This window comes from Mycoplasma sp. 4423 (assembly GCF_054353855.1).
In genome coordinates this window covers 1-53,483 of record NZ_JBTHHJ010000006.1, presented here as the reverse complement: position 1 = coordinate 53,483, position 53,483 = coordinate 1, and the positions used below count along the sequence as shown (strand labels likewise).

The window sequence follows — 53,483 nt, the reverse complement described above, 5'->3', positions numbered from 1 at the left end:
AAAAATCTCCCATCTTTTCACTTCCCTAGACTCTTACCTTTCACTTCATCAGCGTAAGTTAACTATGCTCAAGAATCTTAAGAAAAAATTGTTAGAAAAAATGTTTGTTTAATTCACCAAACACAAAATAATTAAGTATTTAATTTATATCATAATATAGTAATATAATCATTTACTTAAATGTTAAATTGTTATAAAATATCCTAATTAAGAGGTTAAAATGAAAAAGAAAAAATTTTATTTAAGTATTTTAAAAGGAACAGTTTTTGTTTTACCAATTACAACCATTGCAGCATCTGGTTGTGATTTATTAAATTCAGAAAAACAAGATAAGCAAGAAACTGGTGTTATTCCTATTAAGGGTAATCCCAAACCCTTACCTGTTAATCCATCTCCGCTTCCTGCTCCATCTCCAATTGAAAATCCTTCTCATCCCAATCAACCTGTTGAACCTATTGGAACTATTAAACCACCAAAGCAAAATGTTTCAACACCAACAGAACCAGTAGAACCCCAAAAACCTATCGATACAAAACCTGATGATGGCGAAAAACAACCCCCTATAAAATCAGGCGGTGAAAATAAACAAAGTCCTTCTGATAACCAACAAACACAGCCTGAAAATCCGGACCCTGTTCCAAAACAAGAACAAAAGCAAAAACCGGAGCAACCTAAATCAAAAACTGATAACGAAACAAGTGGTGGGATGCAAAATCCAACACCTTTACAAAAAAAAGATTTTCTTTTTGGTAACATCCTTAAAATTCAACCTAATGAAGTTTATTGAGCAAACGGACTTAGTCAAGAACAAAAGGATGCTGCATTAAATGCTTATAATAAACCTTCGGTTTCTAATATTGAAGATATTAAAGAAAAAACAGATAATACAGGAAGAAAATATTTAGAATACCAAGATCCTTTTACTAATGTTTTATTTAGAGATTATGCATATCCAATCGAAGGTACAAAAGATTTTAGATACCTTCTCGGAAAGCACGGATTGATTGCTTTAGCACAAGAATTTAAACGTAAAGTTCCTTTTGGCCCAGAAGTATATGATTTGCAGGCTATAAATATTGATGATTTTAATGTAATCAATGCACAGGCAAACGGATTATACATTCCAAATATTAAAAATATTTTTATTAACGGTAGTAATTATGCTGAAAAGGGATTTAATGAATATGAAATAATTGGTGGTCTAATGCCAACTATTTTCCATGAATATATGCACCATTGATCAGATTCATATTCTGAGGCAACCTTACCTAGCACACCAACTGCTTTAATAGATCAAAGAATTAGAGAAAACACTAAGTTTGCTACTATTATTTACTATAATCCAGGTTTAAATATTGAAGAAAATGACAACAGTCACTCACATGGACTAAAACAATATTGAAATTCTTATTTTGCTAATAATTTCTATAAACTATTAAATTATGATGTTGATGAAATCGGATATATTTCTGATGAAGATGCTGTGATATTTAACAGATTTAATGATGGAACATTTATGGATAATTTAGATAATTTCCTATTTAGACGTCTTTCTCCTCGAGACATCTGAGAAATAGCAAATGATGAAAATGCACCAAGAAGAATACAAAGATTTCGAGGTGTTGATAATTTTTACTACTCACCATCCTTAGCTTTTAAACTTGATTATGGAAGATTAAAATATAATTATTCATTAACCGAGTTGGTTCCTCGAGAATACTCTAAATATGCTTTTGAATCATATTTTTCAATCAATGCACCAAATCAAGCCGCATATAATGACACACAACAAAAAGCAACAATTAACTGATTCGGTGTTCATTATTTTAAAAACGATGGAAACGGAAATATTTCAAAATACTTCAGTCCTTCTGCGATAGCTGAAGATTGATCAAAAGTATATATGAACAACTTTGATAGCAGTTATCGCCAAGGAACTTTCTTGAATGGATATCGAACTTTAGATGGACAAAATGACACTAGAGTAGTAAATGCGACTATGACACCTAACTCTGTATTTGATATACGACCATATATTTTTGAAAGAGATTATCCGGTAGGTTATGACATTTTAGGTCAACCAGTTTATGAAAAAAGACTCTACCATTTACCTGAAAGAAAAACAATCAACCGTTCTCAAAAGTTTTATGATTTATTTTTAGCGACTATGGGATACGGAAAATCAATTAATCAGATGTTTTATCAAAACCAATGGGGTTGAAATAATAAGCAAGTTTATGTCGATGAGACTAAAGCAAACCAAATCAAATTCTCAGGTTTTCTTCCGACTAAAAAATACACAGGTTTAGTTTTAAAAGATCCTAGCTCTACAAACTATACCAAAGCTTATTTCAACTATTATGATACATTTTCTTTCTTTGGACATAAAACTCTTGATACAGGTGCAACAGTAGTTAAAAACGGGTATATAACCGATGATCGCAAGGAACAAATTGCTAATCGTATTTATCCTGGACACAGTAATGATACATCGATGCCAGAATTAAACAGAGCATATTACAGTTATATTACTAAGGATTTTGTTAGTGTAAAACCTGATCAACAAGTATTTTTATGAGAAGACAAAAACAATGATGGACAAGTACAATCTGATGAACTTAATACTTCTGATATTAGTTTACCAAAAAACAGATGAGTTACATCTGGTCGTGCCTGAAATACTAGTCAACCAGCATTTAAAAAGTTTAAGTTATCACAAAATGCAGATGGAAAGGTTTATATTAGATTAGCCTAATGCAGTGAGATTTCAACGAATTAAAGGTGGGTTCAATCGTCAATGTCCAAGCATATAAACACGATGGATTTTTATACCGTCAGTGATCTAATACCAAGGTGATTTTTCATAATAAAAGACATATTGTGCTTTCGTTAAAAGGAACTAAGGTTACTGAATCACAAAGTAATGGTAAAGGATGAAAATACAAAGATGATGCTATTTGATTTATACCTAAAAATTCATTATACAATACTATTGTTTTATTAAAGAAGGGATTGGGTAATTCTTTTTATACTAATTTAGCATCATATCCTATCTATGAAGAAGATACAATTAAATTTATTGATTATGATTTAGATCTAAAAAGTTATCCGAACAAAGATTTACAAATAGTTGATAAAGAAGAATTTAAAACCAATTCTGCTAAGTTTAAATATCCCAAAGAGCTAAAAGAAATGATTTATAAGGAAATAACTGAAGTTGTTAATTTATATAACAACGATAAATACTTCTTTAATGATGAAATAATTCTTTATTATCTTGAAATTATGTTAAAAGATAAATTAATCGATCAAAAAACTTATATGAGTTTTTATAAAATGTATCATAAAAATTATCAAGAAGAAACTCAGATGCTAAAACAACTTAGCAACTACAGTGTAAAAAGATTATACAAAAAGCAAGTATAACTTGCTTTTATTTTACTTTCAGCATCAACAATAACTCGGTATAAATAGAATTCATTTTGGTAACTGAAACTGCTTCGTTTTTTATCAACATCCTTTTGTTTTTATACTGCAATAAATTTATATCTTCACTATTTAAAAGTTGTTTTGGTTTCTTTTTTTTAAATTTCTTTATGTAATTTTTATAAAACTAAATAAGTAAAAAATAAATATTTTACTCAAAAAAACTAATTACGCTCAATAATTTGTTTTGTGTCTAAATTAATTATTGTGCTGGGTTTTCCGCTTCCTACTCCAAAATCATAAACATTTTTTATCATTGGAAATACTTTTTGAGCATCTTTTATATTTATCGGTTTGTGTCCAGAAATATTGGCACTTGATACATACATTGGTCCATTTTTAATAAGAAAATTAATTAATTGATTATTATTTGGAATTCTGAAACCTTGGTTATTTACAATTATAGTAGTTGCTCCGGGTCACTTTTGTTTTGCTATATCATCTGCTTGTTTATTTCACTGTTTAAACTTTCTTACTTGTTCAATGTTACCAATTAAGATTATAACTTTTTTGTCTGTTTTTCTTTGCTTAAGTCTATATATTTGCTCTAAAATATCATCTCGAACGGGTCCACCGAGCCCAACTACTGTATCTGTTGAACATATAAACATTTCATCATAAACTGAATTCATATCACATTCCTTAAATATATTTTACTACGAAAGAACAAGGATATCCTTGTTCTATTTATTTAAATATAAATTCTATATTTGGTTCACCTTTAGAATCAAAAGTAAGTTTTTGATTACCTAAATCAACTAAATATGATTTAGATAATAATTTTATTAAAGATGTTTTAGTTAATGAGCCAGATATTATTTTTATAACCTCTGTTGTAGGATCGTAATACTTTTTCATATCCTTAACTCATATTCAAGTATCGTTTAAATTATTCTGGATTAAATCCTCAAATTTTTTAAATCTTCTTTGCTGAGTTTTTGTTATTGTATGTGGTTTTTTAAATGTCTCAAGAATATTTTTGCTAAAAAAGTATTGTGATTTATAAGGTTTTAATTTTATAACTGATTCAGTTATTTCCTTGTGTAATTTTATTGATTCAGTCAATTTACTTATTTTACTTTCTTTTTGTTTTATATCTATTATTATTTTATTATTAGATATATCTATTTTTTCAACACTATTATTAATAACTGAATATAATTTGTCATTAAAAACATATCAATCTAAATTGCTATCATATGAAAAATCATATCAAGGTTCGGTTGATTTAGTGCGAGGTTTATAATCAGGTGAATAACTGACATCTAATTCATCTAATTCTCGTACAAATAAAAGATTAATTAATAATTTATTTGTACTTTTTATAGGTAGTATTTCCACTACCATGTTATTCTTATTGTTATAAAATATTTTATTCTTATCTGAAAATATATTTTTTATCTTGTCATAGGTTCAATTGAAATTATATGAATCTTTTATTTTAATAAATGGTAATTTTTTATTCGAATCCTTCGTAATAACTTTATAAAATGCATTTTCTTTGTCAATAATTTTGTCTAAATCAAGATTATCATCTGTGAATATAAAATTATTTATTAACAATTCTTTTTTTAGTGAATCTATATATAAATCATTTTTTCTTTCATATTCTGTTTCTTTCTCTTCTTGAATAGTTTCATACTTACTACATGCAACAGATGTGGGTAAGATGCTAATTGCCAATAAACTAGATAAAATTTTTATTTTTTTGTCTAACATACTATGTCTTTAATTTACTTCTTGATTCATATATTGCGTTTCTATCAGTTAAGATATAATACATATATTTAGTTTGTAAAAATATGTCTCTAAAATTTTTTCTTAGTTTTATTTGCAGTGTTGCTTCATAGGGTCAATCTTTATAATATTGTTTAGAAAGCATTATTCGATTTGTTGCAGAACCATAATCATCAGAAAAGGATTTATAATTAGATTTCATTGTAGAAACATGATACTGTTTATATATTCATTCAGGAGTAGCATATATTTCACTTTTTATATGTACATCAAATATATTTACATATTTTTGAATGGTTTGTTTTGAAAGTTTTTCCCACTCACGATATCATAGTTGAAATAAATCTGAATAACTAGAATAAACAGCAAGAAAATTATCACTTCCAGAAATTAATGTTTTATAATTAATTTCTTTATCATTTGAGTAAAGATCTCGTATGCTCTGCTTATGAACATTATCTGCAAAAAATTTCATTCTCTCTCAATTAAAAAAACCTGCACCAATATTGTCTGGTAAGTCAAATATATGATCTCCATATTTTCTTAAATCAAAACTTGCCATTAAAATTGCTTTTAACTCCGGAACATCAAATTCTGAATCTGGTCTTTTTATTGTTTCAAGTAAAGCAGAAGCTGCTAGAATAACTGGAGTGGAATTACTTGTCCCACTTCATCTAGTTACATCTGGATCATCAAGGGTTGTATCTGTGTTATATCAATTATCATTTAATAAAAGCGATTGATCTGAAAACTCTGTTGGTCCTAAACCTAATGGTGAATCTTCAAAGTTCTTTATTTTTATTTGCGAATAATCTTTTATCTTATCTGTATAAAAATCATATGCTCCTATTATAAATGTATTTTTGCTTCTTTGAATTTGACTGGGTTTTTTTCAAAATTCATTATTTATATCCAATAGTTCATTAAATTTTATTAACAAATTTTTTATTTCACTGTCTATCTCATTTTCATTTATATAATCAGATAATGTTTCCTTAAATATTTTAACTTTTTCTATTATTCCAGTACCAAAATTACCAGCAGAAATAAAAAATTTCATATTATTATCAAAAGCATATTTGTCTAGCAAAGCAGCTTCTTCTGAATAATCTTTATTTATAATCTTTTTTAATTGTCATATAATATCATTAATTTTTGATGTATTCTTTTCTTTTATAAAATCTTCCAATTCTTCTTTATTCAAATAATCTAAAACATTATCAGAATAACTCATATTAATGTATTTAACCCCGTTTTTTCGAAAGAATTCTAGGTTTTCAGTCAATATATCTAAATTACTTGCTGCATAATTTCTTTTAAAGCTTGTTGAATAAATTTCTGCATTCTTAAGTAAACCACCATCACCAGCAATTATTGATGCTATATTTGTTGCATGTTCGTTTTCTTTTCAATAATTCAGGAATGTAGATTTGTTGTTTTTAAATTTAAATATTTTCTCGTCTGTTAATCTTGAATCATATATAACCCTGTCGCTATTAACTAAATTTTGATCATTTGCATATTTGATAATGTTATAATTATCTAATGGTAGCTGCTCATCAATGTTATTGGTTGTCTTACCGTTAAATTTCATCATTCTAAAATCTACTAAACCCCTATCAATTATTCCGATTTTTATCTTTTTGTCTGTCCTCTCATATATTCCTAATTTATCCCATAAAGTCTTAAAAATTGTGTCATACTTCTTAATATTTCTTGGTTGATTATTAAATATAGCAGACATTGTCAATGGAATAAATGTAATACCAATTAAAGCAATTACTTGTTTTATTATTTTTCTGACTTTCATAATAACTCCTAATAAAATTATACTCTTTTATATGAAATTATTTACAATTATTATATTCAATCAATTTCGACTAATAAATTTACTATAAAAATACCTATATTTTTATCTTTTGTATATATAATTTATATATGCCAGAATACCCAGAAGTCACAGTTGTACAAAAATCTTTAAACAAACACATCAAAAATCAAAAAATAACTAAGGTTGAAGTAAAAATTACCAAACTGATTAAAAACACTGATACACAAAATTTTATTAACTTTTTAGTTAATAAAACAATTATCAATGTAGAAAATTTTGGTAAATTTTTGGTATTAAATTTCGATGATAAAAGTCGACTAATTTCGCATCTGAGAATGTCTGGTAAATATTTTATTAGAGAATTAAATGACCCACTTTTATATGCTTATAAACATGATTGTATATACTTTCGGTTAGAAAATAAAGTCTTAGTTTATAATGATTCTCGGATGTTTGGTTCCTTTGAGATAATTGAAAATACAGACAAAAGAAGTTTATATCAAATTAAAAATCTTGGATTACTTCCTGCTGATACAGATGTGGATAGACTATTCGAAAAACTAAAGCACAAAAGCATTAGTATAAAAAAGGTTCTACTTGATCAATCACTTGTTCTAGGAATCGGTAATATCTATGCTGATGAATCCTTACATCGTTCTAAAATATACCCTATGACCCCTGCTAATAAAATATGTAAACAAGAACTTAAAACTTTGCTGATGAATGCTCAAATGATAATGAATGATTCGATTGTAAAAGGTGGAAGTAGTGTTCATACATATTCTTCTGTTAATGGGATAACTGGTAAGTTTCAAAATGATTTATATGTTTACGGAAGAGAAAAGAAGCAATGCTTACAATGTAAGAAAACAGATATAATAAAAGTAAAATTAGATTTTAAAGAAAACGGTAGAGGAACATCATATTGTCCTACTTGCCAAAAGGAGAAAAGTGTCTAAAAAATTAACTTTAGTTATTGATATGCTTAATGGTTTTACAAAATTTGGTCCTTTATCTAGTCCAAGAATTAATTCGATTATTCCTAATATTGCTAATGTTTTGAAACATTCTGAAAATATTTTGTTTGTCTGTGATGCTCATTCTGAAAATGATTTAGAAATGCAGCAATACCCTATACATTGTTTAAAAGGTTCTGATGAGGCAAAAGTTGTTGACGAACTCCAACCATATTTAGATTCTAAAAATGCTAATATTGTTTATAAAACTACTACAAACGGATTTTACGATGTTGATCCAAAGTTTTGGGATCTTTATGATGAATTTGAATTTGTAGGTTGCTGCACCGATATTTGTGTATTACAGTTTGTTCTTAGTTTAAAAACTTGATTCAATAAAATTGGTAGTGACAAAAAGATTTCAGTTATCTCAAGTGCTGTTGAAACATTTGATACCCCAGAGCATAATGGTGATATTATGCACAATAATGCTTTGAAACTCATGGAAAATGCAGGGATTAAAATTGAAAAATAATACATTAGATTTGCATGGTGCATACACACAAGATGCAAAACCTAAAATCCAAGAAATGATAATGGATTTAGAAGATTTAAGAGTATCAGAAGTTGAAATAATCACCGGTAAAGGTAGTGGTGCTTTGCAAACTACTTTAGAAGATTTTATTCGAAACTATAACAAAACACATAAAATAAAGTTAGTTTATAAAACTATAAATCAAGGTGGTTCATATCTTATTTATTTAGAACAACAAGATAGATTTTCATATGATGAATATCATTATTATAATGCAATTAAAAAAAGAATTTCAGATGACTTTGATAAAATGGTTTCTGAATTTAAGAAATAATCCGTTTATACTATAAACAAGGAATAAACGGATTTTAATATCAATTATTTCGTTGCAATAAAATTTTCTCATTTAACTCTTGTTTCTTTGTTTGAATTTCTTCTTTTCTTTTATTAACAATAAAAATCATTTGTTCTAAAAATAAGTCGCGCATTACTCTATCATTTCATATTTTCTTAGATAACCTAAGTGAAGGTAAAATTTCAATCGGAATTTCTTGCGAACCTTTAATTTTATGAATATCATCGTGTTTTATTAATAAGGGCGGATTTTTTTTATTAGTTAAACTTTTTAGATATTCGATATATTTATCATAGGTTAATATTTGTGCATTTAATGACTGAATTTCACGACGTATATCAAAAATTTTACCTATTAATTTATGTGCTGTAAACTTATTTTTATATAAAAATGCTAATTTCTTGCTGTCATCAAGATTATATATTCTGAGATCATTATGCATCTGGTTTTTAACTTTTGCATCTATATGATATATATTTCTTCCATCTAATAACATTGCTAAACCATATCAACAGGCAATTCTACCATCTTCGGTATTTTGTTTTATCATAGATAAAACAGGGTGTTTTATAGTTTTTGCAATGTTTTTAATGTTTTCAAAATACTTAGAAGTAGAAAATATTGAATCTGGGACTACATTATCAAGCTTAACCTGAATAGTTGAAAACTTTTTAACAGATATTTTAAAAAGTTTCTCCATAATTCAATTTTCTGGTCCAGCTCCTCAACCATAAAATACACAATTTGATGCAACAGGGATAAATTCTTTATCACCAATCAATGTTTGTATATCTTTTGTTATTTTCTCTCTAAGTTGAATTAGTGCTTTTTCATATGTGATATTTTTAAAACGGATAATTCCAAATCTGTTTTTGTAACTACCACCCTTAAAAGTTCCGATAGAATAACAATAAGGTAAATCTTTATGGTAATTTACACTATCTTTAAGTTTGCTCTTGTGAATATTTAAATAATTAACTGTAACTGCTTCAAAATCAATAAAAAAGGTTTGTTTTTCCATATTACTCCTTTATTTTTAAAATTTCTATTTTTGATTTTATAAGCTCTTCTTCTAGTTCTGCAATTCTATTCAACTCATTTTCTAAAGACTGTGCTTGTGCTAAGATCGGTTTAGTTACTGGATCTTTTGGAGCGAAAAGTTCACAGGTTTCATTAGCTGCAATAACTGAAATATCATGTGTGTTTATTTCTTTTGCTATATTTATTATTTCATTTTTATCATAGGTTAAAAGTGGCCTTAAAACAGGTAAATTTGTAACACTTCCAATTGTATACATTGATTCTAGAGTTTGTGAAGCTACCTGTCCCAAGTTTTCACCATTAGAAATACCTAAATACTCATATTTTTGTGTTAACTTATCTGCAATACGGTAAAAACTGCGTCGCATTAGATTGATTTTGTATGCAGGTTTTGACACAAATGAAATATAGTTCATCAGATGTGAATAATCTGCCTGAATCAAATGTGAACTTATTTGATATTTATTTAAAACTTTAACAAGTGATATTATTTTATTAACAGTTTTTTTATCAGTTTGTGGTGGAGTTAAAAAAGTAAGAAAATCAACTTTAACTCCTCGCTTCATCATCAAATATGCAGCAACAGGAGAATCAAATCCACCAGAAATTAAGTGCAAGACTTTACCAGATATCCCTACTGGTAATCCTCCTAATCCTTTAATATATTCAGAAAAGACATATGTATATTTATTGCGAACTTCTAGATAAATTATTTGATTCGGATGATGCACATCTACTTTAGTTTTTGTTTTACTTAAAATAAATCCACCTAATAAGTTATTTAATTGTGCTGAATTATATTCAAATTTCTTATTATTCCTTCTTGCTTCAATTTTAAAGGTTTTAGAATCAGGTTTTAATAACTTTAATGATGCTTCTTTAAATGCTTCTAACGAATTTTCTACTACCAAAACAGGAGAATACGAACTAATACCAAATACATAATTTAGTTTCTTTATATTTTTCTCACTATAAGGTAGATACATTCGATCAAATTCTACTTCAGGTTTTATACCAACTATATGTGTGATGTTATTTGAAAGTTGATTGATAAATAACTTGCGATTACCTTTCTTTAAAACTAACTCTCCGTACCGAATTAAAATTTTATTATACATATATCTCCTAACTTGTTTTTATGTAGTTTTTCAGTTTAAAATAAGAAATTTTATACTCATTTTTTTCTATATTAATTTTAAGGTTAAATAATTGGTTTTTTGATTCATTTTTTTTATTTTCAAATCTTGGATTTTCCATAATATATATCGATAAAGCATCATACATTTTTTTATATTCCAAATTTTCTGAAAGAACTTTTATTAAATTTATTATAGAACTAATTCAGTTGTTTCATCTTTGCTTTTCATCAGTATAAATAAGTTTAAATTTATTTTTGTTAAAATGTTCAAACTCTTGCCTTATATGTTCCTTCTTGATTTCAATACTTTTTGTTTTGGGTAAATTTTCGTTAGATATTAAAGAGTAATAAATATTCTGAATTCGTATAATTTCTTTATTATATCCATATATTTTTGCTTCTCTTTGATTTTGTTTTTGTCTGTAAATATTTATCTGTATTTGTTCAAATTTTTTTAAAACTTCTGATGTTTTCTCTAATAAGTCATCTGCACTCTTGCTATCTTTATAAAGGTTTTCAACAGATGTTTTTAAATTTGAAAAATCATCTTTATTACTTTTACCACTTAAATTAAGCGACAAAAGTTTTTGATTAATATTTTCTAAAAGGTTTTGAATTTTTTCTTTATTATCAAGTAAATATGACTTAATCCAATTTCTCTTATTTGTCTCTATTTCATGAATAAACATTACTTTATAAATCTTTTTTACTTTATCGATTGTTACTAATGTATCTTGTTTTTTTCACTCTTCTGTTTGTTTTTTTCAACTTTTACTTAATTTAGTATAAAAATCAACATCTTGTTTTTGGTTTATTTTGCTATTAATAAGAGATGATAAATGTGCATATAAAGCAAAATCTAATTTTTCAGAAGCATAAAAAAACTCTATAAGTTTGTTTCCATATTGTCTTAAATTATCAAAAACACTTCTTAATTCTTCAAAATTACCAAATCTTTTTTGTTTATCAGCTTTAGTCACAGTTGTTCTTATATCTTCTATTTTCTTTTGAATATACGGATGAAACTGGATTCCATTATATTTTGTGTTGTTTAATGAAATAATTAAATCATCAGTTACATCTAAAAAAACTGCTACATTTTGCTCAATATCATTTCATTTAGTCGTAAATGGCTGCGATTTTTTATCAAATAACATTTGTTTTTTTAGATATAACTTATATTTTTTTCTTAATTTAAGAAAAAAACCATATGTTTTAATAAGCTTTCGATGTTCATTTTGAATATTATATAGACTTTGTTGTTCTTTAAATTCCGAACTTATTGTTTTCAATGTTTTTTGAATTTCGGTTAAATCAGAATAAATACTTATATATTCATAAACATTATTTTGTAAAGTGTTTACTTTTTTTAAATTATTAATATTGTCATTTTGATATGATGATATTTTATAATCCATATTTTGGGCGTTTTTTTGCATCAAAATAAAAAAAACAGACCTTAAAAAAAGGACAAATAAAAATGTTATTAAAGTAATTAAAATTGATATTACAATTCAAAAAACTATATGCATTTTACTCCTATATATATTATAAAGAAATAATTATATTTGGAGTATTATTTTAAAATTAAGTTCACGGTTGCCGGTATCCCTACTTCGTATGCTACTTTTTCAAATTGATTAATATTATATTGGTTTGCTTTTCCAGGATATAATAATTTTTGATAAACTGCATCGGTAGATTTTTGAATTCTTTTGGTAACAAGATATAAAAATTCAGGTGACACAACAACTTTATTATTTTTATAAATTAGTTTGATAATAAAATGTCCAAAGAATAAATTAATTTCTTTGATACCATCCTTTACATTTGTAATTGCTCTAGAAAAATTGTTATAACCAATACCAAAAATTCTAGGAAATCTTGTATGTGTATGTGGTGCTAAATTCGCTTCATTTAACTTAGATAAACCTATATTATGTAAATAATATGCAGAGTGTCCATATTCGCTTGTTTGTGGTAACAAATATCATTTTAAGAACTTAAAACTAAATTTATCTAAATTACTTAAAAAACTCATTCAGTTGTTTGATAATAATTCACTTAATTTTGATTCATTATTTTGCACTTGTAAAAATTGATTTTTAAATTCGTTTCAGTTTAATTGTTCATCTTGTTTAGGATTTTTGATATTAAAATATTCTGCAACCTTTAAAATATTTGCATTTTCTTTGTTTATATTTAAGTCTTCTTGATTGCTATTTTGATTGCAACTTATTGCTGTTATCGGAATAATTTGTAAAGTAAGTGCTGTAAAAATTTTTTTCATCGCTCTCCTATATTACTATTTAGTAATATTATATTACAAATTATTTTTTGGTAAAATATTACAATCAAATACTTGAAATATTACTATAAAAAGTAGTAGAATAAAGATATAAAGGAGTTTTTATGAAAAAGAAAATGAAATTTTTTTCTTCTATTTTACTTGCTTCATCTTTTTCAATCGCAGTTGCTTGTTCTAATCAAACTACAACTGAAAACACTAAAGTATTAGATATAAGTTATTCAAATTTATCTTCTGATTCAGTTAAAATTAATATTAAGTTTAATCATTTATCAAAAAATCTTGATTTAACTAAATTTAAATTAACTTTGAATGATATAACAAATGTTTCTTTTAAAAACAATGTAACTTTAAATACCATTAGTGTGCAATTAAATCATTTGAAAAGTAATTTTTCTTATCAAATTACCGATATATCTATAAATAATATATCTTATATTAATGGTATAAATAAGTCACAATTAAGTTTTAAAACACTTAATACAAACAATAATGATCAAACTCCATCTGATAAAAATCCAAGTGATGGTAAACCTAAAGAATCAAAAACTGATGCTAACATCGTCAATATAAGTCATCTGAATATTACAAAAAATTCTGTAGATATTGCTGTTAAATTATCAAATGTTCCTATTATTGAAGTTAATAAGTTAGATGTATCCATAAATCCATCTGATGGAGCATCATTTAGCAAACAAATAGATAGCAGCGATCCAAATTCGGTTATCGTGCATATCAGTGGATTGAATCAAAACACCCAATATACCATTTCAGATATAAAATATGATAATGTCTCAATAAAATCAACTTATAATAATAGTAATGATTTTACTTTCAAAACCCTTGAACCAGAGCAACATAACTCTAACCAAAATCCACAAAAAGAAAATGAACCCACAATATCTATTAATAACATTTCGACACAAAATATAACTTCGACATCTGCAACCTTAAAAATTAAATTAAATAATATTTCAGATTTTAATATAAATAAATTATCTATTTCGTTAAATCCTTCTGATAATTTTAGAATCTCTAAACAACTTGATACTAATAATTTAGATACTGCTATTGTTAGTTTAAGTGGTTTAAGTTCAGATACAAATTACAAAATCACAGAAATTCAATATGACAATACATCACTTAAAGTTGCTGATGGTTCATTAAACCTTAGTTTTAAAACTTTAGTTGATTCAAGTAAAACAAATAACAGCGGACAAAATAACAAGGATAATAATGAAAATAAACCTGTAAATAAACCAAGTGAACCAGACAATTCACAAAGTTCACAAAATCCTGGTTATACCCTTTCTGCTGGACAAGAAGAAGCAGAAGCATCAAAAGATACAACTCCACAAATTCAAGCGCAAATTAGCGATTATGGAAATGCATTTGATTTACAAAATGCAGATGCTATCCAAAGTAGTGAGTTAAATATTCATAATTCTACTAACTTTTCTGAATTAGAACAAAGCAGTTTAAATAGCAAAGATAACTGAAGTACATATTTTAACTATCTAGCTTCACCAACTGCTAAAAGTACATCTAATGATGCCGAATCAACATTACATATTGATTCGGCAAAAACAACCGATATTTCAAGTATTTCCGAAAATAATTCAACCATTACAATAACTTTTAATGATGCAAGCATCACTACTGCAAAAGTTTTAGTTAAAAGTTTTGACCAACACAATAAATGGAGTAAATATATTGATTTAACCAAAAATTCAGGTAATTGAACTTTTCAAAGTAATTTATTAAGCAATTATCAAAATTAATATGTTATTACCGAAGCAACCTTTAATAATTCTTATAAAGTTCCTTTTAGTTTACAAAAAAAATATAAATTTAGTTTATCAGAAAGTGCTTTTAATTCACTTGATTTAACTAGTTTGACTGTTTATAAAAACGAAAGTAGCAAAGAAATTTTTGGTAGTGCTGCATTTAATTGAACATCAGATCAAGTAAAGATTCTTTCAGATAAAGTTTTTGTATTTACTTTTGATGTTGAAAAACAAGTATATACCGAAAAGAAATCAACAAATAGTTCAAGTACACTTGATATTTTTGGTGGTGGTCAAAGTGAAATTTTAAATGCAGACGAAAATTTTGATGCTGGTAACTCTATACCAGCAACTAAGAAAATTTATATCCCTTTTAATCAATTGCATAAATTCTCTTTATCTGGTTTTCAAGAGCAAATTAAATATAAACTTAAATATCTCGATGTTGTTAATTCAGGTAGTAATGTAAACTTTTTAAAAAGAAAAGATTTAGCATCTAAAAACATTGCTTTTTCATACAACTTCAACTGAAATCAAAGTATTGACTTTAAAAACCAATTATCAGGTGGAAGCGATACAAGTACAGGAACATTAAAAAATACTGGAACTATTAGCAAATCTGATTTAGTTGCTGAAAGCAAGAAAGCTAACAAAAACACCAAAATAAGTTTTACTCAACAAAACTTCAACACTTTGCTAGACTATAATAATAACTTCTATAATTTTATCCATAGATATCCAAATACTAAGGAAAGTAAGAGGGAAACAAAATTTGTTTTATATAAAAATAATCAACAACAAAATATTCATTGATTTAAAACACGTAATTATCTTGAAAACTCATTGTTCAAAATCAATGAAGATAAGACATCTGCATCATTTACCCAAGATCTTAGTGAAATCAATACAAACGGAGTCCCTGATGATGATGTTATCATCTGATTGGTTTTTGAATTAGATATGAATACTGCTGCATATCGTGATATTAATGAAGTTTCAGATATTCGTTCTAAGGTTATTGTTCCTGTTTCCTTAAAAAATATTAAAGAACATAAACATGTATCAAATGTTGATTTTATGTTTGATTATGTTTCAGGCAAAAAGTCCTTACAGCAAGCATTATTTGCTAAAATTAAAAACAATGTAACATTTGCTTTACACTTTGAAAACAACATACTCAAACTTGTTTTAAAAACTAAAAACGGAACTAAATTTAATAACATCTTATCAATGCATAATCATTCAAACAGTCGCTCTGCTTTTATAAACCGTGTCGATGTTTTTGTTAATTGAATTCAAAGCATAACTGATAGCACACCTAAAATAACATTTAAACAAAAACATCAAATTGATAAAAACTCTATTTTAACATCATCAGAAGGTTACATCGATAAATATGATGTTAAGGTGCTTGCTGATTCAACAGATCATGGAGAACCAACTACAAACTTCTTACAAGATTCACCGAAAGAAAACGAACGAAGCAAAAGATTATATTAAGAAGATAATGTAGCACCTATCCAAGAAGCTAGAAGTAGAGTTTTTAGCATCAACCATCAAGCTGATGGAACCTGAAACATCATTGGTAAAGTAAGCGACAAAAAAGATGATTATAGATTCTATGCATTTGTTAATTATCACGTATGACATACAAATACATCTGATATAAATAAGGATTTATATAAAGTTTCTACCGATGCTTCTGGTGCAAAAATCATTACTGTACATAATGCAAAACTTATTGCACCAACTTTAATAAATCGTCCTGCTATTCCTAACTCAGTTGATAGATATCAACCTGTATACACACATATAAATTCAACCAATAATGAAGATTTTTATCACGATACAAAACTTACAGGTGATATTAATCCAACTGGTAATATTTATAGTTTTAAAATTCCTGAAAATGAAGCAGGTATTACATATAAAATCTTTTTAGATCTTTCTGCTAATGTTGCAAATGATTATGATGAATTTAAAAACACCGATGGTGAAGTAGTTGATCGCAAAGATCCAAATGCTAGTGATCATAACAAAAATAACAATGCAAATGTTGATACAATTATTGCAATAGTTGATTTTACCCCTATTTTCAAACATTTTAATTATCAAAACTTAGACACTTACACACATAATAATAAAAAGTTAACTACACAGGAAAAAGCTGCTATCAAGCATTTTCTAGATTTTCAAAACCTTAAACCAATCGATTTTTCAACATTATCATTATATGTTTCTTCGTTCGATAACTTAAACTTTTATATGGCTACCCTTCCAAAAAACCGAGCAAATGGTAATGCAGATTCTGCACCTGGTTTAAGATACCGCGAATATCTTATTGGAAATAATCCAATAAAAACAAGTTATTCTGTTTCAAATTATAACACACAGCGTCCTGCGATATGAGGACAAGTTAAAGATTACGATTGATTTAATGGTTCATCTGGTAGTGGTATATATGATTCAAAAGGTAAAATTGTTGGTTTGGATGCTAAGGGTGGTAGATGATCATCAAGTAATTTCTCTATTTTCGATACCCAAGAATACCAATACTGAGGTGCAAGTGGAGATTATATGAATCCACAATCATTTAAAGAAATTGTTTCAAAAATGGCATATTTATATCCACAAAGTTTTAGTAATCTTTATCCAGATAAAAAGTAAAACAAAAAGTTGTAGGTTAAACTGCGACTTTTTGTTTTACTTTCCGATTTTTTTCTTACAAATCCTGCTTTATCGTAGTGAAAAAATAAACTAATATATTGTTAAAAATATTATATAATTGTTTAATACTTTGTATTAAACTATTATATTATTTTAGTTTATATAATAAGGTAGGAGAAATATGTGAAACTTGTTTAAAGAAGTTTTTCGATCGCTATTTAAAAACAAAGCCATTGTTATTGGTTTAAGTATTCTTATATTTTTAACATCTGGTATTTTTACTGTATTATATGATACATCAAAAGCGATGCGAACTCAATTTAATAACTATAAAAAAATCTCTGTTGCACACGATTTAACTGTTGATTATAACCTTCCTGCTTCTGGACAAGCATTTAATGATGGATATTATATCAATGGTGAAACCAAATTTACTGGTGGTGCAGGTTATGATAAAGGAATTCGTTATGTCTCAGACGATGCATTTTCAGATAAGAAAATCATCGATTTTAACGAAATAACTGATCGTTATATAAATATTTCAAACTTCTTTAATGACAAAAGTGATAAGCATAAATATATTCTCAAAAATGATTTCTCTACTCTTTACAATACATATTCAGCATCAGATGATTCAGAATTCTTTGATTTAGATTATACAAAACCACAAAAGAAAATGCATTTTAAAAAGAATTATTTGATTAATCTTTACCAAAAAAATGATGATGGTAGTTTTTCACAAAGTGTTGTTACAAAAGAACTACATATTTTTGATAAATTTCACCTTGATAAACAATACAAGTTTTCTGATATTGCATTTATTAACTCTGAAAATCAAAATAATATATATTTTTCACAATTATCTGCTTTATATATTAATGCTGATACACATGAGGCTACCTTTGATTTTGTTAAAGGAAAACAATGAGAATTAACTGATGCAGTTGTTAAGATTGAAAATAATGAGTTGGCAAAGTTGCTTGGTTTGGTATCTTTAGTTAATAATCCATATGTATATATTATTGACGGTTCAAATAAACCTACACTATATACACATAATAAAGATGATGATATTACAAAATATATAAGTAAAGAAATAAAGGCTAACCTTAATTACTCAGATTTATTTTCTTCTCCATCTTTTGCTGTATCAAAAAAAGAAAAATTTGAATTTACCAAAAATGCTGATTATCTTATTCCGAATAAATGAGCCAAAATCCGACGTACTGAATCGTTTTTCTTACGTAAAGAATATGAAATTACATATGATAAAGAAAATCAATCAAAGTGAACTGGATCATATCGAACCTTTTTAGAAAATCAGATCCAACAAAATAACGGGGAAGTTCCAAATTACTTAAAACACTTTAGTTTTTGAGAAAAGGAAATTCTTATTTATAACATCCCTTTTGTTGATTCACAAAATGATGTTAAATTAGGACAAAAGGTTTTAATTTGAAGTAACAATCCTGCTGTTTCCTTAGACGAGATAAACCATAGTAAACTTTCATTAGCTCCTGATGAATATCAACCTACACCTTTTAAAAAAATTCTTTTTATTCTTGACAAACCAAAAACCATTGCTCAAATTGAAAACCGAATTATTGGTGAAACTAATTTTAATGAATTAATTAACAAAAATATTTTAGGGGATCGTTTCAATATTATAAAAAACGGGGCTTTAGATATTGTTAAGCACGAAATATATAATCAAATACAAAAATATGTTCCTGCTTCTGATATCGGGATTCGTCAAAGCATAACAGTTGATTCTTTTGATGAAAAAGGTAGTGGAAAAAATGTTTTTCATTTTGTTAATTTAGGTGATAGGAATCAAGAAATTAATGGTATTGCTAATAACATTGACAAATTAGTTAATGAGCAAAGTAGACCAACACAGATTTTAAATATTAAAGGTGATAATTCAAATAATGAAATTTCTTCTTTTTTTAAAACAAAAGAAGTAAATCCTTTTATTGCTTTTAAAATTATTGATCAACTCAGATTTAATGTCGAACCCATTGACAAATATATTCATATAGATCGCGAATATGCTCCATTAGAAATCGTTAACTCGCTAAATGGTGATATTCATAATATTGAAAATCAAAAAATTTACCATCTAACACGTTATCAAGGTCGCGATGATTTAAGAGATGATCAATATAACCAATTTATTAATTTAGGTTTTGTATGATTGAATCAAAATGATTTTTATTTAACTAAACCTGTTTATAATTCCAATAAAAAGATTTTAAATTGAATCAATGTAGAAATACCTGGTTTTGTTAATGGTAAGGTCCCAATTGATAAAATATTAAATTATCTAACTACAAACAATCTTACCGTTCAGGTTAAATTGAATACTTCTTCATATGTAGAAAAATCTGATCAATTTTCTAATACTGTTTATATCCCTTTTGGATACAGGGCTCCGCAAACAGATGTCTTAAACCAAGCATTTGCTGAAAAATCACTGAAACTTGGTGTTGAACGTATTGAACAAGCTTTATTAAACACTGACTTAGTTACTCAAGGTTTTATTCAAAAAGAAACTATATATTCTATTGTTCAAGCAGCAACATATACATTTGATAAAAACGATTTTGCTTCTATCTTCTCTAGTGGATTAATTAACCTTAATATTTTGCCAAAACTTGTATTAGACGGATTGTATTATATGTCACACGATCCAAATGGTGATTTTGCTAAAAAGTTATTCGTTGATATCTTTGAAAAAATTTATTCTTTAATCGAAAAAGCAGAACAAAACCACCAAACACCAAAAGAATTTATTAAAACAGAAATTAAAAAACTTTTTAATTTTATTTATTTAATTACAGGTAAAGATATAAAAAACGCTTTTGATTTAGATGTATTTATCGATTTTTCAAATGATATAAAAGCTACTATTAAAGCATTTATCAATATAATTAAGACTATTGATTTTAAAAAGTTTACCGATATTATTCAAAATTTCTTTGAAACTTCATATAACAAAACTATCAAAAATCCTGCATTCCCTGATACACACAGCAAAGATGGTAAACACAAACTAAGTATTTTTGATATTATTATTGCACTTTTAAAATCAATTGATTCAAATCAATTTAAAACTGCTTTAATTTCTCTTCTCGATACAATCAACCCGCAACTTATTCTTAATATCGGAGAAAAAAATAATATTTTCACTTCGATATTAGGACAAAGTACAAACCTCGTTAAAAAACTCACTGATATTATTTTTCTTTCTGATGACGGAAAATCCAAAGACTATACAAGATTTTTAAACGGGATTAAATTCTTTATTCGTGCATTTGATACAGATGTGTTTATCAAAACATTAGAAGAAAACCTAAAAATTTCTCATTTTGAAACAGAGCGATCAGAATTAGATATTCAAAAGAATGTTATTAAACTAAAAGAATATCAAGCACTTTCATATTTAACTAATAGTGATTTAACTTATGCCACATTAAAAGCATGATTTAATGTTCCAGGTTCCGATCGTGTCATCAAGACTGCACTAGCTAAGATGTTAAATCTTTCATTTAAAGGACAGAGTGTTGAAATAGGTGATAGTCAATATATTACTATACCTGCAAAAGATGATGATAAATTAGATTTTTTTGATTTATTAGATTTATTACAAGGTAGTGTTAGCTCACCTGCCAATTCACAAGTTACAGAAAATACATCAACTCAATCAACTGCAAGTACACCAAACTTAAGCACCTTAATTGAAAACATCTCACAATTAAACAGTATCGATTGACAAAAAATACCAAGTAATATTTTATCTCTTGCATATAAATATCTTGGATTAGCTAATAAAAATCAAGTTTGAAATAAGGAGAAAATTAATAACATTGTTCAAATTTGACATTACTTCTTTGATACTTTCGGGGAACAAGCAAGCAAAAATTCTGATTCATTACATTCTTTTTTCAAACTCGCCAATGCATACATTAATCAAGAACCTAATTTAGATTCAAATGTTTTTCTAACTATTTCATATAGTGTTATTTCAAAACTTTTAACTTTGAATTATAAAGATTATAACTACCTTATTGATATTCTTCCACTTTTAAAAGTATGATGAGAATTATTTAATCCAAAAATCAATGGTAGTTTACAGCAAAAACAAAAATTTGCTAATGACTTGCTAGCACTAGCAAATCAAAAAGACACTATTGATTCTTTTAATAGTTTTGAACTTTTTCTGCCTTCAACTCAAAATATAGTTGGTTCTGAACATACAAAATTTGGTATTACTCGTTCGCTCGCAAATCCAAAACAAATGCAAAGACTTTTCTTTGCAAAAGATAAAAATGGTAAATATTCTAACAAAGATTTACAAAATATTGTTGACCAAAATCCTGAATTTAAAAACTTCTTAAGTACATATGCATATGAAATCACAAAACTTTTTTCATATATTGCTTCAGAAGAACAATATGCACCATTTGATAAAGAAATCTCGGAATATGATGGAATCAAATTAAAATATAATACATTATTTGCTACTATGCAGGACGTTTTTGTTAATAAAGTTATTACCGATGATATTATTAAACATTATTATTTAATTAACAACTTTTTTAACCAATATTCATCAAATCTACAATTTCTCGATCAAATCGGGATACCACCGCTTATTACCAATAAAATATTAATCCGAAAACATCCACAAGCACTTATTTGATTACTAACTGATAAAAACAACATTGGAAAACCATCTGAAAATGATTCAAATGTTGGATACTTTTTAATTAATAAGATTATTGACTTTGAACAACTTCTTAGTTCTGGTAAAGAAAACACTTATGAATTTATTAATTCATTATTAGGTATTCCATTAGTGGTAAAAAATAAAAATGAAGAAAGTGGTAATGTAAATGATTCACAATCAGAAGTTATTGGTGGTAGCATCCCTTCTATTGAAAATGACTTTGTGTGGGAAATTTCTATTGATAATGATTTCTTCGTGAACATACTTAATGCAGTAACTGAAAATCCAAGTGAATACAAGTTTTTTGATATTAACCTTGGTGATGTTTTCTTTAAGTTACTTAACTCACTATCTTGGTTTAATAAAATTGACAACATTCTTGTATTTAACCAATCTGCTTCATATTTAGCAAAAGTAAATTATGCATATATGTTGCATAATCATAAAGAAATTTATGATGGTGAATTACCAGTTAATCCGATTGAGATGCTACAATTAATCGACAGTTTACCTGAAAAATATAAAATTAATGTAAATGGTTCGAAATACTTAATTATAGGTGATGACATCTCTTTTGATTACTTTTATCCTGTCTTAGATGAAAACAACTTACAAGTAGATACTAAATCTCAAGCTATTGTTTATGTAAATAACAAAGGATTCGATCGCATTCATCAAGCTTATCGTGGTAGTTTAGTTAAAGAATATTTAACAGTTAAAAACACTTCTAAATATACCAATAAACAACTTAAAAACATTATTGAAAAATATGTACAAAGTAAAATTGATGACACATCGAAGTTACAAAGAACATATTTATATAATGAATTAGACCCGATTAACCCGGAGCGTAGCATCCGTATTTCTTCAGTGCAAACTATTATCACCACCCTTAGTTATGTTTCAAATGTTATTCTAGCAATTTTGGTTTTCTTAGTAACCATTTCAGTTACATTTATTATCAAAAGATATATCGCAAACAAAAACAAAGTTATTGGAATTTTGATTGCACAAGGATATACACCACTTCAAATTTCACTTTCAATGACAACGTTTGCTTTCTTTACCATTTTTACCGGAAACTTGCTTGGGTATATCACTGGATTTTCGATGCAATCACTTGCAATAAAAATCCTTGATAATTATTGAACTGTTCCGATAGAAACACTTAATTTCTCTATTATTTCTTTTTTAGTTAATATTATAGTGCCGCTGCTTGCAATGTCAATTTTAATCATCGTTGTCTCATTAAGGTTGCTAAGATATAAATCAATTGACTTAATGTCCGGAATTGTTGATGTAAGCACTGGTGAAAGTTATCAAAAATATATTAAAGTATTTAAAAACCGTAGTGTTAAAACTAAATTTGGTGCATCGCTTATATTTAACAGTTTCTGAAAACTTGCTTCCTTTGGAATATCAGTTATTTTAGCATCTATTACTACTTCATTTGGTTTTGCAACTTTTGGAATCTTCAATAAAACAATTGATAAAACATACGAAAACCGCAAATATAACTATAAAATAGACTTAACAACACCAACTACTGAAGGTGGTTCATTAAAGATTTTAAATCCAGAAGATGTAAAGAACTCACTTTATGTTCCAATTGGTCGAGCAACAGAACTTAATGCATATCAAGCAGATTACTTTAAAAATGGTTATTCAACTGCTATTAATGTGCAAAATAAAAACGGAGAACCTACATTCAAAGATCCACATCTTATTACTCAGTTTTCAATTAATATCAAAATTGATTCATCAATTTCTATTGATCCATTCAGTGTTGTATTTCAATCCTTGCCTGATGTACAAAAATCCAGAATTATCCAAAGTCGTGATCAAATTGGTTATGCACTTACTAAAACACAAAAAGGACTCCCTTTCAAAGTTGAAAACGGCAAACAAACAAATAATGTTGATTTCGAAAAAGCACATCAACTTGGTTTAAATAACTTCTTTTTATATGTTCCAAGTGCAGATAACATCATCGATGGAAAATTCTTTGTAATGAACTGAAGCGATGATGATGGTAAATATAATCACAATGTTATTAAAACCACATATTTCCGCGATGAATATCGTGCTTTCTTGGTAAATGGTTATGAACAACTAGCAAAACAAGGTATATATGATTTTGACATCGTTTTCAATGGAGTTTATCTTGATCCTAGATATGATGAAACATATACCTATGTAGATAGTCAACTACCTAATGGTGAAAAAATACGTCTATATGGATATCGTCCTAATTCTAAAGAAATCGCTATTAAAAACGGTGATCAAAACTTATTAGCAGAAATTAATAATGACTTTGCTAACAATAATTTTGATTTGAATAAAGATATCCCGCTTGTTATAAACGAGGTTTCGGCACGTAAGTACCATTTAGCAATTGGTTCAATTCTTAATTTGGAACCTAAAAATCTTGTCTATCGCTTTCAAAATCGTATTAATAAAGCTTTAGGAAAACCAGTTATAACACCACATAAATATCGCTTTGTTGTTAAAGCAATCAATCAAACTTATATCAAAGATGAATTCATTATCCCTAAGAAAGCTGCTGATAAGTTGATTGGTTTAGATTCACTTGTCGATAAAGAATTTAATGGTCAAAATGATGATGCATACAAATTTAACGGTATTCTTTCAACTAATCCACTACCAATTCAACTTATTTGATCGGCTAACCTATACTCTGTTTCAGGTTACTCTGGATCTATTGCTTCCTTTTCTACTAAATCCATAACAGAAAAAGACAAAAAAGATTTATTCGATGGAATTTTCGGTTCAAAAAACACTGTTAAGAACTCTCCTGCTGATGGAGCAATGGCTGCGATGGGATATAGTGACTTAGATATAGCCAAATTCTTAGATCCAGATTATAATCCTAAGGATACACCTTTACAAGAGTTTTATCAAAAACAACGTAATTTAGCAGACATACAAATTGAAAAGTTTGCTAAAGAATTTGATAACCAACTCTTTATCCCTGTTGCTACTGGACTTGATTCAAAACAAATTGAAATTTCTTTCACACAAGGAATTTCAAGAACTGTACAAATCATTGTCACAATTATTACCATCCTTAGTTTCTTGATTTCTATAATAATTCTTATTATTATTTCAACCATACTAATTAATGAAAACGAGAAGAACATCGCAATTTGATCTATCTTAGGATACAATAACAAGGAAAAACTTAAAATGTTCTTTGGTATCTATATACCGTTTATTGTTATTTCTATTATTATTTCACTTCCTTTTGCTTACGGATTAATGGTATTCTTTGCTAACTTCCTTGCTACTGGTGCTGCTATTGCTATTCCTTTATCAATTACCCCATTAAACTTTATTTTCACTGCTTCAATCATATTTGGTGTCTTCTTAATCACAGCAATTCTTTCTTGATACAATATTAATAAAATTAAGGCAATTGACTTATTGAAAGGTAAATAATGAAACAAAAACAACCAAATCAGCAAAACAATGATCAAGAACCAAAAACACAGTTAATCATTGAATCTGAAGTAAAAACTCAAGAAATTATGCAAGAACCCAAAGAACCTGCAACAATTTCTAAAAAAGTTTCTGATGTTAAAATCAACCCTAAAAATGTTTTTGAAATCCTAGATGCTGAATCTGATTCTAAGGAAATGATTGTAGATCGTAAAATTGCTCGAATTTTAAAAATTGCTGCAAATAAAAAACGCCCTAGGGACGAACATTTTGATTTAAAAAACACTGAAGATAATATCATCGAAGTTCGTAATGTTTCAAAATATTATTTATCTGGTTATAAAGTAACCCATGTACTTAAGAATGTTTCATTAAACATCAAAAAAGGTGAATTTATAATGATTTTTGGTAAGTCTGGTGGCGGTAAGTCTACCTTGCTAAACTTAATCAGCGGACTCGATCGACCTTCTCGTGGAGATGTGATAGTTTGTGATGAAAACCTACCTTATTTAAGCGATTTGAAACTTACTTTATTTCGAAGAAAAAATGTAAGTTTTATCTTCCAAAACTACAACTTACTTCAAAACCTATCAGGTTATGATAATGTGCAAACTGGTGCTTATTTACAAAAAGATCCAGATAAAAAACTTGATATCAACGAATTATTTAAAGAATTTGATATGGAATCAGTTATGAATAAATACCCATCACAGATGTCGGGTGGACAACAACAACGGATATCAATTTTGCGTGCTTTAGCAAAAAATTCAGCAATTATATTTGCTGATGAACCTACAGCTGCTTTGGATGAAAAAACTACCGGAATTGTGCTGTCATATTTATTTAACATCAATAAAAAATATGGAACTACCATAGTTATGGTTACTCATAACCCTGCAATTGAAGCAATTGCTGATCGGGTAATTCATGTACAAGATGGAAAAATCAAACGAACTAAAATCAATCCAAATCCAACTGACCCAACCACAATTAACTGAGAAACTTAAAAAAACCTATCTTTATGGATAGGTTTTTATAACACATTAATAAATATTTTCATAGAACCTTTTATTAATACATCTTTTAAAGCATAACTAACAAGTAAAACATCCCCTGCTCTTATAGCAACATCATTAATAAAACCAATACCTGAATAAACAACTATTTCCAAACAATGCTTCGCTTTGTTTTTGATCTTTATCTCTTCATTATTTAAATCATATACCGATAAATTAAAGTTTGCCGCATTATATAAGGCGTTTTTTTGGTATTTTTGAATTTTTGGTTGAAGTTCTAATTTCATCGTTTCTAGTGATTGATCGCTATGTATTTGTCGCATTTTTCCGTTCTCATCGACTCTTTGGTAATCATAAAGCCGATATGTAATATCACTAGATTGTTGTAATTCATATACCATTGTTTCAGATGGGATTCCATGGACTAATCCTGCTTGAATAAAAACAAAATCACCGATTTGCAAACCCACTTTATTTAAATATTGTTCAATATCCGAAGAATTAATTGATTTAGATATCTTTTCTTTTTGATCTGTATTCGTCCCTAAAATAAAGGGCTGATGATTGTTTTTTAAAACATACCAACACTCATTTTTACCTAATGAACCAAATGCTTTTGCGTAGTTATCATCAGGGTGTACTTGGATACTTAATGGATGCTTCGCATCCAAAAACTTAGTTAAATTCGGATATATAAATGATTGAGCTTGCTTTTTTGTTAAACCGAAAAATTCTGAATGACTTTTGATAAATTCATTTAAGGTTTGCTTTGTATGTGCAACTACAGATTCACAATCTTTGATTGCTGATATCAATCACGCTTCACCAGCATTAAAATCCAAACGATACATTTGTTTAATATTATTATTAGCTCATAATGTTTGTTTAAAATAAGGTTTTAAAAAGATAATTTTATTCATTGTTTCTTAATTTCTTATTAAAAGCAGAGTTAGCAAATAATGCTAATAAAATAAGTAATAATCCTGATAGAACTAACAAGAATATCCCGTAGATAAATTGTGAAATGTTTATAACACTTTTCCCTTTTGCAATTGCATTAGCAACAAACATTTTATATTCTGGTGCCCCAAGAGCAGTTAAAGTGATACCTACAATTAGCAAAACTACTGCAACAAAAATAATAGTATATAGGATTATCCAATCTTTATATTTTAAAAACTTAGTTTTTAGCATTTTTGCCTTTCTTTCAGAAATTGATTTTTGATAATGCTGCTGCAAACTTAGAATCCTTGTTAATTTCCTTGTCTTTTCAAAAACCATAAATTAATGCTGTAATAGTAGTTCCGATGATAATAGCAATAAAATAAAATAGAATACCAAGTCCAGTTCCGTGTACATTCGAACCTACTGCACCTAAAATTGCTACAATTGGTCCACCATGCGCTGCTGCATTAGTCACTGATAAAGCACCTGCAATTCCCCCTGCTACTGCTGAACCAATTACATTTGCTGTAATAACTCTTTTTGGATCAGCAACAGCAAATGGAATAGCCCCTTCTGAAATACCAATAAATCCCATCAAAATAGCTGATGCACCCAGTGATTTTTCATTATTGCTAAATTTCTTTCTAAAAATCAAGGTAGCAAAACCCATTCCAAGTGGAGCAACAGGAATTGCAGCACCTACCATACCCATAGGTTCAAATATACTTTGTGTTACAAGTGCAGATGATGATAAAAATGCAACCTTATTTATCGGACCACCCATATCAAAACCTGCCATTCCACCTAATAAAATACCGAGCAACAATGCAATTCATATTCCGATGTTAGAATCTTTTGTAAAGATATGTTTTAAAGCTTCAATAAAGCGATCCATCACATAACCTATTGGAGCTCCTATGACAAAAATTACAAGCATAGAGTAAAATAAAGTTACTCCGATTGGTATTACAAACATAGGTATAATAGCAGAAATTGATTTTTGAATTTTTAAATTAGCAATCCACTTAACAGTATAACCTATTAATAATCCAAACAGAATACTTCCGACAAACCCCATCGGGGTTGCTGCTGAAATTCCACCTATGCTAAAGAATAAATCATTTTTATTAGCAATAAACGATACTACAAAACCAGGCATAATTGCAGCTCGTCCTGCAATTGAATATGCTATATATCCACCTAATGCACCAATCATCAAGGTAAATGAAACAACCCCGATTTCAAGCAGCCATCATAGGAAATCTCCTTTTGGAGCAGATGTATTATTTCCATAAATAGCTTTACCTAATCCTAAGGAAATCGCTATCATAATACCACCAAATATAACATACGGAATCATATATGATATCCCTTTGATAATATGCTTTAAAACTCCTTGTTTGGTATCATCTTTACTTTTTTCTACCTTATTTTCATTATGATAGATTTGTGCCAGCGATGCTTTTTGTATAACAATATCTGGATTGTGAATTGCCTCTTTTGTTGATGTTACATAGACTTTTTTACCATCAAAATCTTCTAAGGGAATTTTAACATCAGAAGCAATAATTACAAATTCTGCATCTTTGATGTCTTGCTGTGTAAGTTGATTTTGAATTCCGACTGATCCACGTGTTTCTATTTTAGGTTGATATCCTAATTCACTTAACTTATTATGTAGTGTCTCTGCTGATAAATATGTATGAGCAATACCGACTGCACAAGATGTAATTCCGATTACTTTTTTGCCCTGTTTTGATGCTGTAGTTGCTAAATCTTTATTTTCTAAATACGAATCGATGAGATTGTATATTCGGCTGACATCATTACTTGTTTGTAGTTCTTCGGTTGTTTGTAAATCAAGTAAAATAGTAGAAACCTTAGCTAAAGTATGCATATGCAAGTTATTTTTGTTTTCTTTTGGAATCAAAATCACAAACATATTATGTACATCACTTTTATCAAAGGTATCTCATGAAATTGGTGTCTTTGATTTAATGAAAAACAAAGCAGGTTGCAAAATACTTTCAGATTGACAATGAGGGATTGCAAATCCTTTTTCCATTCCTGTTGAAAACTCTTTTTCTCGCTGCTGTAATGCAGCAAAAGTTTTTTCAACAGAAATGGAAATTGAAAGTTCATTTGCTTTATTTGCGATGAAATTGAATACTTCTGATTTATCATTAAATGATTTATCTATAAAGATGTATTCAGATTTAAATACTTTCATTTTTCCTCCTGTAACAATTCTATCTTTTGTTATTTATAGGAAGGATAAAAGAAAAAAATTTCTCTATATGAATTAAAAATTAGAAATTATTTTTATTTCATGCATTAAGAATTTTGATATTTTCAGCATATTTTGAATCATAATTTTTAACTTTAAGATGTGAAATTAACAAGAAAATTAAATCAGCAATAAATTGTTGGTTAATTTTTGATGATATTGAAATAAATCGTTTGTTTTGCTCCAGCGTCGAATACAAAATTACATTATCATATTTTTCTTTTGCTTGCTTATTTGCACTGATAAGTGCGAATTTAATATTGTTTTGCATAAATAAATCAACTGCAAATTTAATTTCCTTGGTATCACACGATTTAGAAAACAAAACCACAAATTTATTTTCTATATCTTTTTGACTTGAAATCAATAATAGTGAATGAAAATCTCTAAATGCAATAGCATTTACACCTATTTTTTGCAAATTTATCCCTAATTCAGATGCAGATAAATAAGAACTTCCTGCTCCATATAAATATACTTTATCTGATTGTATTATGTTGTGTACACAGTTATTAACATCATTTAAGTTGATTAAATGTGATGTTCGAAAAATACTTTCTTTATAAAACAAAAACAACTGTTTTAGAATAAATTTTGGATAATCTTGTTTTTCATTGGAATTTAAATCAGTATTTAAATAATTATGATAAACAAAAAATTGCATATCTTTTAATGAATCAAAATTAAGCTTTTTAGCTAGTTTTGATATTACCGAAATAGATATATCAGTTTTATTACTAAGTTGTTTAATTGATGATTTATAAAACTCATCAGGATATAACGATGCAAATTCAATTAAATTCATTTCGGTTTTAGTTAATTCATCAAGTTGTCTTTTAGAAAAATATGTTGATTCTTGCTTCATAATGTAATTTTACTGCAAGTTTTGCTTTTTTAATGTGTTTATGGAAATATTTTTAATAAATTAAGAAAATTTAAATTTTTTACTACAAAATATAGCAAAAACATCCGTATATAAACATAATCTTATAAAAAAATACACAAAATTATATTTATATTTGTTCAAAAAGTTGCATAAATTTGCTATAAAGAAAAAATGCTGCTAAAAAAATATAATATTTTTGGTACAATAAATAATATATCAATAATAAGGAGAATTAAATGAAACTAACCGACAAAAGAACAAAATTAGTCGCTACAATCGGTCCTTCTAGCGATAATTTGGAAATGATGCGTTCTCTTGTTTTAAATGGTGCTTCAACCATTAGAGCAAACTTTAGTCATGGTTCATATGAAGAACAATTAAATAAATTTAATCTTGCAAAACAAGTATCTAAGGAATTAAATATCCCTATTTCATTAATGTTAGATACCAAAGGTCCTGAAATCAGAATCGGAAAAATGAAAGATGGGATGCAAGTGATAAGTGCTGGTAGTGAAGTTTTAATTCATACCACAGCAGATAAATATGCAACTTTCGAAGGGACTCCAACTGAAATAACAGTTGCATATGATATGTCACAAGATTTATGTGTTGGTAACGAAGTTCTAATCGATGATGGAAAACTTACTACAGTTGTAATTGAAGTAGGAACTGGATTTGTAAAAGTCCGTGCAGAAAATACTCATAAAGTTAAGACTAACAAACGTGTTAATTTGCCTGGTGTAGACTTTTCTCTACCATTTTTATCAACAAAGGATATTGAAGATGTTAAATTTGGGATTAAACAAAATGTTGATTATATAGCAGCTTCATTTGTTAATACAGCAAAAAATGTAAAAGATCTAAGAAAACTTTTAGATGAAAATGGGGGCAGTCACATTCAAATTATTTCAAAAATCGAATCACACCTTGGATGCATTAATATCGATGATATTATCAAGGAATCTGATGGAATCATGGTTGCTCGTGGTGATTTAGGTCTTGAAATCCCTTACTACGATGTCCCATATTACCAAAAGAAAATTATTCGTAAGTGTCGGGAAGCAGGTAAACCAGTTATTGTAGCAACCCAAATGCTGGATTCAATGGAAAATTCACCACACCCGACCCGCGCTGAAGTTACAGATGTTTACTATGCAGTTGAATTAGGAACCGATTCAACAATGCTCTCAGGCGAAAGTGCAAACGGATCATTCCCCCTTGAAGCTGTTAAAACAATGACTAATATTTCTAAACGTGCTGAAAAAGAATTTTATTCTAGACACTACTACGGAAGACAACTTGAAAGTGTTTGAAATAACTCTAATCAACACGATAAAAGAACCCAAATTGCTTACCACATAGCAAAAAAAGTAAAAGATGGAGATTATAAATATGTTGTAGTTCTTTCAAGAACTGGACATCTCTTAAAACATGTTTCTAAGTTCCGTCCTAATACAATTACTATTGGATTGGTAGATAATGAAAAACTTATAAATGGTTTCGGTATCTACTCAGGTGTCTTTGTATCAGTAGATTCAAAGAAACTATTTAATGAAATCAAGGCGGATTATAATAAAGCTCAATTAGCCTTAGTTCCTTACGGAATTCAAAAAGGTGATAAATTCTTAGTAGTAGAAAACGAGAAATTTACCGAACATACAGTGGAATAAGAAATTTTATAATTAAGAAACATTATACTTAGATGAATTTAAACACAGTGTATCGTAATACACAGTGTTTTTGTATGACATTATCACTATACTCTGCTTTTTTATATATTTTAAATCACTTAACATTATTATATAAGAATGATCAATTAATGATAAAATAAAAATATGAGCAAAGTAAAATATTTAGGAGAAGTTTATACACCCAAGAATGTTGTTGATATGATGCTAGATAATATATCTTATAAAGATGACATTATTCTTAACAAACATATTATTGATAACTCTTGTGGTGATGGGGCATTCTTAAAAGAAATTGTTAATCGGTATTGTGATGCTTATTATCAAAAAAACGGTAGCTATGATAATATAGAAAAAGATTTATCTAAATACATACACGGTATCGAGATACAAACAGATAAAGTTGAACAATGTATAAATAATTTAGATTCTATTTTAAAAGAAAGAAGAATAAAAGAAGTTTGATGAGATATATTAAATGCAGATTCAATACAAATCGATAAATATAACAATAAAATGGATTATGTTGTCGGAAATCCTCCATATGTTAGAATCCATAATCTAGCGAAAAATTATGATGCTGTTAAATCGATGAAGTTTTCGAGCAAAGGGATGACAGATTTATTTATAGTTTTTTATGAAATAGGAATTAATATGCTTAATGATACTGGAATATTAAGTTATATAACACCTACATCTATTACAAACAGCAGAGCAGGAACAAATTTCAGAAAATATATTATCGATAATTTTCATTTTGAAAGTTTTATCAACCTTAAGCATTACCAACCTTTTCAAGGCATTACTGCTTATACTGGTATATTTACCTTAAATAAATCAAAAAAGAATGAAACAACTAAATATTTTCAATGATCAGGTTTGGGTAAAAAGGAATTTATATCTGAATTAAGTCCAAATATTTATTTTATTAATAATAACTTCTATTTTTCGAACATAGAAAATCTAAACACCATTAAGAAGATAATAACATTTCCGGATAAAAAATGCAAAAACTTTTTTGTAAAAAACGGAATAGCAACTCTTGCTGATAAAATATTTATTAGTAAAAATTTTTTATTTGATTCAAAATATATTATCCCTGCATACAAAGCTTCGACAGGTAATTATGAAAGTATAATCTTTCCTTATGATATCAATGGTAATTTAAAAAATTTTTCTTCTTTTGAAAAGAATTTGCAAGATTATTTTTTATACAACAAGGATGTTCTTAATGCACGAAGTATAGAAAAAAATGGCATCTGATATGGTTTTGGAAGGACACAGGCTATAAAAGATGTATATAAGGAAAAAATATCTATAAACACCCTGATAAAAGCACAAAAAGATATTAAACTAAATATTATAGATCCTGGAACTGCAATTTACTCTGGACTTTACATTACCGGCGATATTTCTTTTAAAAAGATAAAAGAAATATTAGATGAAGATTTTATTAAATACATTGAAATTTTAGGTAAATATAAAAACGGTGGTTATTACACCTTTTCAACTAGTGATTTTAAAAAATATATATGTTATAAACTATATGCAGAATGTTTGGATAATAATGAATAATAAGATTTTAGAAATTTTAAAAGATAGTTTTGTTTCTTATATTATCAATGGTTCAAGAAGTAATAGGAAGCTAAAAATTTTGCACAGTCAGATTGCAATGGATATAATTAGCAAATTAAAACAACTTCAAGATAAAAATGATATCTACAAAGTTGTTTCATTAGATTTAAAAGATGGCAAAGAAGAGAAGATTTGTGGTAGATATATGGATAAAACAGTTGATATATTGATAAAGAAAAACGATGTAAATTTCGCTGCAGTCGGGGTAAAATTTATTATGTCTAATTTTAAACAAAATAAAAATAATTATTTTGAAAATTTATTAGGGGAAGTAGCAAACATCCGAAGTGCAAATATTCCTTATTATCAAATCTTGTTTATACCTGAAAAACTTCCTTACATTTCTAAGAATGCTGGCATTATCAAAAAATGAGAAACAGTTACTGAAAATGACTTAATCAAATACAGAATATTAGGTAAAGATAATACAAAAATATATTTTCACTCCCCTGAAAAAATGTTTATCGGTATTATTGATTTTAATTATGATAATATAGATTTTAAAGACTATGAAACTTTTTCTACATTTTTCCTTGATATAAAACATAATAACAAATTATCCTTCTCTAAAATACCTTCATATGATAAAAATACACAAGCAGATTCAAATTTAATAATAAACGATTATGAATTATTTATTCAAAAAGTTGTTTTTCACATCCTTTCGATTTAATAATAAAGTATCATAACCTTGTTTTTGAAACTTCTTTGGTATTTAAATGTATTTTTACTATAAATTTTCTCTTTTAGACAATGTAACAGCGAAATTAGAAATTTTAGTTTATAATTTATATAAATATTTTTTATGTTAAATACAAAGTATTAAACATAAAAAATAAGAAAGGAAGTTAAAATATGAAACTTATAAGTACTGCTCATATATATATATATAGAAGTGTAATTAAATATTTTAACTTGCTAAAAATTCAAACAGCTTGTATTTTTAATACAAGTTGTTTTCTATATAAATTTAGCAAGTTAAAGGGGGTGTGTTATTAAAATAACAGATTCCCAAAATAAGAACAATAATCTTCATTCGGCAAAAAGAGCAAAAAACGATGAATTTTTCACTTTATATGAAGATGTAGCGAATGAAATAAAATATTATGAAAATTTTCTACAAAATAAGCACATTTTATTTCCTTGTGATTATGATTACGATACTTTAAAAGAATCGCAAAAACAAGAATATCGAGAAAAAGGTTTTGTAAATGGTATTAATGATAATTTTGCTTTTTCTCGCTTTTTCAATGCTAAAAATCAAGGAAATGATTTTAATAAAGGTTGAAATAATATATTACATTTTAGTAGTTATAATCCAGAAACAAATGAAGGAACTACTTTTCAAACAAGCATCCCAGAATTTGCTAAAAAACATCCTTATGGTGTAGTTATAACAAATCCTCCATTTTCTCTATTAAGAGAATTTATAAATTTACTAATTGAAAATAATTTGAAATTCCTTATTATTGGTAATAAAAATGGAATTTCTTATAAAGACATCTTTAAATTAATAAAAGAAAATAAGGTTTGATTAGGAATTACAAGTCCCGGGGACTTTGTTACAGGTGAACAACCAACAAAAAGTCTTAAAGGTTTAACTCGTTGATTTACTAACATTGAAAACACAACAAGAGAAACTAAATTAATGTTATCTAAAAGTTGAGCAGAAAACCCCGAATATTATCAAAAATATGACAACTACAATGCAATTAATGTTAATAAAGTTATTGATATTCCATATGATTATGATGGAGCTATTGGAGTACCTATTACATTTTTAGATAAATACAATCCAGACCAATTTGAGATCATTGGTAAAATGTCTACAACAAAATTAGATGAATTTGAATTAGGTTACCCTTTTATAAATAAAAAAAGAATATATAGTAGAATAATAATCAAAAACAAAAATCCGCAAAGGATGGTGAATAATGGAAACAAAAGAGTTTAACATAAAAGAATTAGTTGATAAAACTAATTCAGGTGATATTATAAGTGATATAACATTACAAAGAGAAATTATTTATAGCTCAGAAAAACAATCGTTAGTTATAGATACTTTGATGAAAAAACTTGTTCTTCCTCCTATTATTTTGTGAAAATTAAATGATAATAAGTTAGAAGTAATCGATGGAAAACAAAGAATTCATTCTATAAAGAAATATATAAATAACGAAATTACTTGAAATGGTCAAAATTTTAATGAACTTGGTAAAAGCGACAAAGCTAAGCAAGATGAATTTAGTAAAATGAAAATTAGCGCTGTAATTCATACAGGAACCGAAGAAGAAAAACGAACCGCTTTTTATCGAATAAACACTTGTGGTGTTCCTTTAAGTGAGTTTGAAGTTATAAACGGATTGGTAGATAACAAATTCATCCAAGAATTAAACCAATATGTAAAAGATAACAAAAAATTAAGAAATCTCTTTGGTGAAACAAACTCAAGAGGAAAATATCAATTTATCATTTTAAAACTTGTTTCTAAACTTTCTAATGTGGAAAATATAGCAAAATGAATGAAGAATCAAGAAAGTTTTAGCAATCATAGTATAAACATAAATAAAATGCTACGATTTATCGAGAAAATTTTCCCACAGATTAACAATAAATATAAAGATATCCCTCTTCTTTTAAAACTTGCAGATAAATATAAGGATAAACAATCTCAAATTCTACAAAATGCAGTGCAAATAAAAGCACAAATAACATTGTTTTATAAAGATAAAGATTTAATGAAAATAATCGATACAAAACAAAAAGAGAAATATTTCATCGAACTTCTTGAATTAAAAACTACGGATGTAGATAAACGAAGATTCTTCAATCTAGAAGAAAAGGAAACTTTATTTAATAAAAATAAAATAAATAAACCAGATAGCAACTTAGTTGTTGCTAAGTGTGCTAAATGTTTAAATGAATTTGAAAAATCTAATTTAGAAATGGATCATATTATTCCATGGAGCTTAGGTGGCCCAACTAATTTATCAAATGCTCAATTACTTTGCAAAAGTTGTAATAGTTCTAAAGGTAACAAAGAAAACACAGTTTAACTGTGTTTTCTTTATCAAATAAGTCTATTTGAAATAACGTTATCTGTTTGTGAATCAGATTGTTCTTCTTTGTTTTCTACTACTTCTTGTTCTTCTTTTTCTTCTTGTGCATCTAACATAATTAAGGTGCTAAAGTTTTTAACTAGGTTGTTTTTGAATACTGCTTTTTCTAATGCATAATTAATTGCTGGTAGACTAAATAATAAAATTAAGTTTAAAAAGTAGTATAAAACAGGTAAGTAGTTGGGTATCAATCCACCTTTATTTTGGTCGTAGAATACTCCCCATCCATTTGGATTGGTTGTATTTGAACCTAAGAATGTAAAAATAACCACTAAGTATACTATTTCAGCAACTGCTATTCCTGTGACAGCCAATGCAGCAGAAATATAAAATACTCATTTATTAATCTTATTAGTTTCGCTAATTTTATGTCTTTTTATTGCGTATAATAAAATTACCAGTGCATAAATATTAAAGAAGAATAAGGTTGGATAATTTGATACTGCATCGATTAAGATATCAGTATTTAATACAATTGCAGGGATGTAAATTAAAACACCTCAAAATGCAAAAATAATTGTGATGTAAATTCAAAATGTTTTTTGTAATCCAAAACGTTTAATCAAAGCTCTTGATCCAAAGTATAGTTTGGCTTTTACAGTATTATGGGTTTCATTAATAAATGCTGCACTAAGTCCGTTTAAAACCCCAAATGTTGAGATTAAAATAAAGAATCAAATAATAGGACTGATGTATGCTGCAACTGATTTAGGTAAAGTATCTGATAATAACCCACCGATGTTACCTTGATTATGTAAAATTGATGAAAGTGCAATTAAGGTGTATATTACCACCACAAAAGCCATTCCAAAGAAAATTGCCTTCGGTACATTTTTGTTCGGTTTTTTAATCTTATGTGACATTGATGCATTACCTAAGAAAGCATCGTAAGCAAATAATACAGCAGGTAAAGCAGCAACCAATCCTTTGATGCTAAATGATTTACCTATAATGGTAAATGCATTTACTCCACCAGCATTATGTACATTTGGTAGCACAATTCCGATGAATAACGCTACTAATATAGGTACAAATTTTAATATAGTAAAAAATGACTGTAATTGCCCTGATGTTCGAGTTGATGCATAGTTTAGTAGCATAAACACGATCATAAATAACAATCCAATAATAATATGAACCACACTATGAATATGTGAAGTATCGAGTTTTGAAGCAGCACCAATGAATGTGAATCATACTTCAGACCCAAAGATTCCAAGTAGTGCATTTAAAGCACCAAAGTAAAATGTTGAAAATGATATGGATGTAAAGTATCCAAGTCGTGAACCACCTACTTTAAAGGCTCAATTTGATAAACCTGTCAGTTTTGTGTTCTTAAATGATCCAATTTCAGCAAATGATAATGCTGCTGTAAGTGAAATTAAACCTCCTACTATTCATGCTAGTAATCAAGTGACTCCATCTCCTCCTGTGGTCCTAGAAATAGAACCATTTTTGAAGAAGATACCAATTCCGACAACAGAACCGATTACTAACATTAAGGAGAAAAATAAACCAATTTTTTTATGTTTCATTACTTCCTTTTATGTTTTGATATGGTATTTTTAGTTTGTATATATGTATTTTAAGATTATGAAATTTTGCTTGCAAAATTTCTTGTATATGGTTTGTAAACACCTGTTCTACTAGGTGCGGGATTGCTAGAACAGCAATTTTATGTTCTTTATATGTAATTCAATCACTTCATTTAACATCTGATGTGATAAATAATGCATTAGGATATTTTTTAGCTAACTGATTGATTGTTATAATATCACCTGAACCTGCTAAAATAACACAATATGAGTATTTATATTCTAAATCAGATGCGTTGCTTTGAAAGTTAGATAAATTTAAATATTCCCAAAAAAGTTTTTGCACATCTGAAATAGATATTTTTTTAGCAATTATCGCTGTGTATCTAGGACCTTCAGAAATTACATAGTTTGATAAATTTATCGCTTTTGCAATTTGATATGAAGTTCCATTTACATCAAAATCATAGTTTGTATGCATTGAATATGCACTAATTTTATTTTTAACCAACCCTTTTTTGATTTGTTTTTTATACTCTGCTTTTTGTAGCATATCAGTTTTTGTTTTTTCAAACAAAAACGGATGGTGGGTGATAATCAAATTGCACTGATTTTCTAATGCAAAGTTATAAACATCAGATGTTAAATCAATAGCTAATACAACTGCTGTTACTTTTTTATTTTTGTTTGCTTTTAAAGCATATCCAGATGGATCTCATATTTCTTTATTAGACAAAGGAAATAGACTTTCTAGATATTCTATAATAGTATTTACGGACATTAATATCTTAAATAATCCCTTAAATTTTTACCGTATTTAGGATTTCCTTTCAATTTACGTAAAATCTTGTTTTCAATTTGTCTAATTCTTTCTTTTGAAACATTGTTACGCATTTTTGCTAGTTCTTCTAAGGAATGAATCCGATACCGTTGTCCGTTTTCATCATATCCTATTCCATAGCGACGACATATAAGTTCTTTTTCTTCTTTTTCTAAATAATTATCAATCATATCAAGCAAAATAGTATGTAACTCCTCGTGGGCCGCAAAATCCACTGGATTAATAACTACTTCATCCTTAACAAAATCACTAAACGATGAATCATTTTCTTTTCCTACTTGTTTGTCAAGTGAAATAGGATCAATATTTATTTTTTTAATGTAACCAACTCTTTCAGCAGTGAAATCACCACCAATACGCTCGGCAATTTGTGCTAAGGTAGGTTCATTACCTAACTCATGTTGCAATTCACGTTCGATTTTAGATACCTTATTAATGGTTTCTACCATATGAACTGGGACTCTAATGGTTCGTGCTTGATCAGCTACAGCACGGGTGATAGCTTGTCTAATTCATCATGTTGCATAAGTTGAAAACTTATATCCTTTATTAACATCATATTTTTGTACTGCTTTCATAATCCCTTGATTTCCCTCGGAAATCAAATCAATAAATGAAAGTCCGCGGTTTTTATATTTTTTAGCATTATTAATCACAAGACGCAGGTTTCTTAAAATTAATTTATCCCGAGCTCTTTTACCACGAAAACCACCACGGTCCATTTCTTTGGATAATTGTACTTCTTCTTCTTCAGTTAATAGTTTTCCATACTTACCAATTCAACGCATATATCATTTGACAATATCATTTGTTTCAGTAAGTTTGTTAGTTAAATTACGTGCTTTTTTATTCTCGGTTTCTAGCAAAGTTGCTTGTGAACCTAAGGTTTCTAAATCAAAGTCACCAAAACTAAATTCATCATCAGAAGCATCATCAAAAAACATCGAATCTTCTTCTTCAGGTTCTTCATCTTTTTCTTCATCTTCTTCATCATCTGTTGATAATGATTCTAAATCATAATTAGGTTCTTCGGTGTCTTCTGAAAAATCTTCATCTGCATCAAATTCATCTAATGGAAAATCTACATCATCTAAATCTAGAGTATCGGATTTGAAATTAGGTTCCAATTCTTCTTCGATTTGGTCTCTGCTAACTGCATCTAAATCACCTGCATCACTGTGGTTTTCTAAAATATTTGCTTGAAATAAAGCATCTAAAAAATCATCGTTTTCTTCTGCATCAACATATATATTATGATTTAATAAAATGTCAAACACTTTTTCTTGAGAAAAATGATTTGTTTTAGATTTTTTCATCTCTGTTTTTAAAAGCTTGATAACATCTTTGTAATCTGACATTTTACCTCTTTTCTATTCTTATTTTTTTGTTTTGTATATTGGCTAATTCTTTTTGATATTCACTTTTACGACGAAAGTTTTTAATTTGATTTTCAATATAAAATTGCTCATTTGCTTGTGCCGCTTCCTTAACATATGGAAGTAAATTTAACTCAACTGTATCATTTTTTGCTGCATTTTGATACTGCAAATCTATATCATTTTGACATTGTTGCATATATTCTTGAAAATATGAATAGCTTTGTTCATCACTTTGGAATTTACTTAATTTCAAAAAAGTTTGATATAAATGTTCTTTTAGCTCGGTTAATTTTGCTTCGATGTTAATGTTTTCTATTGCTTTATCAGCACTTTCAAAAATATCTTGCTCAATTACTTCATTAATTTTTAGGTTGAACATTTTTATTTCAGTATATAAATCTCGCAATTGTGCAGGTTGGCTAAAAATGACTTCTAAACCTTGTTCACTATAAAATAAGTTTGAAAAATCATTGCGACAAAGCATAAAAATCAAAATCTTTAATCTCTTGAATTTGCTTATTTCATCAAAAAAATGTTTTTTATTCGGATTTATTTGAAATTTTGGATTAACAGGAAATTCAAAATTCATATCAAAGGGATGTTTTTGAATTTGTCTAGGTTGATAATCAACATAAATATTATTTATATCTATATCATAGTTAAATTCACTCTTTATTTTATTTTTAAAATATGCTTTATTTTCGTTTGATAAGTATGATAAATAACTATTAAATTCAATTACAAATTCCTTGATTTTATTAAAATCAGAATTTTTTGTTATAGTAAAATTTATTTTTAATGTATCATAAACAAAATCAATTGCTCCCCGTGTGGTTTGCATCAGTTGTTTTAAGGTTTCTGCTCCTTCTTTATTTAAAATCTCATCAGCATCTTTTTGATATGGATTTATAATAACATCAATGCGATTAATTTTATTCGATAATAATGTCTTAATAGTTTTTAATGTAGCATTTATCCCTGCTGCATCATTATCTAAAAATAATTTAATTTTATAATTATATAAGAGTGGAATATGTTGATTAGTAAGTGCTACACCCATTAAAGCAACAACATTTTTTATCCCTGCTTTATAACATGCAATCGCATCAATAAAACCTTCTACAATTACAACTTCGTTACTGCTTTGAATGTGGTCTTTTGCATTAAAGTAGTTGTATAGAATTTTGGATTTATTAAATAAATTACTTTCAGGTGAATTTAAATACTTAGCTACTTCATTGGTTATTGTGCGACCACTAAAACCTACTATTTGACCATATTGATTTTTTATCCCAAAAACAACCCTATTACGAAAGTATTCTACATAGTTTTCGTTAATCAAACCACTGCTATATAATTTATCAAATCCATAACCTAATTTTTCATTTAAGTGTTTTGATAATAAATTAAAATCAGGTGCAAATCCTATATCAAAATAACTTATAAGTTCGCTATCAAATAAATTACGTGTTTTTAAGTAGTTGATAGCTGCATTGTTTTTAAGTAGTTGCAATTTATAAAAAGTGTTTGCTGCTTGCAAAATTTCTAATTGTTCTTGTTCTTGTGCATTATATTCCACTAACTCGGATTTATTTAAAGAACTAAAATCTAGTTCTTTTCCGATGTTTTTTGCTAAATACACAATTGCATTAGTATAACTCATCTGTCTTTTTTTTGTTAAATAAGTAACTATGTTACCACTTTCTCCGCAAGAAAAACATTTATAAATTTGTTTTATTGCTGACACAGAGAAACTAGGATTACTATCATTATGAAACGGACATAGTCCTACATAATTATTACCTTTTTTATTTAATTGGACATCTTCAGAAATGATATCCACTATATTGTTTGAAGAAGTTATTTCCTTAATCAATTCATATGAAATTGCTTGTGTCATTACCCTCCAAACTAAATATATTCATTAATTTGCTCAATCAAAATGCGAAATTGCTCCATTGTATCGCGATTTCTTAATGTAACAGTTGCATCTTCTAAACTTTGATGATCAACTGTTAAACATCAATATGTCCCAATTGCATCATTGCGACGATAACGTTTTCCGATTGAGCCACTTTCATCATAACTTGTCGAGATTCCTAAATCAATTAATTGGTGATAAATTTTTAATGCTTTTTCAGAAAGTTTTTTAACTAACGGAAGTACAGCAACTTTATAAGGTGCAATTTCTTTTGGAAATCTTAAAACTATTCTTTCATCACTTTCTGTCGCTTTCTCAACATCATAACAATTTACAAGGATAGCAAGCATTAAACGATCTAAACCAATACTTGGTTCAATCACATAAGGAATTAATTTAGTATTTGTTTCTGGATCTAAATATTCTAAACTTTCTCCACTTGCTTGCATATGTGCTCTTAAATCAAAATCAGTTCGATTCGCTACTCCTAAAAGCTCACCTCAACCAAACGGGAATAAAAATTCTATATCAGTTGTTGCATCAGAATAATGTGCTAATTCTTCTGGGGTATGTTCTCGAATCCTAACATTTTCTTTTGTTATGCCAAGTTTTTTTATTAACTTCATACTTTTTTGGATATAATAATCAAACCATTTTGGCGCGTGCTCAGGATAACTAAAAAATTCTAATTCCATTTGCTCAAATTCACGAGTTCTAAAAATGAAATTTCCTGGAGTAACTTCATTGCGAAAACTTTTTCCTACTTGTCCGATTCCAAAAGGTAATTTAGCACGAGTTGTTCTTTGCACATTTTTAAAGTTTATAAAAATTCCTTGTGCTGTTTCTGGACGTAAATAAATTTTTGATTTATTTCCTTCAATTACTCCTTGGGCAGTTTCAAACATTAAATTAAATTGCTTAATTTCGCTTCATTGTGCTTTGCATCCATCATATTCAGGTAAATTTTGATTTAAATATTCTCGCATTTGATCATTGCTAAGTTGTTCAGGGATAATGTTGGAATTAATTTCATTGATTAATTTGTCAGCACGGTATCTTTTTCCGTTCACTTTGTTTTCAATTAGTGGATCATTAAAATTCCCGACATGTCCACTTGTTTCTCAAACTTTTGGGTTCATTAAAACTTTTGAATCGATTAAAAAATTATTAGTTTCTTTTAAAATAAATTCTGTTTTTCATATTTGTTTGATGTTATCTTTTAATAAAGAACCTAACGGACCATAATCTCAAGTATTTGAAAGACCTCCGTAAATTTCACTGCCTTGAAAAATAAACCCAGTGCTTTTAAGATGGTTAACTAAAACTTGCATAAATTCTTTATTATTTTTATTAAACATTTTATTATTATACTATTTTTATATTTTTTAAATATAAAAATTTGCTATTTTATAACTTTCTACAAAAATGCAAAATAAAAAAGTCAAAAGACTTTTAAATTTAGTTAAGCGGTGGAATTACACCTACTCATAATAAAATCACAAGAACAAATAGTATTGCAAGTGCTAAAGAAGCAAATAATACTGTTCAGAACATATATGGAATACGTTCTTCAGTTACTACAACTTCGCTTTCTTCTTTTGGTTGTCCTTTTGCTACATCTGAAAATACTACAACATTAGTTTGTGGTTTAACTTCAGCTGCGATAATAGGATAGTGATATGCTTGTTGTGGAACAAATGCTAAATGTAATCCTTCGAACACAAGATATGATAATCAGTGTACTAATAATACATTTCTACCACATTCTTTTCGATAATATACGGCTGTTTCTGGATTGAATTCGATTTCAGGTTTACCAACAATTTTTTCAGATAATGATTTTACAGATGTTGCCAATGAAGCGGCGACTAATTCGAATAATTTTTGTGCTTTTTTATCATCAGTAAATTTATTAGAAAGTTTTTTAGTAACTACTAAAACATTTTTCAGTTGTTCCTTGATTCTTGTTAAATCTTGCTCAGATGTTGTTTTTTCTTCTTTGAAAAATTCAGCAACCTTAGAAATTCTTTGTGCATAAACAGCTAGAGCCTCAAGTTGTTTAGTAGGTTGTAGATTTTCAATAAATTCGAATCTAATAGGTTCTTTTGAACCCGTAGAAACTTCCTTTACTACTTCCACAGGTACTTCTTTTACCACCTCTTTAATAACTTCGACTACTTTTTCAACTGGTACTTTTACTTCTTTGATAACTTGAACTTCGATAGGAACTTCTTTAGTAACTTCTACTTCCTTAACAACTTCTAATGGTACTTCTTTAACTACTTCAATTTCTTTTACTACCTCAAACGGTACTTCCTTAATAACCTCAACTTCTTTGATGATTTCAATCGGTACCTCTTTAATGACTTCGACTTCTTTAATAATTTCAACAGGAACTTCTTTAACAACTTCCTTTACCACTTCAACAATTTTTTCAACAACTTGAACTTCTGGCTCAGTTTGCTTTACTTCTTGAACTATTACCGGTGCTGCTTGACCTTGTTTTTGAAGTTCTTCGTTTAGTCTTTGTAGTTTTTCGATTTCTAAATCTTTAGCAGATTTTTTTCTTTCAATAATAAATTCATCATCAACAGGGAAGTATGTTTCATGTTTTCTAAGAACTTTAAAATCGTTTAGTCTTTCAAGGTAATCACGAGCCTCATCTGATTTTCTTGCTCCTGTTTTTGAATCAATAAAGAATTCAGATAATACATCACTTTCAACTACATTACCATCAAATTTATCAACATTGATTTCGTAAAAATCAACACCTTCTTTTCATTCTGAAATGAAAATTCCCCCAAATACTTTTTGATCTGTTTGGAATCAAGTTGCACAATCATATCCCAGTGATAAAAATCAGTTCATCGCATCTTTACGAGTTTTAAATTGAGCTAATGCATCTTTTACTTTTGGGTGCTTAAGCACTCATGGATAGTTTTTATTTAATGCTGGTTTATATAAACATAATAGACGTTTCATATTCTTCCTTTAATTTTTTTAATTTTCCTCACTTTTTGCTTACAAATAAGAATATTAGAAATAATTGTTAATATTATATAATATTATTACCACAGCAGATATTGCTAAATACATATTTTTATTCCTAAAAAATAGGAAAAAAAGTAAAAATTCAACTTTTTTTCCTAAAATAAGCAAAGAAAAAGTAATTTTTTTCTTTTTTTCCTATGGTATAGGCAAAAAAAGAAAATAAACGAGGCAAAATGAATAATAAAGAACATATTTTAGAGAAAATTAATCAAATTGTACCGGATGAATGTGGAGTTTACTTATGAAAAAACAAGAACAACGAAATTATTTATGTCGGAAAAGCTAAAAATCTAAGAAAAAGACTTAAACAATATTTTGAAGGACATAATAATTCTTGATTAACTCCTGTGATGGTTGATCAAATAAATGATTTTGATTTCTATATATGTAAATCTGAGCGCGATTCATTTTTAACAGAGTTAAAATTTATAAAACAATTTCAACCTCGTTATAATATAAAACTTACAAACAAGAATACATATCCCTATTTTTTATTTGTAATTGATAAAAATGGTTTACATATAGATATTAGTGATAATCTGAATAAAAAAAATTTAAAATATTATTTTGGCCCGCTTACACCTACATCACAATTTTCAGCTTTTTACGATGTTTTATGTAATCAGTTTTTATATTATAAAGGACTTAAAATTACCAATAAAGATGAATCGTATTGATTAAATGCCCTTGAAGAAATTAAAAATATTTTCAAAAATAAATCGCCTGAATTTATTAAATTAATTTCACAAAAGGAAGCAGAATACAGCAGCAAATTAGAATTTGAATTTGCACAAGTTTATAAAAATGCTTCTGTGTTTATTAAATCATTATTACAAACACAAATTCTACAAATTAGCAACACACAATCACTTGATTTTTTTGCTTTCGAAAAAGTAAATCAAAATATTTTTATTTCAATCCGATCTTATCAACACGGTTCAACCACTTATATTGAAAACATAAATCGCAACTTTCAAGGTTTACTAACTGAATTTATCGAAAAATTTATCAATGATTACTATAAAAAACGACTAGATATAAAAAGCAAAATCTTGCTAGATTTTGTTTATAAATCTGAAAACCTTATTTTTGATGACAACCTTACTAAAAGAATCTTATATCCACAAAAAGGGATTTATAAAAGTATATTAGAAAACCTTAAATCAAATGCTCAAATCCAAGCAAAGGAATATGCGCGAAAACATATAATTAATGATAATGTAGCTTTATGAATTAAACTAAAACAGGAATTAAATTTATCCGAAATAGATAAATTTATTATTTTTGATAATTCTTTTGAGAATTATCAAAAGGATGTTGCTGGTTCTTCTTTATGTTTTGATATCACGGGTCAAATAAAAAACTTAACAACTTTTAATAAATTATCAGAATTCAATCAAAAAATTGATAAGCATTCAGATGTACAATTTACTTACTATAATGCTGTTTCTTTTTTACAAAAGCATAAAAATAAAATAAATGCAAATGATGTTTTTATTGCTGATGGCGGCATTGCTCAAATAAACGAGATTAAGGAAGCGTTAAAAAACTTCAATCTTAATAATCTTGTTTTTGGTTTGGTAAAAAACGATAATCACAAAACACAAAAACTTATTAATGATTTAGGTAAAACTATTCAATTATCTGATGAAAGTTTTTTATATTTCTCTGCTTTACAAGAACATGTAGACAAAAATGTGAAAAGATATTATCATCAACTTGCCGATTCAAAAAACACACTGAAAGGATCATTAAACATCCCTAATATAGGTAAAAAAACTATCACTGCATTAATTGCTAAATTTGGAACTTATGCATCTATAAAAGAACAATCGCTTGAAAATCTTACAGAAGTCATCGGAACAAGTAGAGCCCAATCTGTTTATAATTATTTTCACAAAAAATAGTATTTATCCAAAAGATAAACACTATTTTACATCCTAATATTTCCTGTAGTTCTTGGAAACGGAATGCTATCACGGATATTTTCCATTCCTGTTATAAACATCACAAGTCTTTCGAATCCAATCCCGAATCCAGATGATTTAAGATGACCAAAACGTCTTAAATCAAGATATCATTGTAAGTCGGCTTGATCAATACCGAGTTCATTTACTCGTTTTACGATTTTAAAATAATCTGTTTCTCTTTGACTTCCACCGATTAATTCCCCTATTTCGGGAACTAATAAATCAAAAGCCGCAACTGTTTTACCATCATCATTTTGATACATATAAAATGCTTTAAATGATTTAGGAAAATTAATAACAGCAACTGGAGATTTATATACAACATCAGTTAAGTATTTTTCGTGTTCACTTGCTAAATCTAGTCCAAAATGGATATCTTTTTCTTCAAATATATCTTTTACTTTTTCAAGTTCTTTTAATGCATCTTGATAATCAACAATTTTTAATTCTGAATCTAAAAAATTGTGGATTTTATTTAATAAGTTTCCATCACTTAGTTTGTCTAAAAACTCCATTTCAAAAGGATGTTTAGCTACGGTATTTCTTAAAACAACTTTTAATAAATCCTCTGATAATAAAATAGTTTGATGCAAATCATAAAAAGCCATCTCGGGTTCAATCATTCAAAATTCTGCTAAATGTCTTTTAGTATTCGATCGTTCCGCTCTAAATGTTGGTCCAAATGTATAAATATTTTTAAATACATTTGCATAACTTTCTCCATGAAGCTGCCCCGTTACTCCTAAGGTTGATTTGTTCCCTTTACCAAAAAACGGATCATCCACATTCGAATCAGAGACATTAAACATTTCCCCTGCACCTTCTCCGTCATTAGAAGTAATAATAGGTGTAGTGACATAATGAAATCCTTTAAACATAAAATACTTATGGATTTCTTGTGCCAAGGTTGAACGAATTAACATCACTGCTTTTAAAACATTTGTACGGTGACGCAGGTGTGGAATTTCCCGCAATGTTTCAAGTTTCATTTCTTGTGCTTGAATTGGGTAATCTTCATCCACTTTTTTATATTCAATTAACTTGGTAGCAGTCATTTCGATGGGTTGCGGCGCATCTGGTGTAGCTCTCAAAATCCCTTGTAAAGAAAGTGCAGATCCGGGTTTTAAAGTATCAAGAACATTAAAATCAAAATCACCTTTAAACACTACCTGCAAGTTTTTTATGGTTGATCCATCATTTATTTCTAAGAAGCGAATCTTTTTATTTCCACGATTAGATGTAACTCACCCTTGAATTTGAATATCTAAGTTGTTATAAAAAATAGGTTTTAATAAAATACTTTTTATTGTATGCATTTTTCTCCTTTATTATATTATACTAAATTTGCTTCTTTGCTGTGTTAAAAGTTGTTAATTTCTCTATATCTTCTAAATTAAATATTTCATTTTATTTTTTAATTACCTTATTTTATTGTTATTTTTATAATATAAAAATGCTTGATATAAATCCTTATAAATCATATTACCATAATTTATTTGTTTAAAATGATAACCAAAAATTAAGAAATAATAAATAGCTAATTTATTACTTTTTCTTATTATAACTGTATCAATAACCTTATAATTCATATAAAATATCTTATTACTCTTATAATAAATATGACATAAAAATTTATTATCATCATACTTAGCGTCTTGTTCATTATTTAGATAATATTGTTCTTCTGAATATTCAAAATAATCAAATATCTTAGTTAATTTATTATATAAATATTTATATTTTTTATAATATAAAACTATAAAAACTGATTCTATAACCAATGCAAAGGCATAGAAAATATCTACATATCTTCATTCCTTAAAATAACCTAATTTTATTTGAGACGCAAGTTTATTGTATGCATCCAAATTTACAATTAATTCGTTTATAAAAAATAATAAAAATATAATAAACAAGGACATAATCATATTCTTAAATATAAATTTGTTTTCTTTTAAATATAATTGACCTCCTTTTTTAAATAGTACATTTGTTTGCCTTGCTTCTGTTATACTAACAAGTTTTTGACACTTATAAATAATGAAATTAGTGAATGAGTTTGTATTAAATAATATAATGAAAGAAAGCACTAAGATGTTTGTTGATATAATCACCCCTAAACACATTAATATAAATAAAAATAGTGACATAAAGCTTCCTTAAATATCAAATGTATATTAATCACTTTGTTCTTCGTTAAAAAAATTAACATAATCAAAATACAAACCTTGATAATATTCACTATGCTCATCTTTTCATGATTTGTGCATATCAAAAATAAAAAAAGCAAAAACATCATATGCACTTTCTTTAAATATTTCTTTAACTCTTTGTGTTGTCAGTACCCTTACCCTGACATCAAAAAAGTTTGTTCTAAAATATATATAATTATTTGTGGTAAGCCCGTTGTTAAAGTAAATAGTATTATCAAGCATATATTCACAATCGATTATTTTGCTACTTTTGACTTTTTCATCAAAGTGTTTTCTGACTTTTCTCCCTATATGAAAGCACTGAAAGTAATAATGAAATGTAAAAATATCAGTAATGATATATGTAATAAAGTTTACCATAAAAATTATTATCATTTCTGGTGCTGTTTTTGTATTAAAATACTTGTCTAGTAGGATGAATGTTATTGTTAAAATAATATGTGTAACAAAACGAAAAATTATTGCTATTACTCAATAAAAAATTTCCTTATTATAAGATATAAGATACTTTCTAAACTCATATCATCCCTTTACAAAGTTTATATGATACTCTTTTGTTTTTTGACTTATATCTCTGCTGTATGTATCTTTTGCTATAAAAAAGAAACTTTGATATCTTTTTGTATATGCAATTATAAAAACAGGATAGAAAATAACCGCAAAACAAGCATTTATTATCAACAAAATAAAAACATATTCAAACATTTTATCCTAAATTATCTGTTTTTGTTTTATTAGGTAATTTTCTTATATATCATTCATTTAATTTTTTATTATATATCTTTTGCATCCCTCATGCATAAAGCATTCAATCAGGTTTTGCTAACATTTGTTCTAAGGTTAATACTTCAGATGTTTTAAGATTTTTAAAAACTAAATTCTTTCCTCCTTTACCGCCTTGATTATAAGGTTTATCAATTGGTGTTTCTTTTACTACTACTCATTCAACTCTTTTAATATTTTCTAAATTTATCGCTATTGTTTGTAACTGATTCTCTAATTCTGATAAAAAGTTATTTATCTTTTTATTTTTCTCTTCCATACTATCGATTTCTCTTTTTGTTAAATAGATATCAATTGAATCAAGAACAAATCCTGTTGTATGTAAAAAAGCTTTTTTGAAAAATGTTTTATATGGTACTTTTTCAATTGCTCAAAATTTACCTTTATAATTCTTTACTGCAGAAAAAACATTTCAAGTTCACCCAGAAATAACATTTTTACCATATGAGTAACCTGATAATGCTTCATCTTTCGAACTTTTTTTAGGAAACTGAAATATTTCTGATAATAATTTATGATTCTTTATATATTTATCCCTTCTGGATTCTAATATACTAATTGCAACACTTAATCCAATGGATGCACCTGCTGATAATGCAGTACCAAAAAAACCTAATCCAAAGCTAAAAATACCTGCAAAAAAGCTAAATATAGATACAGCAGACATCGCTATTTGTGCATTTAGTAATCTTTTTATTATATTGTTATACCAAAGTATATTATCATTTATATCTATATAAAGTTGTTTTATATCTTGTGATTTGGATTCAAATTCAAAAAATTGTTTTGTTAGATTTTTTGAATTCATTTCATTACTATCTATGTTTATTACATAACCATTATTCGCATCTAGAACGGTTCTTTGTATTGTAGATTCATTATTATTTAACTTTGCTACTTCTTTTTTAACTGTATGTACACCAGATTTAAAAGTATTTAAGGACTTTGTTAATTCGTTCTTAAATTTTTTATATCCTGTCTCGTTAAGATAGTTATTTATATTTTCTTGTTGGTCTTTTGTAATCAGATTATTTGTTTTATAAATATCCAAAAAATTATTCATTATTTCTTTATAATCATCTAAGGAAATTTCGCTAATTGGTTTATTAATACTTTTATTCTTTTTAATAATTCCTTCCGATATTTTATCTAGTATATTTTCTTTATTTTTAAAAATATCTTTAGATAATTTTTCTATATATTCTATATTTAAATCCTTATCAGGGTGTTCCTGAATTTTCGGAAAACTTGTTTCTAATTTTACATCATTGTTGTTAATACCAGTTAACCCGTTCAAACCAGAAGTGACATCACCTATTTTAAAAATAATATTCTTCATTTTATTCCTTTCTCATATAAATAATTCTATCAAAGAATCCAACATAAGTGGTTTATTTGTTGAATTTATTTCACTTTTATGATATGTATGTTGTATATGTATTATTGATTCGGTATTTCTTTGTGATATAAATTCCTTATATAAAATAATTCATTATAATTTGTCTATATAGGGGTTATATGAACAAAAAATTAAAAACTTTATTGATATTATCAAGTTTAACAACTTCTACTATCGCAGTAAGTTGTGGAACAACTACATCTGCTAATACAAATAGATCTGGTGGAAGTGATTCAGTAACATCAGATAAGAACAAAAAACACGAACCATCTCCAGAAGAATTAAGGGAAAAAGCAATCGAATCGTTTGTAAAAGAAAATAAGATTAATGATAATTATTATAAATATGATGGACAAAAAGATAATAATCCGTTCTTAAAAGATTGGGATTATTGGTTTAAAATCCCTGGTTATAGCATTAAAAACTATGATGCTGATGATGTAAGAAATTGAAAATTACATATTGCTAAGCCTTATATGAACATCGGGGATTTTGGTAAGATTAACGATGCATTTGATGCAAAAATTAATGGTGGAGTCGATCAAAGTTTATGAAAAGCAAAGAAGCAAAAATTTAATGATTGAGCCAAAGCTGAGTTTGGTTTTATTAAGCCGAATCCTGATGTTGATATAGAAGTATCGATGAAGAATTATAACGGGGATTTATATCAACTAATTAACGATGTGATAAATGATAAAATAAATATCGATGAAAAAACAAAAGAAAATTTTTATAATGAAGTTTTAGCATATTTAAATTCTGCTAGTGATAAAAATACTTATA

At 27.3% G+C, this 53,483-nt stretch carries 40 protein-coding genes; 17 read left to right on the top strand and 23 right to left on the bottom strand.

The genetic code is table 4. The features are described from left to right. Nucleotides 1–220 precede the first annotated feature (220 nt). Entirely contained in the window at nucleotides 221–2,755 is a 2,535-nt protein-coding gene (locus ACXYRN_RS01760) for an MYPU_1760 family metalloprotease (protein ID WP_458607443.1), read from the top strand. After that, nucleotides 2,755–3,426 carry a DUF402 domain-containing protein gene (locus tag ACXYRN_RS01755; protein WP_458597830.1) on the top strand — a complete coding sequence of 224 codons (672 nt, stop codon included), beginning with the start codon at nucleotides 2,755–2,757 and terminating at the stop codon, nucleotides 3,424–3,426. Before ACXYRN_RS01760 ends, ACXYRN_RS01755 begins: the two co-directional genes overlap by 1 nt. A 224-nt stretch (nucleotides 3,427–3,650) precedes the next feature. Here the strand turns inward: ACXYRN_RS01755 and ACXYRN_RS01750 are convergent, their stop codons facing one another. Genes ACXYRN_RS01750 through ACXYRN_RS01740 form a run of 3 tightly spaced genes read right to left on the bottom strand, consistent with a single transcriptional unit; the run spans nucleotide 3,651 to nucleotide 7,033 of the window. Further along, complete coding sequence (locus ACXYRN_RS01750) at nucleotides 3,651–4,118, bottom strand: L-threonylcarbamoyladenylate synthase (RefSeq protein WP_458597832.1); 468 nt, start codon at nucleotides 4,116–4,118, stop codon at nucleotides 3,651–3,653. A gap of 55 nt (nucleotides 4,119–4,173) precedes the next feature. Beyond that, a complete protein-coding gene (locus ACXYRN_RS01745) occupies nucleotides 4,174–5,205 on the bottom strand; it encodes a hypothetical protein (RefSeq protein ID WP_458607442.1) in 1,032 nt (343 codons plus the stop codon). Between the two features lies 1 nt (nucleotide 5,206). After that, nucleotides 5,207–7,033, bottom strand: a complete 1,827-nt coding sequence (locus ACXYRN_RS01740; protein WP_458607441.1) for a S8 family serine peptidase — start codon at nucleotides 7,031–7,033, stop codon at nucleotides 5,207–5,209. A gap of 128 nt (nucleotides 7,034–7,161) precedes the next feature. Between ACXYRN_RS01740 and mutM the strand changes: the two genes are divergently transcribed. The 3 genes from mutM to ACXYRN_RS01725 are packed head-to-tail and all read left to right on the top strand — an operon-like array spanning nucleotide 7,162 to nucleotide 8,879. Further along, a complete protein-coding gene (gene mutM, locus ACXYRN_RS01735; RefSeq protein ID WP_458607440.1) occupies nucleotides 7,162–8,013 on the top strand; it encodes a bifunctional DNA-formamidopyrimidine glycosylase/DNA-(apurinic or apyrimidinic site) lyase in 852 nt (283 codons plus the stop codon). Then, nucleotides 8,006–8,545 (top strand): cysteine hydrolase family protein, encoded by a 540-nt coding sequence (locus ACXYRN_RS01730; protein ID WP_458607439.1) that lies wholly within the window; start codon nucleotides 8,006–8,008, stop codon nucleotides 8,543–8,545. Before mutM ends, ACXYRN_RS01730 begins: the two co-directional genes overlap by 8 nt. Then, nucleotides 8,535–8,879 (top strand): Smr/MutS family protein, encoded by a 345-nt coding sequence (locus ACXYRN_RS01725; protein ID WP_458597839.1) that lies wholly within the window; start codon nucleotides 8,535–8,537, stop codon nucleotides 8,877–8,879. Before ACXYRN_RS01730 ends, ACXYRN_RS01725 begins: the two co-directional genes overlap by 11 nt. A gap of 34 nt (nucleotides 8,880–8,913) precedes the next feature. On the opposite strand, the gene ACXYRN_RS01720 is transcribed toward ACXYRN_RS01725, so the two are convergent. The 4 genes from ACXYRN_RS01720 to ACXYRN_RS01705 form a co-directional block, all read right to left on the bottom strand. After that, nucleotides 8,914–9,921, bottom strand: a complete 1,008-nt coding sequence (locus ACXYRN_RS01720; protein WP_458607438.1) for a hypothetical protein — start codon at nucleotides 9,919–9,921, stop codon at nucleotides 8,914–8,916. Nucleotide 9,922: 1 nt separating this feature from the next. After that, a complete protein-coding gene (gene thiI, locus ACXYRN_RS01715; protein ID WP_458607437.1) occupies nucleotides 9,923–11,059 on the bottom strand; it encodes a tRNA uracil 4-sulfurtransferase ThiI in 1,137 nt (378 codons plus the stop codon). A gap of 7 nt (nucleotides 11,060–11,066) precedes the next feature. Beyond that, entirely contained in the window at nucleotides 11,067–12,497 is a 1,431-nt protein-coding gene (locus tag ACXYRN_RS01710) for a hypothetical protein (protein WP_458607436.1), read from the bottom strand. Between the two features lie 158 nt (nucleotides 12,498–12,655). After that, a complete protein-coding gene (locus tag ACXYRN_RS01705; RefSeq protein ID WP_458607435.1) occupies nucleotides 12,656–13,369 on the bottom strand; it encodes a hypothetical protein in 714 nt (237 codons plus the stop codon). A gap of 122 nt (nucleotides 13,370–13,491) precedes the next feature. Between ACXYRN_RS01705 and ACXYRN_RS01700 the strand changes: the two genes are divergently transcribed. Together ACXYRN_RS01700 and ACXYRN_RS01695 are read left to right on the top strand one after the other, a co-directional pair. Further along, the gene (locus tag ACXYRN_RS01700; RefSeq protein WP_458607434.1) at nucleotides 13,492–15,168 is read left to right on the top strand and encodes a hypothetical protein; all 1,677 of its coding nucleotides are present in this window, start codon (nucleotides 13,492–13,494) and stop codon (nucleotides 15,166–15,168) included. Between the two features lie 114 nt (nucleotides 15,169–15,282). Then, on the top strand, nucleotides 15,283–16,674 hold the full coding sequence (locus ACXYRN_RS01695; protein WP_458607433.1) for a hypothetical protein: 1,392 nt from the start codon (nucleotides 15,283–15,285) through the stop codon (nucleotides 16,672–16,674). Between the two features lie 134 nt (nucleotides 16,675–16,808). Here the strand turns inward: ACXYRN_RS01695 and ACXYRN_RS01690 are convergent, their stop codons facing one another. Both ACXYRN_RS01690 and ACXYRN_RS01685 read right to left on the bottom strand, forming a co-directional pair. Next, nucleotides 16,809–16,982, bottom strand: coding sequence for a hypothetical protein (locus ACXYRN_RS01690; protein WP_458607432.1), 174 nt, complete (start codon nucleotides 16,980–16,982; stop codon nucleotides 16,809–16,811). A gap of 159 nt (nucleotides 16,983–17,141) precedes the next feature. Next, nucleotides 17,142–17,273: a hypothetical protein gene (locus ACXYRN_RS01685; RefSeq protein ID WP_458607431.1), complete on the bottom strand. Its 132-nt coding sequence runs from the start codon at nucleotides 17,271–17,273 to the stop codon at nucleotides 17,142–17,144. A 166-nt stretch (nucleotides 17,274–17,439) separates the two neighbouring features. Between ACXYRN_RS01685 and ACXYRN_RS01680 the strand changes: the two genes are divergently transcribed. From ACXYRN_RS01680 to ACXYRN_RS01670, 3 genes are all read left to right on the top strand, one after another. Then, nucleotides 17,440–17,841, top strand: coding sequence for a hypothetical protein (locus ACXYRN_RS01680; protein ID WP_458607430.1), 402 nt, complete (start codon nucleotides 17,440–17,442; stop codon nucleotides 17,839–17,841). A gap of 181 nt (nucleotides 17,842–18,022) precedes the next feature. Beyond that, nucleotides 18,023–26,032, top strand: coding sequence for an ABC transporter permease (locus ACXYRN_RS01675; RefSeq protein WP_458607429.1), 8,010 nt, complete (start codon nucleotides 18,023–18,025; stop codon nucleotides 26,030–26,032). After that, complete coding sequence (locus ACXYRN_RS01670; protein WP_458607428.1) at nucleotides 26,032–27,039, top strand: ABC transporter ATP-binding protein; 1,008 nt, start codon at nucleotides 26,032–26,034, stop codon at nucleotides 27,037–27,039. The genes ACXYRN_RS01675 and ACXYRN_RS01670 overlap by 1 nt, the downstream gene beginning before the upstream one ends. Nucleotides 27,040–27,065: 26 nt before the next feature. Here ACXYRN_RS01670 and ACXYRN_RS01665 read toward each other — a convergent pair whose 3' ends face one another. The 4 genes from ACXYRN_RS01665 to ACXYRN_RS01650 all read right to left on the bottom strand — a co-directional run bounded on the left by ACXYRN_RS01665 (nucleotide 27,066) and on the right by ACXYRN_RS01650 (nucleotide 31,145). Then, a complete protein-coding gene (locus ACXYRN_RS01665; protein ID WP_458607427.1) occupies nucleotides 27,066–27,968 on the bottom strand; it encodes a type I phosphomannose isomerase catalytic subunit in 903 nt (300 codons plus the stop codon). Beyond that, nucleotides 27,961–28,242 carry a hypothetical protein gene (locus ACXYRN_RS01660; RefSeq protein WP_435128572.1) on the bottom strand — a complete coding sequence of 94 codons (282 nt, stop codon included), beginning with the start codon at nucleotides 28,240–28,242 and terminating at the stop codon, nucleotides 27,961–27,963. The genes ACXYRN_RS01665 and ACXYRN_RS01660 overlap by 8 nt, the downstream gene beginning before the upstream one ends. Then, entirely contained in the window at nucleotides 28,229–30,223 is a 1,995-nt protein-coding gene (locus tag ACXYRN_RS01655) for a PTS fructose transporter subunit IIABC (RefSeq protein ID WP_458607426.1), read from the bottom strand. The genes ACXYRN_RS01660 and ACXYRN_RS01655 overlap by 14 nt, the downstream gene beginning before the upstream one ends. Nucleotides 30,224–30,302: 79 nt before the next feature. Beyond that, nucleotides 30,303–31,145: a MurR/RpiR family transcriptional regulator gene (locus tag ACXYRN_RS01650; RefSeq protein ID WP_458597863.1), complete on the bottom strand. Its 843-nt coding sequence runs from the start codon at nucleotides 31,143–31,145 to the stop codon at nucleotides 30,303–30,305. A 257-nt stretch (nucleotides 31,146–31,402) separates the two neighbouring features. Between ACXYRN_RS01650 and pyk the strand changes: the two genes are divergently transcribed. From pyk to ACXYRN_RS01625, 5 genes are all read left to right on the top strand, one after another. Beyond that, complete coding sequence (gene pyk / locus ACXYRN_RS01645; RefSeq protein WP_458597865.1) at nucleotides 31,403–32,836, top strand: pyruvate kinase; 1,434 nt, start codon at nucleotides 31,403–31,405, stop codon at nucleotides 32,834–32,836. A 165-nt stretch (nucleotides 32,837–33,001) separates the two neighbouring features. Beyond that, on the top strand, nucleotides 33,002–34,429 hold the full coding sequence (locus tag ACXYRN_RS01640; protein WP_458607425.1) for an HsdM family class I SAM-dependent methyltransferase: 1,428 nt from the start codon (nucleotides 33,002–33,004) through the stop codon (nucleotides 34,427–34,429). Beyond that, nucleotides 34,422–35,162 (top strand): hypothetical protein, encoded by a 741-nt coding sequence (locus tag ACXYRN_RS01635; protein WP_458607424.1) that lies wholly within the window; start codon nucleotides 34,422–34,424, stop codon nucleotides 35,160–35,162. Before ACXYRN_RS01640 ends, ACXYRN_RS01635 begins: the two co-directional genes overlap by 8 nt. A 321-nt stretch (nucleotides 35,163–35,483) precedes the next feature. Further along, nucleotides 35,484–36,443, top strand: coding sequence for an adenine-specific methyltransferase EcoRI family protein (locus ACXYRN_RS01630; RefSeq protein ID WP_458607444.1), 960 nt, complete (start codon nucleotides 35,484–35,486; stop codon nucleotides 36,441–36,443). Then, nucleotides 36,424–37,545, top strand: a complete 1,122-nt coding sequence (locus ACXYRN_RS01625) for an HNH endonuclease family protein (protein WP_458607423.1) — start codon at nucleotides 36,424–36,426, stop codon at nucleotides 37,543–37,545. The genes ACXYRN_RS01630 and ACXYRN_RS01625 overlap by 20 nt, the downstream gene beginning before the upstream one ends. Before the next feature lie 11 nt (nucleotides 37,546–37,556). Here ACXYRN_RS01625 and ACXYRN_RS01620 read toward each other — a convergent pair whose 3' ends face one another. From ACXYRN_RS01620 to ACXYRN_RS01595, 6 genes are all read right to left on the bottom strand, one after another. Then, nucleotides 37,557–39,143 carry an APC family permease gene (locus tag ACXYRN_RS01620; protein WP_458607422.1) on the bottom strand — a complete coding sequence of 529 codons (1,587 nt, stop codon included), beginning with the start codon at nucleotides 39,141–39,143 and terminating at the stop codon, nucleotides 37,557–37,559. Further along, nucleotides 39,133–39,924, bottom strand: coding sequence for a Nif3-like dinuclear metal center hexameric protein (locus ACXYRN_RS01615; protein ID WP_458607421.1), 792 nt, complete (start codon nucleotides 39,922–39,924; stop codon nucleotides 39,133–39,135). The genes ACXYRN_RS01620 and ACXYRN_RS01615 overlap by 11 nt, the downstream gene beginning before the upstream one ends. Continuing rightward, nucleotides 39,924–41,342, bottom strand: a complete 1,419-nt coding sequence (locus ACXYRN_RS01610) for an RNA polymerase sigma factor (RefSeq protein WP_435129426.1) — start codon at nucleotides 41,340–41,342, stop codon at nucleotides 39,924–39,926. The genes ACXYRN_RS01615 and ACXYRN_RS01610 overlap by 1 nt, the downstream gene beginning before the upstream one ends. Nucleotide 41,343: 1 nt before the next feature. Next, nucleotides 41,344–43,263 carry a DNA primase gene (gene dnaG, locus ACXYRN_RS01605; protein WP_458607420.1) on the bottom strand — a complete coding sequence of 640 codons (1,920 nt, stop codon included), beginning with the start codon at nucleotides 43,261–43,263 and terminating at the stop codon, nucleotides 41,344–41,346. An 11-nt stretch (nucleotides 43,264–43,274) separates the two neighbouring features. Next, nucleotides 43,275–44,642, bottom strand: coding sequence for a glycine--tRNA ligase (locus ACXYRN_RS01600; RefSeq protein ID WP_458607419.1), 1,368 nt, complete (start codon nucleotides 44,640–44,642; stop codon nucleotides 43,275–43,277). 100 nt (nucleotides 44,643–44,742) lie between these two features. Further along, nucleotides 44,743–46,266 (bottom strand): MAG3090 family protein, encoded by a 1,524-nt coding sequence (locus ACXYRN_RS01595; protein WP_458607418.1) that lies wholly within the window; start codon nucleotides 46,264–46,266, stop codon nucleotides 44,743–44,745. Nucleotides 46,267–46,508: 242 nt separating this feature from the next. On the opposite strand from ACXYRN_RS01595, the gene ACXYRN_RS01590 reads away from it, so the two are divergent. After that, on the top strand, nucleotides 46,509–48,242 hold the full coding sequence (locus ACXYRN_RS01590; RefSeq protein ID WP_458607417.1) for a GIY-YIG nuclease family protein: 1,734 nt from the start codon (nucleotides 46,509–46,511) through the stop codon (nucleotides 48,240–48,242). A 26-nt stretch (nucleotides 48,243–48,268) separates the two neighbouring features. Here ACXYRN_RS01590 and asnS read toward each other — a convergent pair whose 3' ends face one another. From asnS to ACXYRN_RS01570, 4 genes are all read right to left on the bottom strand, one after another. After that, nucleotides 48,269–49,621 carry an asparagine--tRNA ligase gene (gene asnS, locus ACXYRN_RS01585; protein WP_458607416.1) on the bottom strand — a complete coding sequence of 451 codons (1,353 nt, stop codon included), beginning with the start codon at nucleotides 49,619–49,621 and terminating at the stop codon, nucleotides 48,269–48,271. Nucleotides 49,622–49,723: 102 nt separating this feature from the next. Next, nucleotides 49,724–50,455: a hypothetical protein gene (locus ACXYRN_RS01580; RefSeq protein ID WP_458607415.1), complete on the bottom strand. Its 732-nt coding sequence runs from the start codon at nucleotides 50,453–50,455 to the stop codon at nucleotides 49,724–49,726. A gap of 27 nt (nucleotides 50,456–50,482) precedes the next feature. Continuing rightward, nucleotides 50,483–51,223 carry a hypothetical protein gene (locus tag ACXYRN_RS01575; RefSeq protein WP_458607414.1) on the bottom strand — a complete coding sequence of 247 codons (741 nt, stop codon included), beginning with the start codon at nucleotides 51,221–51,223 and terminating at the stop codon, nucleotides 50,483–50,485. Between the two features lies 1 nt (nucleotide 51,224). Then, nucleotides 51,225–52,640 carry a hypothetical protein gene (locus ACXYRN_RS01570; RefSeq protein ID WP_458607413.1) on the bottom strand — a complete coding sequence of 472 codons (1,416 nt, stop codon included), beginning with the start codon at nucleotides 52,638–52,640 and terminating at the stop codon, nucleotides 51,225–51,227. A 179-nt stretch (nucleotides 52,641–52,819) separates the two neighbouring features. Between ACXYRN_RS01570 and ACXYRN_RS01565 the strand changes: the two genes are divergently transcribed. After that, the coding region (locus ACXYRN_RS01565; RefSeq protein ID WP_458607412.1) for a hypothetical protein at nucleotides 52,820–53,483 on the top strand (664 nt) is incomplete at its 3' end.